We start from the raw sequence: 57671 nt of genomic DNA, 5'->3' as shown, positions 1-57671 counted from the left end.
AGATGGGAAGTATAATTACTGATGAAATATTTCAAAAAAAGCTGTCAATAATATCGACAGCTTTTTATTTATCTTTATTTGAATTTTATATTTAAATTAATATTAATTTTATACTTTTAATATATTTTCACTAAAATTATAATTCTACTGCATCTCCGGGATTTAATATAACTACTTCTGCATACTCTGCTCTCTTTTTAAATTTATTAGGATCTGCTTTTATTAAATCAAAAGTATCGTAGTGCATAGGTACTACTCTATCAGGTTTAATAAATTCACAAGCTCTTGCTGCATCTTTTACATCCATTGTAAAATTACCACCTATTGGAAGAAATGCTAAATCTATATGCTCATCTTCAAGAAGTCTCATATCCATTGTAAGACCTGTATCTCCAGCATGATATAATTTCTTGCCATCAATTTCTATCAGGAATCCACACGGATTTCCACCGTAAAGCATCTCGTCTCCGTCTTCTATTCCTGAACCATGAAGTGCTGGGGTCATTTTTACACTTCCAAAATCAAATATAAATTTACCACCTATATGCATAGAATGTACTTCTACTTCTTTTTTAGTTAAGTAGTGTGCTATCTCATGGTTAGCTATTACTGTAGCTCTACATTTTTTAGCAAGCTCTATACAGTCTCCCATATGGTCTGAATGTCCATGTGTTATGAATATATGAGTTAATCCATCTAATTCATCAGCTTTTATTGGACATAGCCCATTTCCACTTATAAATGGATCTATAATTGCTTTAAAATTTCTATTTTCTATCAATACAACTGAATGTCCTAAAAATGTAACTTTCATTTTTACACTCTCCAATCCTTTATTTTTTTATATTATATCATAAAAAATAAGGACACCGCATTAATACGATGTCCTTCATTTATAGAATGAGTCTACATTTACTTTTTACAATAAAAATAAATCTTTTGAAACAACTTTTATTATAAAAATAAGTAAAAAAAAATCCGGTTTATAAAATCCAGATTTAAAGTATATATGGAGCTGGTGATAGGAATCGAACCTACAACCTGCTGATTACAAGTCAGCTGCTCTGCCAATTGAGCCACACCAGCGTGTTCAGTTTTAATGGTGGGGTTAACAGGGCTCGAACCTGTGACCCCCTGCTTGTAAGGCAGATGCTCTCCCAGCTGAGCTATAACCCCACACTAAAAATTATTAATAAAAAAGATGGTGACCCGTAGGAGAATCGAACTCCTGTTACCACCGTGAAAGGGTGGTGTCTTAACCGCTTGACCAACGGGCCAGAAGATGGTGATCTATCCGCGATTCGAACGCGGGACACCTTGATTAAAAGTCAAGTGCTCTACCGACTGAGCTAATAGACCACATTCTGTATTTTTGAATGTTTTTAATGTGTTCCCCTCAACCACAAGTAATATTATATCTAGAATGTGCCTTCTCGTCAACACTTTTTTTAATTTTTTTTGCATAAATTTATGCAAAAAAGTTATCAACAGTTATCAACAATTAACTTGTGGATATTGTTGATATCTTATTTGTTTATTTTTCAACACTTTTTAAAAAATATATAAAAATATCCACAGAATTCAAGGCTTTCGAACCTATATTCTGTGGATATAAAACTTTATAAATCTTTAACTTTATCACCAAAACGCTGTATAGAACCCATCCAAACAAGCTCAACTGAACCTGTTTCTCCGTGTCTATTTTTAGCAATTATTATTTCGGCTAGGTCTTTTTTTTCTGAATCTGAATGATAATATTCATCTCTGTAAAGGAACATTACTATATCTGCATCCTGTTCTATAGCTCCAGATTCCCTTAAATCTGAAAGTACAGGTCTATGATCTGCTCTCTGCTCTGGTGCTCTCGATAACTGAGATAATGCAACAACAGGGCAGTCTAGTTCTTTTGCTAATATTTTTAGCGATCTAGATATTTTTGATATTTCTTGCTGTCTACTTTCATTCTTAGAATCACTTTCCATAAGCTGAAGGTAGTCTATCATAACTAAATCTAGTCCCTGTTCCATTTTTAGCTTTCTACATTTAGATCTAAGCTCATTTATCTTTATACCTGGAGTATCGTCTATAAATATTTTTGCATCTGACATAACTGCCATAGCACTTATTATCCTAGGCCAATCCGCATCGTTTAATGTACCTGTTTTCATTTTCTTAAGCTCTACATTTGATTGAGCTGCAATCATTCTCTGAGCAAGCTGCTCCTTAGACATTTCCAAACTAAATACTGCAACTGAAGCATTTCCTTTTATAGCAGCGTTTTGAACTAAGTTAAGCGCAAATGCTGTTTTACCCATAGCAGGTCTTGCTGCCACTAGTATTAAGTCTGTTCTCTGTAGTCCATTTATCTTTTTATTTAAGTCCTTAAACCCTGTAGTTACTCCTATTACATCGCTCTTGTTAGAATATATAGACTCTATCATATCATATGTATCCATAAGAACTTGGTTTATAGGTTTAAAATCGTCATTTGTTCTTTCCTGAGAAATATCAAATATTTTCTTTTCTGCAAAATCTAGTACATTCTCAGCGCTTTCTCCACTTCCATATCCTAAGTTGATTATGTCATTTGATGCTTTAATAAGCTGTCTAAGTACTGATTTTTCTTTTACTATATCTGCATAGTATTTTACATTTGATGTTGTAGGAACTATTGTAGACAAGCTTGTAAGGTATGTTACACCACCTATATCGTCTAGATATCCTCTTTTTCTAAGCTCATCCGTTAGTGTTACCATATCAATAGGTTCATTCTTATTGTTCAGAGCCATCATACTCTCATAGATAATTCTATGCGCATCTTTATAGAAATCTGTCGGAGTAATTGTCTCTGCTACTGTTATTATAGCGTCTTTATCAAGCAGGATTGAACCTAGAATAGACTGCTCTGATTCGACGCTGTGAGGTGGTATTCTGGTTATATCTGCCATTTTTTTACCCTATCTTATTTATTTTTTTCTTTAACATCTACTCTTATGTTAGTAGTTACTTTTGGATGTATTTTTATTTCTACTCTTGTAGATCCTAAAACTCTTATTGGTTCTTCAAGGTTTATTTTTCTTTTGTCTATAGTTATACCTTTCTGTTTTTTAAGCTGTTCAGCTATATCTTTAGAAGTTATTGATCCAAATAATCTTCCTCCATCTCCAGCTTTAGTGTATATTTCTATATTTATTTCTTCCATCTGTTTTCCAAGAAGTACTGCTTCATCGTATTCTTTCTGAGCATGGAATTCCTGTGATTTCTGTTTTTCTTTTAATTCTTTTATATTTCCTGCATCTGCCTGTACAGCCATTTTTTTAGGGAATAAGAAGTTTCTTGCGTAACCATCGCTAACTTCTTTCATTTCTCCTTTTTTACCTGTACCTTTTACGTCTTTTAATAATATTACTTTCATCTATTTATCCTCCTCTAAGAATTCTTCTATTATTTCATGTACCATATTATATGCTTTTTTAAGAGATACGTTTTTAAGCTGTGCACCAGCGATATCTATATGACCGCCACCGCCTAGTTTTTCCATCATTACATGGACATTTATATCTCCTAATGATCTAGCACTAATGAATACTTTTCCATCCTTTTGACCTAGCACAAATGAAGCCTCAACCTGTCTGATGTTTAAAAGCTCATCAGCTGCTTTGGCTATAATTACATTTACATTGTCAATTTCTGAAGAAGTATATCCGATACAAATTCTATTGTTTATAATTTTTGTGTTTTGTATAATTTCTGCTTTGGTTGTAAAGTCGCTGATATCAGCATTGAATAGCTTTTTAACTTCTATAGTATCTGCACCGATTTTTCTTAGATACGATGCTGCTTCAAATGTTCTTACACCTGTTTTAAAAGCAAAGTTTTTAGTATCTAGATTTATACCAGCAAGTAGTCCTTCCGCTGTCATTTTATTTATTTTAATATTTTCATCCATATACTGAATAAGCTCTGTAACCATCTCACATGTAGATGATACGTATATTTCATGGAATAATAGAACAGCGTCACTTATAAACTCTACCCCTCTTCTATGGTGGTCTATAACTACAACTTTGTCTGATATTTCCAGAAGCTTAGGACACTCTGTAAAGTTTGGTCTATGAGTATCTAAAACTATAACTAACGTGTCCTCTTTACATCTTTCTATAGCTGTTTCGTGATTTATAAAAATGCCTTTGTAGTATTTATCTTTTTTTATCTTTTTAGCAAAAATTTCTATAGAGTCATTTAGATTTTCTAATACTATATTAGATTCCTTACCACAAGCTTTGCAAAGGTCGTATATTCCAACTGCAGCCCCCATAGCATCCATATCAGGGTATCTATGGCCCATTATTAGAACATCTTCACTCTGATTTATAATTTCTCTTAGAGCATGACCAATCAGTCTTGATTTAACTTTTGTTTTCTTTTCTACAGCTTTAGATTTTCCTCCGTAGAATGAGAAATTATCTTTAGTTTTTACAACAACCTGATCTCCACCTCTACCAAGTGCTAAGTCTAAGGCTCCAACTGCCATTTTGAAATTATCGTTTATAGTTTCTCCATCTATACCAACACCCATACTTATCGTTACTGGAAGTGTATTTCCATGGTCTATATGTCTAATTTTATCTAGTATTTCAAACTTATCTAGCTCTATTTTTTTAAGCTCTTCTCTATTCATAACTAAGAAGAATTTATCTTTAGATACCCTCTTCATAGCTGCTTTTGACTCGGTTTCAAATGTAGACAGTACTCTTTCTATATCTGCAGTTATTAAAGGTCTATTTTCTTCATCTGCACTTTTAATAACTTCTTCGTATCCGTCTACTTCTATAATTCCTATAACTGTTTTTTCGTTTATATATTTTTCTTTAAGATTTAAATAATCTGTTTTATCTAACCAATAAAGAACCATCATATAATCTACATCTGAATTTGTTCTATTTTTTATTACTCTATATACGATGCTGTATCTTTTATCTTTGTATTCTATTTCAGAGTACATTTCGTTTTCGTCGTTTAACGCTTTTGTTAAATCAATTTCCCCTACAACATCTTTAATATTTTCATCTAGTAATCTATCTCTACCTATGATTTCTGAGAATTTATCATTGTGCATAGTTATTTTTCCATTAAACTCAATTACACACATAGGTATCGGCAAATATCTTATGGCTTTTTTTGCAATTTTATCCATATTTAAAGATAGATTTTCAACATATCTCATCCATTCTATTTTTTTTGATTCATTATTTTTTAAATTAAGGTAGAATACTATCCCCGATACAGCTATAAATCCAATTCCAGCTACTGCATTATAATATAAAAGAGCTACTCCTCCAATAAGCATTATAACCAGATATATTATATTTTCTCGGTTACTTCTATCTAAATTTGGCTTTACGTTCATTTCAATCCTCCTATATGGATTTTTTCATTTTTGGTTTAATCTTTCTAAAATCCATAATACAATCAAGCATACCTAGTAGAGCTATGAGTGTACCTCCACCCATCACTCCTAGAGTAACAATCAATATAACTGGGAATATTATTCCCCCTCTTCCTTGAACAATTCTAGTCTTTATAAAGTATATACATACAGAAATTCCTTGCATCATAAACATTATATTAAATACTATCTGTAAATTTCCCATTATAACAGTAGTATTTAGACCTGTATCCATATATGAAAGCCCAAATACTGCAAGGTATATAACAAATGTTATAACCACTGCATTTCCTGGTAAATAAAAACCAGACATTCTTATTCTATTTAAGTTCTTATCTGTTATTCTTTTGGCTATTGCTCCACCTAAGAAATATGTAAAGAATACACATATTCCAGACTGAATAAATAACAATGAAACTATCATATTTCTAAACATATCCGTAAGTTCCGCAGCTGTAACATCTCCAAGAACATTTAACTGTTCTTTTGGCATATTTTCTAGCCGCGTCTTTGATATTTTGGCAAATGTATCAGTAAGCTGTTTTACAACATCTATATTCATCATATATTTAGCTATTATAACGTATGCTATTGTCGATAAAATGAAAATAATTATTCCCATATAGATTGGTTCCTGTCGTTCTTCGTCATCTTTTTCACTTACCGAGTCAATAAGTCGCCCAACTAAAATAGACGGGATGACAAATGTTACAACAACTTCCATAGCGTACCTAACATCTGTTAAACCAAATATAGCTAGTACTGAAACAACAAATGCAGCCATGCTCTGTTTTTCAGTAGATATCATTCCAACTATCGCAAATGGTATACACACTGTGAATATTATCGCCATTGATGCCGTAGTAAGAGTAGTTGTTCCAACAGCTAAAGCTATTGCTATGGCAGTCATAAGCATCACAGTTACCGTTTGGTTCTGTTTTTTCATTTTCCCTCTCCTGTCATATCTATTAGTAGTTTTATATAATCGTATTAGCAATTATATATTTAAATCTTTTTGATTAAATTAATAAATTTGCGTTTAATTTTGCATATTTTATTAATACCCTAATATTAATATTATATCACAAATAGATATATATAAAAGTCTTTAATGATATAGTACACATTATACACAATTCAAAATTAATTTGTTTAATAACGAAAAAAATCCTATCGAGCTTTGCTCGATAGGATTTTATCCGTTATTATTTACTAGTCTAATGTGTAAGGTAAAAGTGCTATATTTCTAGCTCTTTTTATAGCTTTTGTTAATTCTCTCTGATGTTTAGCACATGTTCCTGATATTCTTCTTGGTAATATTTTACCTCTTTCAGTAACATATCTCTGTAATCTCTGAGTATCTTTGTAATCTATTTTAGCGTTTTTATCAGCGCAGAACTGACAAACTCTTTTTTTCTTACGTCTTCTTTTGTTCATCATGACTAATTTCCCTCCTTTTTAAAATGGTATGTCGTCATCGTCCACAGCTCCAAAACCTTCTGGGTCCAAGTCTGAAGACAGACCACTAGGTTCAAAGGCTGGTTCATTATGATTCTCTTTTATGTTATTACTGTAATTATTCTCAAAATTGTTGTAAGAACCTTCGCTAGCAGCTTTTTTGCTTTCAAGTGCATCGACCTGTCTGCAGCTAACTTTTGTAAAGTTCTTCCATTCGCCTGTCTGAGTTTGATAATTATCAACTCTTATCTGCCCGTTACATGCTACTAATCTACCTTTTGTAAGATAGTTCGCGCAGAACTCAGCAGCTTTTCCCATAACTTCTATAGGAATAAAATCGGCTTCTCTTGTGCCATCTCTTTTAGTAAAATCTCTGTTTACTGCAAGAGTAAATGTGGCTACTGGTGTTCCTGATCCTGGAATATATCTTAATTCTGGATCTTTAGTAAGTCTTCCTACTAGTACAACCTGATTCATAAAAACACCACCTATTTAAATAAGATATGATTAGTCACAAACAACAACCATGTGTCTTATTACGTTTTCGTTTATTTTTAAGTTTCTGTCTAATTCTTTTGGTAATTCAACAGAAGCTTTGAAGTTAACTAATGTGTAGAAACCTTCAGTAAATTTAGCTATTGGGTAAGCTAGTTTTCTATTTCCCCAAGCGTCAACTTTAGTTACTTCACCACCATTAGTTTCTATTATTTCTTTTATTTTGTTCTGTACACCTTCTCTAGTTTCTTCATCTAGAACTGGTTTCACAACGTAAACTAATTCGTAATCTCTCACTACAATTCACCTCCCTTTGGACTTAACGGCTCTAAATTATTTAGAGCAGAGAAATGAGAATCTAATTCTCATACTTGTATATATTATCACGTGCAAGTATTATTGTCAACAAATTTTTATATTATCTCTTAATAAAAACATTCATTTAAAATTTTTTCTAGGGTATCATATTTTTATTACTTTATATATTAGAAAAGTCAGTAGATATTTTATCCACTGACTTTTCCCTTGTCAAATAATAATATTTAACGCTTTACAAAAAATATAGTGATTATACTTATTTTTCTTTTCTAACAGTTACTTTTGAAGGGTATGCTCCTCCATGATGAATTTTATTGTTAGCTATAACATAAGTTTCACTGTTGAATCCATCTTTAGTATTACTATTTGGGAATATAAAGTTTTTAGCACTTGAAGTTATTGTAACTCTTATTCTATGTCCCTTTTTAAATGTATTAGATATCTTAGTTGTAAGTATGTTTAATTTATATACTTTCCCTTCTTCCATAAATTCAGGGTGTTCAAAACTATTTCTATATTTTGCTCCAAGAATTCCATCCGCTAATTTTATAGATTTACCATTTTCATCTACATCAGTTACCCTAACTATAAAATCTGTATCGACAGCATCAGAAGAAACATAAAGTTCAACATCCATATCACCTGTTATTGTAAAATCTTCTTCTAATACATCAGTTGTATAGCAAAGCATATCATCTCGTTTTTCTTCCTCTGTATAATCCTCTGGAACCTCTATTTCGTTTTCTGACATATCTATTATATGTATAGATGGGTTGTTTGGATCATATTCGTACTCATCAGCTTTTTCTTCTTCTGGTTTCTCAAATACTATCTTACCATCCCCATAAGAAGTATTTGCATCCCCGTTACTATCTAAGAACAATTCAACCTTTTCAGTTTCTGGAACTGGCCAATTTTCAGCTGTTTTCCATTCATTATCTCCTACTGTATAATATTCTACTGGAGATGTTTTATCTATTCCATTTTCTATTCCTTTTAAATGACGGTCAAACCATTTTAAGAAGTTAAGATCTATATCAAATCTAAGCGCATTCGCTCCAAAGTCAACCCCATGTAAGTCGTATCTTGAATTACCACTATGCTGCCATGGTCCTAATATAACCTTTCTTTTTCCTACTGGGAAATCTTTAACTATATCTAAAGCTTGTGTTGTTCCCATTCCATTATCATCAAACCAACCTGACATTATTAATGTAGGAATAACTATTCTCTTACTTCTTGCATGCCAATCAGAATCAGCCCAGAATTTACAATAGTCTTGATTTTTAAACCAATTATCAAGGAAATCAACTTTATATCCTAATGCTATTTCTGGTATATTTTCTAATGGTCTTATATTTAAAACTTCTTCCCAATCATCTCTTTCCATTAATTCAGGTTTAAATTTTTTCTGAGATACAGAGAATGCCCATGCTAACATTCCAGATGTTAAACATCCTCCTCTTCTTGGTAAGTCCATAAATGCACTTCCAGCACAAACTATACTTACCATCGCTGATAAATATGGATTTCCACTAGCTGCAGCTGCCCACTGAACATATCCAAGATAAGATCCACCTATCATACCTACTTTTTTATTACACCAAGGTCTATTTGCAATCCACGTTATAGTATCGTCACCGTCTTCTACCTCTGTATAGTTTGGCATCCAATCACCTTCACTTAGATTTCTACCTCTTACATCCTGTATTACTACCGCATATCCTCTTTGAACGTATTTAAAATATGACTGATTATTAAGTTCTTTTCCATAAGGAGTACGTACTAGTATAGCAGGAATATCACCTTCTATATCTGCTGGTAAAAATACATCTGTTGATAATTTTACACCATCCCTCATTTCAACATCGAACATTCCCTCATATTTAACTGGATGAATAGGTTCTTTTATTTCGTTCCATGCTTTTAAAGGAGTAATATCTTCGTAACCTTCTTTTACCAATATAGAAGAATATTCTCTATTAGAGCATAAGAAAGCTACTATTTCACCATCTCTTTTTAATACATTTAATGGGAATTTTTTTCTTCTCTGAATATAATAATTATCCTCTGCTAACTCATAAGTTTCACCATACTTAGTTCTAAGGAATTTTCTTTTTCCATCTAAGTGTTTTTCATAGTATTCTATTTTATCTGTTAACTCAAGAAGATTTATCTTACAAAAGTCAGTTATTTCTAAATTTTTTTCTTTTGTCAATTCAACTTTATCTAGAAATTTGTTTTCATATACATCTAACTCTTTGTAATATACTTTTTCTCCCTCATAAGAAACATATCCATATAGTATTCCTGATATATACAATTTATATTCTCTCATTCTTATCCTCCTAATAATTAACAATAAATTTAATTAAGACAAAAAACTTTTAAATTTAAAAGTCCTTTGCCTATAATCAATTACATTCCTAAAGTTCCCTTTATTAAATATGCGACGGTTATACCGGCATAGTTACCACATGCCCCGGCTATAACTCCCATTAGAAGTCCTATATTTATTAAACTCTTCCATTGAGCACTTGATGCTACTAATGCAGCAGTTGGCCCATCTGATATAGCTGCCACTATTGATAATAATACATATTCATATCTTATTTTGAATATTCTTGTTATTGCTAAATGTAGTATTGTGCAACCTATAACAACACAGAAACAGAATACTGTTATATGTAAAGTTGATCCAAAGAAATCTTTTAGATTAACTGCAAATCCTATTGTTGTTAAGAATAAAAGTGCTATATATAAACCTAAGTCAAAGTTTCCTCTAAGTCTTTTAACCCGTGGGAACTGAGCTAATATTATAGAGAATGTAGTTATAAGTATAACTCTTCCTGCACTTCTAAATCCTTCACCAAATATCACTCCAGATAACCAAGAAGCTACTGCAAATACCGCAAATGCTAAAGACAACATCCAAGCTATATCTTGTATACTCCATTCTTTAGATGCCATTAATTCTGTATGATCTCCTTCACCTAATAATTCATCATCTGTGTGATGGTATGGCCAGAATTTCTGGAATTTTTTTGAATTTTTTAATATAGCAGGCGCTGCAAACATAAACACTAGTGTTGGTATACCTATTACATAGTCTGCTGCATTTGCTGCTGCTATTGTTTCTCTAGCCGCATCAAGACCAACTGCTATAGCTGTAAGGTTGGCACTTCCTCCAGTATATGTTCCAACAAACATTCCTGCTACTTTCCATCCTTCGTCTATTTTTCCTGCAAACACTAATCCAAATATAAATGCCATTATACAAACTGATAATACTGCAGATATTAATGCTATAATAGGTTCTTTTGTAAGTTTTTTCATTTCTTTTAAGTCTAAACTTAATAAACATATACATATAGATAATGGTATACAATACCCTGATAAAATTCCATAAACGTCATGATTTACAGGAACTATTTTTAAATTAGAAAGTATTATTCCTAATATAATTACTGTAAGTGCTGGTCCTAAAGACTTAAATACTTTGAATTTCTGTAACCACAATCCTACAGAAACTGTCATAAACATTACTAATAGCAATGTCTCTGGGGTGTTGAAAACAGCTTTTTCCATATGTTATCCTCCTTCTATTATAGAATATGCAGTATATAAAATATACTGCATATTCTTTTTAATTCTCTTATAATTTAATTAAAAATCAAAGTCTATACCTAATCCTGGTTTATCAGAAAGAACGAATGTATCTCCATTTATTTCAAATCCGCCTTCCATTCCATTATCTGGATCTACACAGTACATGAAACTATCGCAGTCTGCTTCTGTTATATTTTTCTTAGCTGCTACTAAGCTAGCTCCAGCTGCTATAGCTATTTTAGTTTCTAGCATACATCCAACCATACATCTAACGTCATTAGCTTCTGCTATAGCATTTATTTTTAATGCATTATAAAGTCCGCCACATTTCATTAGTTTTATATTTAATATGTCAGCTGCATCCATTTTACAAGCTTTAGCTGCATCCATTGGAGAATGTATGCTTTCGTCTAACATAACTTTTAAACCAACTTTTTCTCTTATTAATCTTGCATCATTCATATTCCAATGAGGTAGGCACTGTTCAACTGCTTCTACACCAACTTTTTCAAATTCTTTTAAAACTCTTACTGCATCATTTACACAGTAACCCTGATTTGCATCTACTCTAAGGCGTATATCATTTCCAACTGCTTCTCTTATTAACTGTAATGCTTTTATATCTTCATCTGGATTTATTCCTGCTTTAATTTTTAATATTCTAAATCCATCGTTTTCTACTCTTTCTTTTGCTTCTTTTGCCATATTTTCTGGAGTATCTATACCGATAGTCATATCTGTCTGTATTTTATTATCATATCCTCCAAGTATTTTGTATAGTGGCTGTCCCATCACCTTCCCTTTTATATCAAATAAAGCTATATCTATAGCCGCTTTTGCTGATGAATTTCCAGTTATAAGTCTATCCATTAAAACATGTATTTTTTCTATTTCTAAAGGATCCATTCCTATTAATCCTTCTTTGAACATGTTTAGTGTACTTATAACACTATCTACTGTTTCTCCAGTTACAGGTGAGAAAGGAGCTGCTTCTCCTAGTCCATATATTCCTTCATCTGTCATAACTTTAATTATTACATTGTCTGCATAATCTTGAACCGCAAATGCTATTTTAAACGGTTTCTTTAGATGAATACGTATTTTTTCAATTTTGATATCAACTATTTTCATTTTACCCTCCTGTGATTAACTGAATTGGATTTTTTCAGATAGACTAGCTTTTTCTCAAGAATATAAATATATTAGCTTTTCTGAAAATTCAGTATCATCTTTTTTTTTATAATTTTAGCACATATTTTTTTATTAATCAATAAATTTTCAAAATATTTTTTATAAATAATAAAAAAAATAACTTTTTAATCGTAATTAAGTATTTTTTTTAGTCTATTTTTGTACATTTTTTGCCTTTTTAGGCTTATTTTTACTATTTTTACAGATTTTTTTCGTTTTCAGTCAAATTTAACCCTATTTTTTTATTGTATTTATAAAAAAAAAATCTTTATTTATTTTTTTATTTTAAAAATTATAACTTTATCTTATCTTTTTTTTGTGATATCATTGTATAGGTTAAGGGAAAACATTTGTTTTAAATATATAAAATATAATTTATAGAGAGGTAAAAAATGCTTGGAGAACGAATACGAAATTTTAGAAAAAACAAAAGTATAACTTTGCAACAACTCTCTGATGAAACTGGTTTATCTATAGGCTATATTTCTCAGATAGAAAGAAATTTAGTAGACCCTTCACTTTCTTCTTTAAGGAAAATCTCTAAATCATTAGATATTCCGACGTATCTTCTTATGGAAACCGAAAAACATTCTGATGATCTTACTACAAAAAGCGGTGATGTAATTATGATGAAACAACCTAATTCTACTGTTGAATATCATCTACTTACTCCTATGCCTAATGAAACTTTTATACCTAAGTCTTTAGCTATAAAGTTCTTTCTAGATCCTAAGTCTTGTGATGGTGATTTTCCGGTAATTCATGAAAGTGAAGAAATTGTTATGCTTGAAAAAGGAGAGGTTATTATACATCTTCCAGATGAAGATATAAAATTATCAGTTGGAGATACAACTATAATAAAAAGTAATATTCCTCACATTATTGAAAATTTGACAGATGATATTGCTATAGGTTTATCTATTTTTACACCTGCTATATGGAAATTTCCATTTAGCAAATAAAAAAAGCTATTGTACTAAGTACAATAGCTTTTTTTTTATTTATTCAAAGTTTTAAAGATTATTCACCTAATTCTTCTCTTAAAACCTGTCCCATTCTCTTGATACCTTCAACTATTTTGTCTTCTGGCATGTTAGAGTAGTTTAATCTACAGCAGTTGTATACTCCACCATTAGGGAAGAATGAATCTCCTGGTACGTATGCAACATTCTTTTCAAGACATTTAGTAGCCATTTCAGCTGCTTTTACGTTTTCTGGAAGTACTACCCAAGTGAATAGACCACCCTGTGGATGAGTGAATTTAACACATGCTGGGAATTCTTCTTCCATAGTTTTTAACATTAAATCTCTACGTTTAACGTAGCAAGCTTTTATATTTTCAACATGAGCATCTAAATCATATTCTTCTATGAATTTGTTAACTTCCATCTGAGATATTGTAGAAGCCTGTAAGTCTGCTCCCTGTTTGCATATATTGTATTTGTTTAATATTTCTGGAGCTGCACAAGTCCATCCTAATCTGTATCCTGGGCAGAATATTTTAGAGAATGTTCCAAGGAATATTACTAAACCTTTAGTATCCATAGCTTTTAATGATGGTAAGAATTCACCTTCGAATCTTAATTCACCATATGGGTTATCTTCTATAACAGGTATTTCGTATTTATTTATTATTTCCATGAATTTTTCTCTTCTTTCCATTGGCCAAGTTCTACCTGATGGATTCTGGAAATCTGGTATAACATATATCATTTTTACTCTGTCGTTTTCTTCTAATACTTTTTCAAGTTCTTCCATTATCATACCGTTATCATCTGTTGGTATTTCTATGAATTTTGGCTGATATGATTTGAAAGCATTTAAAGCACCCATGTATGATGGACTTTCACATAATACTATGTCACCTTCATCTAGGAATACTTTACCAGAGAAATCAAGACCCTGCTGAGATCCACTTGTTATAAGTATATCGTCTGGACCTACATTAGTTTTTAATTTTCTGTTCATTCTTTCTGCTATTTTTTCTCTTAATGGTTTGTATCCTTCAGTAGTAGTATACTGTAAGGCTACTTTTCCCTGTTCTTCAAGAACCTGAACTGATATTTTTTTCATTTCTTCTACTGGGAATAATTCTGGAGCAGGCATACCACCAGCGAATGATATAACTTCTGGTCTAGCTGTTAATTTTAACAGTTCACGTATTGCTGATCCTTCTAAGTTGTCTAATCTTCTTGCAAATTTTACTGCCATTTTTATAGCACCCCCATGAAAATGTTTATTTCAATGAATTTATTCATTTTATAATTACATTATATCAAATTTTTCTTAAATAATATACGTTAAATATTAAAAAAACGAGTTATTTTTATATCATTTTTTTATATATATTATTTACCATTTAATTTATTAAGTACAATATTTGCTCTTTTTTTACTGCTGTAAAACTACTTTTTATTAATATTTATTCTTCATTTGCTTTTTTTAGCTTCTTAATTCTTTTTTCAAAAGTTTCTCTATCTAGCATAATTAATCTTCCACATTGCTTACATCTTGCTTTTATATCCATTCCCGTTCTAGTTATTTCAAACTCCTTGCAACCACAAGCGTGTGGCTTTTTTAATTCTACTATATCTCCTTTTTCAAGATTTAATGGCATAATAATCCCTCCATTAGTTTAATTCTGAAGCGCTTCTTTTACCACCTTCAAGCTTCTCTATCATAAATAAACCTTTGCAATCTATACTATTTTCAGAAAGAATATTTTTTACTCTTTCTATATCTTCTTTTTCAAATTTTATTGATATTCCACAACTTGCACTTATTTCTCTTGGTGTTGGAAGTGTAGTAGCTTTTATATCGTCTTTCTGTAATAATTTTTCTGTTTTTATTGCGTTGTGTGTTGAATTAAATGCAACTATATACATTGTTTCCATTGTTATTTCCCTCCTAAATTTTGTGAATTTTATGACACTAGTAATTTTCAAATAAATTTTTTATCTAGTTTTAATACTATTATCATCTTGCTTTTTCTAAATTATATTATATTAAATAATTTAATTATTTTCCATTTATTTTTATTAAGTTAAATTTTTTTACTTTACAGAAATGTTTATTTATCTAATTTGATACCTAAAGGTAAGTATCATACCTAAAAGTGCCTTCTTTTTTTTTAATTTTTTAATATTTATAATTAATTTCGTAATCAAAATTAATACTTTGTTAGGAGGAAACTTATGAACAGATTTACAATACCAAGAGATTTATACTTTGGTGAAAATGCAATCGACTATTTAAAAAATGTAAAAGGAACTAAAGCAATGCTTGTTATCGGTTCTGAAAGATTAATCAAGGATGGAACAGTTCCAAAAATACAGTCAAATTTAAAAGAAGCTAATATAGAAACTTCTATTTTCCAGGGGGTTGAAAATGATCCTTCTGTAGCAACTGTAAAAAAAGGTGTAGAAATGATGAATGAATTCCAGCCTGATTTAATAATAGGTATAGGTGGAGGTTCTCCAATAGATGCCGCTAAAGCTATGTGGATATTCTACGAATACCCAGAATTTACTTTTGAAGAAGCTGCAAAACCATTTAACTTACCAGAATTAAGACAGAAAGCTAACTTTATAGCTATACCAACTACAAGTGGTACTGCAACTGAAGTAACTTCATTCTCAGTAATAACTGACAATGAAACAGGTGTAAAATACCCAATAGCTGACTACAATATAACTCCAGATGTAGCTATAGTAGATACTAATTTAGTTCAGAGCATGCCAAAAACATTAGTTGCAAATACTGGTATGGATGCTTTAACTCATGCTATAGAAGCTTATGTTTCTAATGCTAGAAATCCAATAACAGATGCTTTAGCTATGAAATCAATAGAAATGATATACGCTACTTTAGTTGATTCTTTCAATGGCGATGAACAGGCTAGAAAAGATATGCATATAGCTCAGAACTTAGCAGGTATGGCATTCTCAAATGCTATATTAGGTATAGTTCATTCTATGTCTCATAAAACAGGAAAAATATTTAATATACCTCATGGTCTAGCAAATGCTATATATCTATCAGCTGCAATACAGTTCAATGCTAAAACAGCTAAAGATGCATATGCTGATATAGCTAGAAGATTAGGGTTAGAAGGAAATACAGAAGATGAATTAGTTGAATCTTTAGTAAATGTTGTTAAACAGTTTAGAAAAGACATGGGTATGGCAAACTCATTAAAAGAATTTGGTTTATCTGAAGATGTATTTAATGAAAACTTACAGTCAATAGCTGAAACTGCAGTTGCAGACCCATGTACAGGTACAAACCCAAGAAATATATCTGTCGAAGAAATGAAAGAACTATTTAAAGCAGTTTACTATGGAGAAGATGTAAACTTCTAATACTAATATCTTTATATAGGGGCTAACTAACTTTATGTTATTTAGCTCCTTTTATATATAAATAATCCTTTACCAAAAAGTAACTTACATACTAAAAGGTAATTTACATACCAAAAAGTGCCTTATTTACAGTTCTTTGTTAATTTTATATTATTTAACTATTAATAATTTAAGGACCTTAAAATTTATCATATGATATGGATTAAATAATTTAAACTTATAAAACTAATTTTTTTATAATAAGGAGATTTTAAAATTGGACAATAAAAATTTAAAAAAAGGATTATTATTAGGAATTTTTGTAGGTATCGCATGGGGATTAGATGGTGTCCTAATGGGAAGAGTTGGTTTAAATTCTATTTTTACTGATAAAGCATTTGCTCTTTCACAAGGTATATCTGAAACTAGTTTTTCATTTTCTCCACTTGTTACAGCATTTTTCCATGAAAGCTTTTGCTTTTTCTGGGTTGCTTTAGTTTTATTATTTAGCAAACAATTAAAACATGTTTTCTATTTGCTATTTAAAACAAAAAAAGGTAAGGCAACTGCAATAGCTGCACTTGTTGGTTCTCCAATAGGAATGAGTGCTTATCTTCTAGGTATTAAATATGCAACTGCTCCATATGCATCAAGTATATCTGTTATATATCCTGGTGTAGGTGCTTTATTATCTTATTTATTTTTAAAGGAAAAGCTTTCTTTAAATTCTGTTATAGGAATTATCATTAGTTTAACTGGCTCTTTCATGCTTGGATTTAATCCAACAGGAAATATGCCTGGTACATTCTTTAAAGGAATAATGTTTGCCTTTGTAGCTGTTTTAGGATGGGCATTAGAAGGTGTCATTATAGGGTTTGCTATGAAACATATAAAAGATGAAGTATCTGTAGAGTCTACACCTCAACAGCTTTTATGTTTGAGATATCTTGTATCTATGGTTGCATATGCAGTAATAGTCTTACCTGCAATAAAAGGATATCCTCTAGCAAGCAATATCGTTTCTAGTGGTCTTGTTTTCAAATATGCTCTTATTGCTATTTTAGGTGCATTTACTTACCTTTCATGGTATAAAGCTGTAGATCTTATTGGTTCTGCTATGGGTACTGCATTAAATAGTACTTCTGCGCTATGGACCATTATATTTAGTGCATTACTCTTTGGAAATAAAATAACTCCAACTCTTGCCTTTTGGGGAATAGTTATAGTTATTGGTGTATTTATTTTTGCTATAAATCCAAAGACTTTAAAAAACAATAAATAGTTTATTAATTAGGAGAATTTTTATGATAAAAGAAGAAGTTATAAAAAATATGGAAAAAATCGTTGAAAATTGTATGGGAGATGAAACACCAGCATGTGTTGCTACATGTCCAATGCATACAAATGTCAAAGAATATGTAAGACTTATAAAAGAAGGAAACGGAAAAGAATCTATAAAAGTTATAAGAGAAAATCTTTTCTTACCAGGTAGTTTAGGAAGAATCTGTGCACATCCTTGTGAAGGAAAGTGTAAATGGAATGAAGGTAATAGTCCTATGGCAATAGCATCTCTTAAAAGATATGCTGCTGATAATTTTGATGATGAAAATGATTGGGATTTATCAATAAAACCTAAAAATGGTAAAAAAGTTGCTATTATAGGTTCTGGTCCATCTGGATTACAAGCGGCACTTGAATTAAGAAGAGAAGGTTGTGAAGTTACTATATTTGAAAAAATGCCTGTAAGAGGAGGTATGCTTAGACTAGGAATACCTGAATACAGACTTCCAAGAAATGTTCTAGAACACGAAATAACTTATTTAGATAAATTAGGTATAAAATTTGAACTTAATTGTGAAATCGGTAAGGATGTATCTTTAAATGAAATAGTAGATAGTTTTGATAGTGTTGTTGTAGCTGTTGGAAAACATAGTGGACGTGTTGATAGAAGCTTAAAAAACTCTGACGCTGATGGAATTTATAGCGCTGCTGAATTTTTACAAGAAGTAGCTTTAACAAATACTGCTAAAAAAGTAGGCAAAATTGCACTTGTAGTTGGTGGTGGTGATGTTGCTATGGACTGTGCTAGAACAGCTATTAGGATGAATTCTATAGAAAAAGTTTGCTCTGTATGTCTAGAAGACAGCTTTGATACTATGGCATCTTCTAATCATGAAATTAAAGGAGCTCGTGCTGAAGGTATAAAGTTTAACCATGCTTCTGCAATAAAAGAAATACATGTAGATGAAAATAATAGGGTTTCAGGTGTAACATTAAAAAAATGTCTTTCTATGTTTGATGAAAATAATAGATTTGCACCTACATTTGATGAAGATGACACTAAGTATTTAGAAGTTGATACAATAATATTTGCGATTGGTCAAGGTGTAGAAGGTGATTTTGCAAAGGATGTACTTAAACAGAGACCAAACTCTACTTTTGACTGTGATAAACTAACTCTTCAGTCTAGCGAAAATGAAAAAATATTTATAGCAGGAGATGCTTCTGGAGAATCTTTAATTGCTATACAGGCAATGGCAACTGGAAGAAGAGCTGCTACATCTGTAATAAGATATTTAAATGGAGAGGATCTTTTAGAAAATCGTACTCTTGAAGATACTTGGGGATATGAAACTAAACTCGATATGCCTACAGATTGGTCTACAATAGAAGGTAGTAGAGAGGATATGCAAGAATTAGAGCCATCAGAAAGAATAAAATCTTTTGATGAAGTTGCTCTTGGATATACTAAAGAAGAAGCAGAAAGAGAAGCTAATAGATGTAGACAGTGCGAATGTAAACTGTGTATGAAAGAATGTATAATGCTAAATGATTATACAGATTGTCCAAAAACTCTTTTAAAGGAATATCTTGAAAATGGAAGCGATAATATGGATAAAATGATTGCTTATTCATGTAATGAGTGTAATCAGTGTTCTCTACAATGTCCAAATGATTTTAATTTAAGAGAGGTATTTACTGCTATAAAAGAAGACTATGCTGCCAAAAATAAAGGTCTTGTTCCTTTAGAACTACTTCATAAAAGCGATAACTCTCAGGAAAAAGAATGTTCTGATGAATATTGCACAAGAGTTGATTCTGTTCCTATTGAAAATGTTATAAAGAAAGAAACTAAAAAGAAAAAAACTAAATACGTCTTTGCACCTGGATGTAGTATCTCTGCTCATTCTCCAGAAGGTGTGGAAAATGTATTTAAACATCTTAAAGATTCTTTAGGTGCCGAAAATGTAGGTGCTATGCTTCAATGTTGTGGTAAAGTTACTCGTTTTATAGGGGAAGAAGAAAAATTCGAAGTTAGAAACAAAAAAGCTATAGATATACTTGATGATATGGGTGCAGAAGTTATAATAACTGTATGTCCTTCATGCTTTAAAATATTTAAAGAAACAGCAAAAAATCAGAAGGTTATATCTTACTGGGATTTAATGAAAAATCTTATTGGAGTTCCAGAAAAATCTAGGGGAATAGGACAGAACTCTGATATTGTGTTTAATATACATGACTCTTGTGTTACAAGGGATGAAATTACACATCATGAAAGTATAAGATGGATTCTTGATGAACTGGGTTATAAGTGGGATGAAATAGATAAAAACGGACAAAATACAAGATGCTGCGGTGTTGGTGGTATGGTTTGTGATTCAAATCCTGAATTGTTTAAAAAAGTTTATACAAGAAGAATAAATGATTTTAATCAAGATAATATTGTTACATACTGTGGTTCTTGTAGAAATACTATGGAAACTGCTGGAAAAGATTCAATTCATATTTTAGATTTAATATTTGGTTCTACGTATACAAAAGATAAAGAACAAAAAAGAGCTTTTAAATCAGAAGATGAAATGTGGGCTAAAAGAAAAGAAGCCAAAGATAGATTCAATAGTCATAAAATGATATTATAATAAAGCCTAATTCACACCATTTAATATAGATAAACAAAAAATCGCCTTTAATTTTAGTAAAAGGCGATTTTTTATTTATTTATTTTTTTTATACTTAGCGACAAAATCTTTTCCCCATATATCCATTTCTTTCAATATAGGCATTAACTTTTGTCCCATTTCTGTTAGTGAATACTCTACCATTGGAGGAACTTGATTATATACTTTTCTCTCAACTAATTTATTAGACTCTAAATCTCTTAGCTGCTGGCTTAACATCTTCTGACTTATGTCTGGAATAATTCTTTTGAATTCATTAAATCTTATAACACCATGTTCTCCGAGATTCCACAATATTAAAGATTTCCATTTACCTCCTATTACTTCTAATGTTACTTCTATTTCACACCTATAATTAGAACAACTAACTTTATTATTTCTATCTTCTGGCATTTTATCCTCTCCTAAAAATTCTTTTTCTTTATAAGAGAATTATAACATAAATATAAATATAAAATTTATTTAGAAGTAATATTTTTATTGACTTTTACGTTGCGTAAGATATTAAACTATTATTTGTAGGGAGGGATTTTAAATGTACAGTACTGGAAAACTTTCTGAAATATCAGGTGTAAGCTCGAGAACACTTAGATATTACGACGAAATTGGATTATTAAAACCAAGCTTTATAAATGAATCTGGATATAGATATTATGATGATAAAGAAGTAGCTCTTTTGCAGCAGATACTTTTCTATAAAGAGCGAGGCTTTGACCTTCAGACTATTAAAGAAATCATATACAGCAAAGATTTCGACATATCTTCCGCACTTGAGGAACACCTTCTTAGTCTTGAAGAAGAAAAGAAAAAAATAGATATTATGATAAACTCAGTAAAATTATCGATAAAATCATTGAAAGGAGAATACAATATGACAGATAAAGAAAAATTTGAAGTGTTTAAAAAGAACTTAATAGATGAAAATGAAAAAAATTACGGAAAAGAAATAAGAGAAAAATATGGAGATAATTCAATTGATGAATCTAATATAAAAATGCTTAATATGAGCGAGGAGGATTATAAATTGTTTAAAGAATTAGAAGAAAATATCATTAATCTAGTTGAAAGATGTGTAAAAGAAAATCTAGATTTAGACAGCAAAGAAGCAATAGAACTAGCTAATATGCATCAAAAATGGATAAAAATGACATGGAATAAATACAGCGTAGAAGCTCATAAATCTCTAGCTATGATGTACACAATGGATGAAAGATTCAAAGAATATTATGATAAAAATGTAGAAGGATGTGCTGATTATCTTTCTATGGCTATAGAAAACAATTTATAAAATCAAAAAATGGACTGTTACAGATTTTGTAGCAGTCCATTTTTATTAGCTCAATTTTATTTATTGTATTTAATTTGTACAATTATCCTATTGTTATTGTGTTTGATGCACTCTTTAATGTTTCAACTATGTCGTACATATTACTTACTACACCAGCTTTTAACTGATCTTTTAATCCGTAGTAATCTAAGCATGTTCCACAAGATAATACCTGTACACCAGCTTCTTCTAATTTTTTAAGATTTTCAACTGTTGCTTCGTTTTCAGTAGATAATGTAACACCACCGTTAACAAGTATAACAGCTTTTGGATATGGTTTTGTTTCAGTTAAAGTGTATACAAATCCTTTTATAAGAACTTTACCTAATTCATCATTTCCTGAACCCATTCTATCAGAAGATATGAAAACTACCTGATCACATATATCAGCATTTGATTCAGTAGCTACTTCAGCAGCAGCTTCTCCTTTTACTATCTGAACTTCTATTTCCCCGTCTTCTTCTTTTATAACTGTTGCTTCACAGTTAAGAGATTTAGCTAATTTTAAAAGATTTTCTTTTGCAGTAGTATTGTCAACTGTAGTAACTACTGTTCCTTCAGCTATTTTTTCTAATTCTTTTTTAGTGTTTATAACTGGTTTTGGACAAGCTAATCCTCTAGCATCTACTTTTATCATTTTAAACATCTCCCTTAAAAAAATTAATTTATTTTACTTTTTAATTTTATCACATCTAAATATATATAGTGATATACTTTTTATAGATTTTTTCTATATTCCCATTTTAAAATTTCTATAGAAGCTCATCACAATTTTTTCATAGTATATACTTTTAGGTTACAACTTCTTCATTAATGAGAACATTTATCCAAATCCGTTGTAATCCTTTTGTATCCTCTATATTTTCAAAGTATAGTATAATATAACTAATCCAAATACTTAATTGAATTTGGTGAACTATATTCGCCATTCAAAATATAATTCTAATAGAATTTCACATTTAGGAGGAAAGTATTATGAAAATAAAAAAATTAACATCACTTGCACTAGTTCTTGCTTTAGCAGTGGCTTTTGTAGGATGTAGTAAAACTGATAGTGGCAACAAAACAGAAGATAAGGACAAAAAACCTCAGACTCAGCAGGAAACTACTGATAAAACTGACAAAACTGACGATAAAGACGATAAAAAAGAGGACAAAGCTGATAAAGATAAATTAGAAAACGAAGAAGAAGCTGAAGAAAGTATAATAGTATACAACTACGATTTAGATAATGAAAAATTAATAGAAAATAGAATCGATGGTAAGAAAGAAACTCCAGAACAGGTATTTGAAAGCCTACAGAATCTAGGAGTTATACCTAAAGATGCAAAAATGAACAGCTTTGATATAACTGAAGCTGATGGTGTAGAAACTGGTGTATTAGATGTCAGCAAAGAATTTGTTAATTCTAATCTAGGAAGCAGTGCAGAGTCTTTAATGCTAGATGCTGTTGCTCAGACATTTATAGAAAACTTTGATATCGAGCAGCTACAGATTACAGTTGACGGTGGAGATTATGAAAGTGGTCATATAGTATTAGGTAAAGGTGATTATCTAAAACCACAGAGAACTGGATTAAATCAGGGGACTGGCGAAGATGTTGAAGCTGATGAAAATTAAATATTTTATATTTTAAGTTTATAAAATATAAGGTCATCCATTTAGGATGACCTTTTTTATTTGTTAAAAATTAATTTTAACTTAAATTGATTTTATAGTATTCCAATTTTTTTCTTTTGTGGTATAATATGTTCTATTGACTATTTATCGTTAGATAGTCGATACTTTTTTATAGTTTACGTTTCGAGGTGTAGCCCTTTCTTAGCCAGAAGGGCTACACTTTTTTTATTCTCCTAAAAGCATATTAATTATAGCTTCCAAATCTTCATCACTATAGTACTCTATCTCTATCTTTCCGCTCTTTTTACCTTTAGTGATATTTACCTTTGTACCTAATATATTTCTCATAGTGTCCTCTGCCTGAAGTACAAATAAATCCTTCTCATATACAGATTTACTTTTTTCTGTCTTTTCCTTGTTCTGCAGATTATTAACTATAGATTCAAGCTGACGTACAGAAAGTTTATCCCTTACGATTTTTTTAGCAAGTCTTTCCTGTTCTTCTTTATCTTCTAATCTTAAAAGAACCTTTCCATGTCCTGAACTTATTTCGTTTTTATCTAACATATCTAGAACTTTATCACAAAGATTTAATAATCTCATACTGTTTGTTATATACGGTCTACTCTTGCCAACAGATTCGGATAATTGTGTCTGTGTAAGGTTGTATTTTTCTATAAGTCTTTTATACGCTTTTGCCTCTTCAACAGGGCTTAAATCCTCTCTCTGTAGGTTTTCTATTATAGCAAGTTTATCTATTTCCTCGTATGAAACATCTTTTATTATAGCTGGTATTTTTTTCATTCCTAGTTTTTTGCAAGCTGTGAATCTTCTCTCTCCAGCAATTATCATATATTCGCCATTTGAATCTTCTTTTAGAATTATTGGCTGCAATAATCCGTATTTTTTTATTGAGTCAGCTAATTCCTGTATTTTTTCTTCATCAAAATTTTTTCTAGGCTGGTTTTTATTTGGATATATTTTATACATTTCAATCTCTTTCATACTTATCATCTTCCTTTTTTATTTTAATTATATATTATCATATACGAAAAAAGAACACTTCTATAAAACTGGGGGGTATATATAAAAAGCTACCACATTATTTATCAATGTAGTAGCTTTTTATTATTATTCAAAAATTTATTTTCTTCTTCTTTTTTTCTTCATATTTCTTCGTCTTCTACTATTTCGTTTCATAGGAATTTGATTTTTCTTTCTTATAGCATATAATCCTGTTCCTGCACCTACAAATGCAATACTTGCTAATCCAAGTGACGCAGCATCTCCTGTTTTAGGTAGTTTGCTAATTATAGAATTTCCATCATTTTTATTAGGTTTATCTGTTCCAGGATTTTCTGGGTTTGGTTTACCTGGTTTATCTGGATCCGGATTTTCTGGGTCTGGTTTATCTGGCTTATCTGGATCCGGATTTTCTGGGTTTGGCTTACCTGGTTTATCTGGATCCGGATTTTCTGGGTCTGGCTTATCCGGTTTATCTGGATCCGGATTTTCTGGGTCTGGCTTATCCGGTTTATCTGGATCTGGTGTTATAGTTCCACCACCGCCTGTTCCATCCTTACTATTTTCTACTGTTATATTTATAGAATTTTTATCCTCTCCATTTATTTCGAAATAGTATTTTCTATCCTCTTCTTGTTCAGGTAATTTATATCCTTCAGGAGCTTTTATTTCTTCAAAATAATATCTTCCCATTGGTACATTATTTAATATTATTTTTCCATCTTCTCCTGTAGTAAATACTTTTTCGTATGCTATAAATTCTTTTCCACCACCAACTTTATTTTGTTCATAGTATAATTTAAATTCAGCACCTTTTAGTTTATCTTTTGTATCTTTATCAATTTTTTCTAAAGTAACACTTCCTTTTTTACCTTTTTCATCATTTTTTACATTCAATAATATTGAAGATACTGATACATTACTTTGTCTAATATTAAAATAGTGTTTTCTATTTTCCAAGTTATCAGGAAGTTCATATCCTTCAGGAGCTTTTACTTCTAATAAATAATATTCTCCTGGTGGTAAATTACTTATATATATTTCACCATTTTTATCAGTTTTATAAATATTATCATTTACTTGTTTGTATTCTCCATCCGAATAATCTTTATAGAATAACTCAAATTCAGCACCTTCCAACATCTTATCCATTGTTGAATTATATTTCTTCAAAGTAACATTTCCTTTTTTACCTTGAATTTCTTCATTTTTAATTTTTAAACTTTCTTCTTCATCTTTTTTTATTGTAAAGTGTCCTTTTTTAAGAGAATTTGATTCATAACCAAATGGAGCTTTTCTTTCAATGTAGTAATAGTTTCCTATTGGTAGCTCTAGTTCAAACTCTCCATTTTCATCAGTTACATATCTTTCTTCTCCATAATGTTTCCATTCCTCTGGTTTTGTTTCTGGTGTTGACTCATCTTCTTGAGATTTTTCTTCATCAATATTAAGAGCTACTTTAATTTTTCTTAAAATTTTAGTTACTAGATTTTCTTCATTATTTGAATTTTCTTCATTTGGTTCTTCACTTGGTTTATTAGATTCATTTTCTAAGCAATCTATTTTCTTAAATATCTCAAATTCTGCACCTTTTAAAGGTACTCTATTATCTTTAGAATCTACTTTTATTATTCTTAGTAATCCTCTATGTTTTTTATTTACATTTACAAAACTTACTGGTGGCATAGTCCAATTTCCATTTTCATCTTGTTCAAATGATTTTGCATCTACAGTAAATTGTAATATTGATTTATCTTGTACAAATCCATCTGGTGCTTTAGTTTCTTTTATATAGTATTTTTCATTTAATTTAAATCCACCTTCAACATCCGCATCGGTAAATACTGCAATAGCTGAACCATCCTTATTTTCAGTTACTTTTGAAGATAACACTTTTCCATTTTTATCATAAAGAGTAAATTCTGCACCTTCTAAAGGTTCATTATTTTCATTTCTTTTATCTACTTCTATTAGAACTTTTCTATTGTTCCGATTAATTTGATTTGTAATATTTTCAATTGTCCAGTCATTTTGTTTAAACATATCTGCTTTATGAATTGAAGAATCTATCTCTATATTACCTGGAGCTTTTATTTCCTGATAATATAACTGCTTTTTAGGATTATCTCCAATAAAATCTTCATTTAGAGCTATTCTAATTTCACCATATTCATTTGTAGATAAATCACTAGTCAAATCTTCTTTGCTTTGATTTTCTACATATCTGTAAGTTCCATCTTTTATCTTTTTAAACTTTAATGGAATTCCTCCTTTTGGATTATCATAGAAATTGAATATTACTCCTTTTAATGGAATAAATGTATTTTCACCTTGATAGCCTATAGTTTTCTTCAAATAAAATGCTGTATCTGCTTTTACATTTACTATATTTATTACTTTTATTTCATCTTCATATTTATCTGTCTTTTTAACTTCAAATAACAGTTCATTATCATCTAAAATGTGTCCTTCTATTGTTTCTATTTCTACTAATCTATATACACCAACTGGAAGAACCATTTTTATACAACCTTTTTCATCTGTTTCGTAAAATTCTTTTCCATAAGGTATCCATTCAAAATTATCTTTACTGATTTCTTGTCTTTTTTCCAATTTAAATTTAGCACCTTTAATAGGCTCATTTGATTCATTAGTTTTATTTATTCTTATTCTTTTTGCTCCTTTTGGTGCATTTTCTATATATGGTATTTCTATCGATATATTATTACCATTTTCATCAAAAGATTTTTCATTTATCTTGAAATGATACCTAGACTCATCTAGAACATATCCTTCTGGAGCTTCTGTTTCTTGAATATAGTATTCTCCCCATTCAAGGTCTTTTATACTAATTTTACCATTTTCATCAGTTACTATATTTTCTTTAACAAGTTCATACGTTTCTTGTATTTCTATTTTATTTTCTTCACGAGGTTTAATATTTTCATTTTGTTCATATTTTTTATACAAATTAAATCTAGCACCTTCAAGACCTTTTCTAGTAACTGAATCTATTTTTTCAAGTTCTAAGTTTCCTTTTAATTTAGTATTTTCTATTTCTTTTGTAAGATATATTAAATTATCTCCTTCTAACTTTTGAGCTCCTTCTTCTTCTCTTGTTTTGGGAGCTTTTGCTTTAAATGTATTATTCTCTGGTATTTTATATCCTACAGGAGCTTTTATTTCAACAAATTGATACTCTTTTCCTGCAGATAATCCTCTGATAAACACTTCTCCATTATTTCCAGTTTTTACTTTTAATTCATTTGGAATTTTACCGTAATTTTCTACTTTTGAAGGATATTCTTTTGAAGGAGTATCAAAATCTGAACTAGTTTTATCTGCAATTTCTTTTATTCTTTTATTCGAATCACTAGATTCATTATGTATTTTATAGTGATTTTCTTTACCTTCAACTGGGTCTACAGATAGATAATTTCCTTCACTATCTTTTATTAAAAATTCAGCATCTTTTAACAACTCTCCTTCTTCATTTTTCTTAATTATTTTTATACCAGATTCTCCTTTTGTATTAGATGCTATTTTAGTTATACCTATACCAGCATCTTCTGGATTTGGGAATATTGTAAATAAATCTCTATCTAAGTTAAATTTTATAGGAGTTTGATCTAATATATATCCTTCACCATATTCTTTTGAAGTTGCTACTTCTATTAAATAGTATTGACCCATGTGTAATCCATCTATAGAAGCTCCGTTTTTATCTTTCATATTTGTTATATCTAAGATTCCATTTTCATCCGTTACTCCTACAGCTTTGCATAAATCATAATTATTTTTAGCATTTTCACCTACTATTGTATCTTTGTTTGCTGTTTTTATTTCTTCTGGATTAGGATTTATTTCTCCACCATCTGGATCCATAAATAACTTATATGTAACGCCTTCTATTCCATTAGGATTTGATATATTGGCATTGTACTTATAAGCTGGTTCTCCATATTTTGATGGTAATTTATCTTCTTCTGGTATCTGAGGAACACTTCCTTCAGCATCATATTTTACTAATTTAATTTTTAATTTACGTTTAAAGTTTAATATTGCATTGACGCTTAGTGGGTCTTCCAGACTTCCATCTGAATTTATTTCTCTAAATAATTTTAATTTACCTGTCATTGCATTAACATTATTTGAATTGAAATAAAATCTTATAAATGTAGAACTATATCCATCTGGAGCTTTTACTTCTATCAAGGTATAATGACCTTTTGGAATATTGCTCAAAGTTATTTTCCCATTTTCATCGCTTTTTATAGCTGGTACTGTAATATTTCCAAATATTTCTTCTGGTCTATTTGCTTTTATAGTTTCAACATGTTGACTTGTTGTAAAGTATTCTCCATTTGCTGAAGGTGTTATTGGTTCCCAGTTTTCATTATTCTCTCTCAATGATGCATTCTTCCAATCTGTTTCACTTCCCTTAAATCTAAATACAGAGAAGTATGCACCTTCTAATTTATTATATTTATCGTAATCAGGTGTAGGGAACAGACTCTTTATTTTATCCTTTACTTCTATAATTTTTCCCTTTACACTACCTGCTTTGACATCTTTTTCTTCTTTTACAGGCTCATTACCATCTATTTTAGTAAAAGACAATTCATTAACTTTTGGAGTATTCTCTAAAACAGTATCTTTTCCTGTATCATCTTTTATTATATGGTTTTGATCATCTAATTTGGTAGATGTAGCTATTTCATTAAATTTTTCTGGAATTGTAAAAGTATATTCTTTTCCATTTATATCCTCTTCATATCCATCTGGAGCTTTTATTTCCTTTAATGTATATGTGCCTGGTTCTAATCCATGTATACATAAATTAGGCTTTGAATCGTCATTTTTATCGCTTAAAACATCATCTAATGTTATAAGTTTATCCGAAGCATTTTCTTTTATGTAATACCCTGTATGATTATTTATAGTTTCTTTTTTGAAATTAGTTATCTTTTGTTCTCCTTTATACAGTTCAAATTCTGCTCCTCCTATTGCTTTTTTAGAATAACTGTCTATTTTTCTTATTGCAATAGATCTCTGAACATTAGGAACTAACTTATATGTTACTTTATCTTTTTCTACTGTAATTTTTATTGGACTTTCATCTACATAATATCCATTTGGTGCTTTTGTTTCTACAGCATAATAGATTTTATTTGGCATTAATCTATTAAGAATTAATGTTCCATCTCCATTTACTTCAAGTTCACTTTCTGTACCTTTTATAGAACCTGTAGCTTGGTCTCCTGTATGAGTATAAGTATACGCATCTTTATTTTCACTGGCATCTTTTGGTAAGAAATATGCTAAATGTCCATTATCTCCAATAAACTCATCATTTTTTCCAGAACTATAAATTTTAAATTTTGCATCTGCTAATCCATTAGCTTTATTTAGTTGTCCCAAATCATCGCTTTCTGGTACATTTGAACCAGTTTTTTTAAGAACTACACTTCCTCGTGCATAGTTTCCAACTATACCTGCATTAAATTTTACATTGTGTTCTTTGTGAGATGAGTACTGTTTTTCTGAATCTGATAATATTACATCATTTGAAAATCCATCATCTGTATTTTTTACAACTTTACTTCTTATTTTTACTACAAATCCATAAATCCCAGTATTTTGCTCTTGTGAATAAAATTCTAAAGTTCTCTCATATCTACTTTTTAAAACTTCCCATTCTGCCGTATACTTAATTCTATTATCTAAGAATATCTTTTGGTCATTTACTACATTTTCTAAACTTTTTTTATAATTAGCATATTGATTATGATTTTTTAGTTTAGTTCCATTTGTATCTATATTTATCTCTGCTAAAGCAACTAATTTTTCTAAAGAAGGTATATCATTTTCTGTTATCTGCTTATCATTTTCAAGTGCTGTATCTATTACTTTCTTTTTATAATCATCCATAAAGATTTTTATTTTTTCTTTATCTTCTTCCTTAGTTGTTCCTGACCCTAAAATTTCTCTAAGAACATTTTCTAATTCTGTGTATTTAGTTTTTAAATTTGATATAGGAGAATTTTGTCCTGCTATTATCTGATCTATCTTGTTTTGACAATTTTTTATATTTTCTTCTAATTTTGCTTTTGGCCATTCAGTTCCATTCCACTGTAAAGTTTTATCACCTTTTTCCCCTAATTTACCACAGTTTATTACAATTGTTTCTTTTCTTGTTTTTTCATTTTTTAATATCGTATAAGTAAGAGGCGTATTTCTTACAGTATTTCTTTTAGTAGAATTATCTCCTTCTTTTATTTCTGTAAAGTTTCCTCCAGAAAAATAAGGATTTATGTCTCCTACACCATCTCCACCATTATTACCAACAGAACCATTTAATATATGGTTTGTTCCTGCTAACATGACTGGTAATTCTATAAAAAACGGAGCTCCTCCATATTTCTTTTTATCATTTTCATTTGGAACATCTCTATAAAATTCCTGATTTTCATCTAAAGTATCCTCTATTATACAAAATCCTTTTTCAGAAATAGTTCTACTTTCTTTAGGTTCAGACTTTGTTTTTAAATCACTTGCTACATTATATGCCATAAATTTTACATCATCTACAATTTGATTGATTCTAGCTATTATTCCCTCTTTTGTTTTTACAGGATTCTTTTCTAAAAACTCTTTCTGTTTTTTCTGCAATTTTTCTAAAAAAGATATTCTCCATTCTATCTGTGGTTCTTTATCTCCTTCGTTTCCATGATTATCCCATTTTACTCCTTTTACAAACGGTTTTATACTTGTATCAAATGTAGGTGGTTTTGGTGCGTCCCACCCATTTCCAGAAGGAACATTTGGAGTTATTGGTTTTTCATTTTTTTCTATTGTTAAATTACCATTAACACCCCAAATATCTATACTTATACTTCCACTCTCTACAAATGTAAATGAAGAACTTCCCTGGAAATAAGCAAAAACTGAATTTCTATCAAATAAATTTATATATTCTGTAAATATAACTTTATAAGTCATATCTCCACTTGAAGCATCATAATTTATATTCATTTCACCTACATTTATGCCATCTATTATGAGTTTCTTTTTTATAGTACTAGGGAATTTTAATCCTTTTACAGTAAATAGTTTCTTTGTAAAATAATCTCCTTTTTTTATTTCAGGAATATCATTGCTTATTGGTCCCCAGTCTACTCTATAAGAGAAATTTTCTCCTTCTTTAACAGTAATATCTCCACCATTATATTCTTTACCGTTTATAAAAACAGCTAATTTCATATTAAATTTGTCTGGAGAAATTTCTTTTCCTTCTTGTACATTTAAATCGTTAGATTCTTCTTTTGCTTTATCTAAATCTTCTTTTGTTATATCATCGTCTGGTACAGCATAGAAAGACGATGAATTTTGTCCACTTTGTAATTGTGGAACTCCTAATGATTCTGGATTTTTACCTATCCAGTTTGGTTTTTGAGGCCAATCTATTTTTTCTTCATTTTTTTGATTTTCCTCGTTATTTGTTTCTTTTCCCTCTTCTGTCTCTTTATCTTGCTTTTCTGTTTCTGTTTTTTGATTTTCCTCTTTACTATTTTCTTGAGCTTCATTTTCTAGTTTGTCACTATTTTCTGTACTACTTTCTTCGCTTACAACTGTATTTGTTTTACCATTTTGTGCTACGGTAGCAAATGTCGTTGTCGGCAACATCGTAATTAACATCGTAATAACTAATGCTATACTCAATATTTTTCCCTTAAAACCTTTCATATAACCCTCCTTTTGTATAACTTTATTTTTAAATTTTTAATATAATAATTATCTTAAGTTATCAAAATATGAATATAATCACGATAACATAAACAAACATAAATTTTAATTAAATGAGTTTATGCAATGAATTAGTTTTATAATTCAACTAAATGAGTATATTATATATTTTTTGCGAAAATTTTAAAAGCTTTTTTTGCAAAAAATATTTTTTATTAAATGAAGTTTTTGTGAAGTTTAGTAAAAAAAAAAAAAAAAAAAACTATTTTTATCTTTTATTTATTAATTATATTTATTAATTTTTTATTATTTTTTATTTTTAAATAAATTAAAGTATTATATCATTTAAACAAAAAAAGTAACTACAAAATATTTTTTATAGTTACTTTTCGTTTTCATCTATTTTCTTTTAGGTATTCTTACAACTACTTCAACGTAATCATCTTTTTCAATTTCTTTGTACTGGGCATCTATTCCAGTATTTTTTATCATATCATATGCCTGCTTTATAGTATTTAAATATATTCTCATATTTATCATAGCCTTCATGTTTCTTTTAGGTGGCTCTTCTTCTATCTTTGGCTTGTCTTTAGGATTTTCAAGAATATCTTTTATCATAGCCTCAGCTTTTTTTACTGTCATCTGATTTTTAGATATTTTATCTATTGCTTTTATAATAATTTCTTCATTATCTAATTTTAAAAGTTTTAGAAGGGCTCTGGTATGTCTTTCTGATAATCCTTTTTCCATAGCTTCGTTTCTTATATGCTCAGGAAGTTTTAAAAGTCTTATTTTGTTGGCTATTGTAGACTGGCTTTTTCCCAGTTTTTCAGCAAGCTGCTGCTGTGTAAATCCATATTCTTTTATTAAGTTGCTATATCCTATAGCTTCTTCTAGATAGTCTAAATCTTCTCTCTGTAAGTTTTCAAGCATCGCAACTACTGCAGATGCTTCATCGTCCATATCTGTTATTATAACTGGAACTTTTTCAAGTCCAGCTAATTTAGATGCTCTAAATCTTCTTTCACCAGCAACTATTTCGTAATGGTCGTCTTTTTTTCTAACAGTTATAGGTTGTATAATTCCATGCACTTTTATAGATTCAGCTAATTCATTTAGTGCAGCATCAGAAAAGTGAAGTCTAGGCTGATATGGATTTGGTAATATGCTGTCTATTTCTACTTCTATTATCTTTTTTTCTCCCATAATTATCCTCTCTTACTCTATAGAATTATTTTCCGGGAAATTATTTTATCGGTGATTTTGCCGGTTTACCAGCTTTTCTCGGATATTTTGAAGGTGTTTCAGATACTTTTTTGAATACTAGTATATTGTGATTTAAATCTGTCTCTGGTAGCTTTATATCTAGCTTTTCAACAAATTCTATCCCAAGAACTTCCATAGCTTTTTTAGATTCTTCAAGCTCTAAGTCAGCATTAGGTCCTTTTAAACATACAAAGTATCCTCCAACTTTTATAAATGGTACGCAAAATTCCATTAGTATTGGAAGTCCAGCAACCGCTCTAGCTGTTGCTATATCGTACTGTTCTCTGTATTCTGGATTTTTTCCAAAGTCTTCTGCTCTACCATGTATAAATTCTACATCTTCAAGCTCTAACTGATTACATACTTCCTGAAGGAAGTTTATTCTTTTGTTTAAAGAATCTAGTAAAGTTACTTTTGTGTTTTTTAAGCATACTTTTAGAGGAACTCCTGGGAATCCCGCACCTGTACCTACATCTATTATAGACATTCCGTCTTTTATATATCCACCTTGTACAGCAGATACAGAATCTAGGAAGTGTTTTATATATGTTCCTTTTTCATCGTCTATTCCTGTTAGATTCATTTTCCGGTTCCATTCAGCAAGAAGTTCCCTGTACATTCTAAATCTATCTAATGTTTTATCATCTGCTGTTAGACCAAATTCTTCTATTCCTTTTTTTAATAGCTCTCTATTTACATTAGTCATTTTTCTTACCTCTTCTCATCTGCTCAAGGTATACAAGAAGTACAGATATATCTGCTGGAGAAACCCCAGATATTCTAGATGCCTGACCTACAGAGTTTGGTTTTATAGCATCTAGTTTCTGTCTAGCTTCTAGTCTTAGTCCTTCTATTTCAGAGTAATTTATTGATTCACTTAGTTTTTTGCTTTCTAGTTTTTTAAACTGATCTATCTGTTTTAACTGTTTATCTATGTATCCTTCGTATTTAGTTACTATTACGCACTGCTCTTTTACATAGTCAGGTACATCATCTCCAGCACCTTTTCCTAATTCTTCTATTAATTCATAATCTACTTCTGGTCTTTTTAAGAATTCGTATAAAGATAATCCTACATTTAACTTAGTAAATCCATGAGCTTCCATTATTTCATTTGACTCTTTTGGAGTTACTCTAACTTCTTTTAGTCTTTCAAATTCTTTTTCTACCATTTCTTTTTTAGCTAGGTATTTATTATATCTTTCTTCAGTTACAAGACCTATTTCATACCCTTTTTCAGTAAGTCTCATATCCGCATTGTCCTGTCTTAGATATAATCTATACTCGCATCTAGAAGTCATCATTCTATAAGGTTCATTAGTACCTTTTGTTACAAGGTCGTCTAAAAGAACACCTATATAGGCTTCTGATCTATCTAGTGTAAATGGTTCTTTTCCTTCTATTTTTCTAACTGCATTTATCCCAGCTATTAATCCCTGCGCTGCAGCTTCTTCATACCCTGATGTTCCGTTAAACTGTCCTGCACTGAATAAGTTTTCTACACCTTTTATTTCAAGGTTTAGTTTTAACTGAGTTGGATCTATACAATCGTATTCAATTGCATAAGCAGGTCTCATTACTTTTACATTTTCAAGACCTAATACAGTTTTATACATATCTTTCTGTATTTCAAAAGGTAAACTTGTAGAAAGTCCCTGAACGTACATTTCTTTTGTATTTAGTCCTTCTGGTTCTATGAATATCTGATGAGTTTCTTTGTCTGAAAATCTCACTATTTTATCTTCTATTGATGGACAGTATCTAGGTCCAACACCTTCTATCTCCCCACCATACATTGCAGATCTTTTTATATTTTCCTCTATCATCTGTTTTGTTTCGGCAGTAGTTCTAGTTAGGTAGCATGGAACCTGTTCTCTTTCTATTTTATCGTTCATAAATGAGAACGGAACTATTTTTGCATCTCCATCCTGTCTATCCATTTTTGAAAAATCTACACTGTCTCTATGTACTCTACAAGGTGTTCCAGTTTTAAATCTTCTCATTCTAAGTCCAAGTTCTTTTAAGCTATCTGTTAGATATGCTGCATATCCTAATGCATTTGGTCCTTCATTAAATGAGACTTCACCTATAAATATTTTTGAGTTTAAATATACCCCTGTAGCAAGTATTGTAGCCTTTGCTCTGTATATAGCTCCCATTCTAGTTATTACACCTGTTACAGTCTGTCCATCGTGAGCTATTTCTACAACTTCATCCATTATTAAATCAAGATTTTCCTGATTTTCTATAGTTTTTTTCATTTCTTCATGGTATCTAAATTTATCTGCCTGAGTTCTTAAAGAGTGTACTGCAGGCCCTTTTGCAGTATTTAACATTCTACTCTGGATAAATGTTTTATCTATATTTAGCCCCATTTCTCCACCAAGTGCATCTATTTCTCTAACTAGATGTCCTTTTCCTGTTCCACCTATTGAAGGGTTACAGGCAAGTGCAGCTATAGAATCTAGTGACATTGTTATCATAGCTGTTTTGTGTCCCATTCTTGCAGAAGCAAGTGCAGCTTCACATCCAGCATGTCCAGCTCCGACAACTACTATATCGTAGCTTTCAGCTTCAAATTTTCTCATCTTTTTCCACCTTTCTTATATACTTATATAATATATACGTTCTAATTTTTCATTACACTTTGTTCTACAAATGTTCCATGAAAAACCTTTATATAAAAAGCAAATTTTGCCTATATTTTTCAACTAATTTAGTCGTTTATAATAATTATTTTCCTATACAGAAATTATGGAATATATTGTCTAGTAAATCTTCACTTACTGTATCTCCGTTTATATATCCTAGATAATCCCATATATTTTTTAAGTCAACTTCAACAAAATCAAGAGGCATTCTATCTTCTATTGCTCTCATAGCATCCTCTGCAGATTTCATTGCTCTATAAAGTGCATCTTTATGTCTAGAGTTTGTTATTATAACATTTGAAGAGCTTTTTATATCTCCTTTGTAGACCATAGCTTCTATTCTGTCATGTACATTCTCTATACCTTCATTATGAAGTGCAGATATTTTAATTATATTTTCTTCATTTACATATTTTTTTACTTCTTCTTCGTTTATTACTTGAGGTAGGTCGGTTTTGTTAAGTAGAAGGATTGTTTCTTTACCCTGTACTTTTTCTAGTATTTCTCTATCTTCTTCAGATAGTTCTGATGAAGAGTCCACAACCATTATTATTAGGTCTGCTGTATCAAATGATGCCATTGATTTTTCAACACCTATTTTTTCAACTACATCGTCTGTTTCTCTGATTCCTGCAGTATCTACTATTTTTAGAGGTATGCCTTTTATATTTACAAATTCTTCTATAACATCTCTAGTTGTTCCAGGTATATCTGTTACTATCGCTCTATTTTCACCAAGGATACTGTTTAGAAGAGATGATTTACCAACATTTGGCTTACCAACTATTACAGTTTTTAGACCTTCTCTAAATATTTTTCCACTTTCTGATGTTTCATATAATTTTTTAATATCTTTATTTAATTCTCTAGTTTTTTCTTCTAGAGTCGTATATGCTATAAATTCTATATCCTCTTCAGGATAATCTATTGCAACCTCAACTTGAGCTAATAGCTCAGTTACTTTTTCTCTAAATTCTCTTATTCTATTAGATAGAGATCCATCAAGCTGGTTTTCAGCTACTTCATGCGCCTTATCTGTTTTTGCATTTATTACATCTATTACCGCTTCTGCCTGAGATAAGTCTATTCTTCCATTTAAAAATGCTCTCTTTGTAAACTCTCCTGCTTCTGCAAGTCTTACATCTTTAGAAAGTACTAATTCTAATATTCTTTTTACAGAAATAAACCCACCATGGCAGTTTATTTCTATAACATCTTCTGCTGTATAAGAATTTGGTCCTTTCATATATGCAACTAAAACCTCGTCTATTTTTTTATCTCCATCTTTTATATTTCCGAAGATTAAAGTTCTAGCTGGGTATTCAGAGATTTTCTTTCCTGACATTGAGAAGAATATCTCTTCAGCAACTTCTAGTGATTTTGGTCCACTTATTCTTATTATCCCGATTCCACCTTCTCCAGGTGCTGTTGCAATTGCCGCTATTGTATCATCTATAAACAAATTTATCACCTCTTTGCGATTTTAAAAAATATATATACTATTATACCAAAAATAAAACCTCCTATAACATAGGAGGCAATATTTTTATTTATCTTTTGTATTCTATTACTAATCTTCTATATGGATCAGTTCCTTCACTATATGTTATAACATATCTGTCATTTTGAAGAGCTGAATGTATTATTCTTCTTTCATATGGATTCATATAGTCAAGTTTTTTTGTTTTTTTAGTTTTAGCTACTTCTCTAGCCATTTTATTAGCATATCTTACTAGAGATTCTTCTCTCTTTTCTCTGTAGTTTTCTATATCTACAAGTACTCTAGTATGAGAATCTTTGTTTATTTTGTTTAAAGCTAATCCTGTTAAGAACTGGATAGAATCAAGAGTATCTCCTCTTCTACCTATTAAACAAGCTGCTTCATCACCTTTTATATTTACTTTTATAAGGTTGTCTTCCTGTTTAACTTCAACATCGGCATTTACTTTTGCATTTTTTAGAAGTGTTTCTATAAATGATTTAGCAACGTCTGTTTCTCTTTCTATAACAGTTATTTCATAAAGACCTTCTTTAGATCCTATAAATCCTAAAAATCCTTTACTTGGAGCTTCTAGCTCTACAACTTCAATATCATCTTCTGATACATTAAGGTCTGAAAGAGCTTTTTTTATAGCTTCTTCTCTTGATTTACTTTTTATTTTTATTTTTTTTGCCATTTTTACTAGCCTCCTTCATGTCAGCTTCAAATTTAGCTTTTAGAGGTTTTGTTACTATTACCTGCTGTAATATAGCGAATACATTACTTATTGTCCAGTATAAAGTAAGACCTGCTGGGAATATGAATCCCCAGTATAATGATAAACCTGCCATCATATAAGTCATCATTTTCATCTGACCGTTAACCTGTTCTTTTGGAGTCATTATTTTCTGCATTATAAATGCACTCGCTCCTGATAATATAGCTAATATAGTGTCTGGATTAGTAAGATTTTGCATCCATAAGAACTGTCCATTAGCTTGATTAAAAGCAGCCTGACTAGCAAATGCTCCTAGACCTACTGGATCTTTTAGTAAGTTAAATAGTCCTATTAATATAGGGAACTGTATAAGTAGAGGTAAACATCCTGCCATAGGATTTATATTTGCTCTTTGATATAGTTCCATTATTTCTCTGTTCTGTCTTTCAGGATTATTTTTATATTTTTCCTGTATTTCATTAACTCTTGGTGTTATCTCCTGCATTGCAACAGTAGATTTTGTCTGCTTGATTGTAAGTGGCATTAATAGTAATTTAACTAAGAAAGTAAATAGTATAATTGCTATACCATAGCTTCCTGTAAAGCTATATATTGCCCCTAGAATGTTTCCAAATAATTTTCCTATTAAATTGGTCACTTCTTGTACCTCCTACAAAATAGATTTATTTCAATGGATCGTAACCACCTGGATGAAAAGGATGACATTTTAAAACTCTTCTTATTGTCAAATATAATCCTTTTAAAAATCCATATTTCTTAAACGCTTCTATAGAGTATTGTGAACAGGTAGGGTAAAATCTACACGTTGGACCTTTTAAAGGTGATATATATTTTTGATAAAATCTCACTAAACCTATACATCCTTTTGCAAGAAGTTTACCTATTTTATCTATATAATTCCTTATTTTATCCAATCTATAAGACCTCCTTATTCATTTAAAAGCTTATTTTTTCTCATTAAGTGATTCATTGCTTTTTCAATATCTTTATAAGTTGCATCTTTAGCAGCTACTCTGGAAATAAATACTAAATCATAGCCTTTCTTTATATTTTCATCGATATTTAATCGATAGGTTTCTTTTATCAATCTTCTGATTCTATTCCTAGTTACTGCATTTCCTACTTTTTTAGATATAGAAATACCTATTCTAGTTTGATCAGTTTTATTTTTTAATATATAGACTACTAAATATTTATTTGCAAAAGATTTACCGTGTTTATATATTTTTCTAAATTCGTAGTCTTTCCTAATACCTTTAGTGTTATTAAATTCCATAATTTCCTCCAATAAACACAGTTTAACTCGATAAATTTTACAAAAAAAGCCACTCTATAAGCGGCCTTTTTTAATTAATGAGTTAATCTCTTTCTTCCTTTAGCTCTTCTTCTTCTTAACACGTTTCTTCCGTTAGCAGATCTCATTCTTTTTCTGAATCCGTGTTCTTTTTTTCTCTGTCTTTTCTTTGGTTGATAAGTTCTTTTCATTCTATAGCACCGCCTTTCACATTAATTTCCATTTATAAAAAATATACTTTTACCCTCAAAGTAAACATAACACATATTATTATAATTACTTTAATGGTTGTTGTCAACGAATTTTTCAAGTTACACTAAAGAATTTTTACAATATTAATATATCTATTTAATATAACTTTTCACTTATAAATCTACCTCTTTTATTTGTATAAGATTTCAACTCAAATATTTAAAAGTTTCCTTTATATTACCAAAATACACCGACAGCTTTCAACCCCTTTTTTATAAACATTTTCTTCAATAAAAAATGAAATAAATTTTTCTAAAATTTACTTGTTGATAAAATATATTTTTTAAGATTTTATATTGTGGATAAGTTATTGAAGTTTCATTGTTATTTTGATATTATAATAATACTTGTTAATTATGTTGATAAATGTTATTAACATATCAACAGTTATGCACAGTCTGTGGATATGTCTGTGTATAAATTTTAATCGCTCATCAAAAAACGTTATTATTTCAATATTTTAGATGTGTTTAAAATCTTTATAACTATATAAACAATATTGTTTATATTTTTTTACTCACATCCATTTTTTTATTTTATATAACATTTATCAACAATATTTCAGCAATATCAACATATTATATATTTTTTTAATATCCACACAAAATTTGTTGATAATAATGTTGAAAACTAAGCAACGGAAATTGGAGGATACAAATATGGACATCAATTCTCTGTGGGAAAAAGTACTTCAAATTTTAAAAGGTGAAGTTTCAGCTGCAGCCTTTAAAGCATTTTTTGCTACTGTAAAGCCGCTTTTATTACACAACGATACATTATATCTTTGTGCTAACAGCGATTTTAATAAAGATATTTTAAACAACAGATACAGCTCTATACTTGCTGGTGTTGTAAAAGAAGTAACTGCTAAAGATATAAAAATAGTAGTTTTAGATAATGAAAAAGAAATGGATTCTATACTAAAAGAGATGGATTCAAATCCTAAAGATTCTGTAGCAAAAACTCCAAAGGCTCCTACTAAATATGAAAGCAATCTAAATCCAAAGTATACTTTTGATACTTTTGTTATAGGAAACAGTAATAGTTTTGCCCATGCTGCATGTGTTGCAGTAGCTGAATCTCCAGCAAAATCTTACAACCCTCTATTCCTTTATGGAGGTGTTGGTCTTGGTAAAACTCACCTTATGCAGGCTATTGGGCATCATATATTAGAAGCGGATAGCACTCAAAAGGTTGTATATGTTTCTTCTGAAAAATTTACAAATGAGCTTGTAAACTCTATAAAGGACGATAAAAACGAAGAATTTAGAAATAAGTATAGAAATGTAGATGTTCTTTTAATAGACGATGTCCAGTTTATAGCTGGTAAAGAAAGAACTCAGGAAGAATTCTTCCATACATTTAATACTCTTCACGAAGCAAACAAACAGATAATAATCTCTAGTGATAGACCGCCAAAAGATATACCTACACTAGAGGAAAGACTTAGATCTAGATTCGAAATGGGTCTAATAACTGATATTCAGCCACCAGATTTTGAAACTAGAATAGCAATACTTAGAAAAAAAGCACAGATGGACAATACTGAGGTTCCAGATGAGGTAACTGATTATATAGCTAAAAATGTAAAATCCAACATAAGAGAGCTTGAAGGTGCACTTACTCGAGTAATGGCCTATTCTTCACTTACTAAAAAGAAAGTTTCTCTTGAAGTAGCAACTGAAGCATTAAAAGATATAATCGTATCTTATAATACATCTGAAATCAATGTAGTTAGAATCAAAGAAAAAGTCGCTGAAGTTTTTGATATAAAAATGGAAGACTTCAATTCTAAAAAAAGAACTAGAGCAATAGCATATCCTAGACAGATAGCAATGTATTTATCTAGGGATTTAACAGATCTTTCTCTACCTAAAATAGGAGAAGAGTTTGGCGGAAGAGATCATACTACTGTAATACATGCTTGCGATAAGATAAGTAAAGACTTAAAAGAAAACATAGACCTAAAATTAAAGGTTGAAAAAATAATAAATGATTTAAAAGGATAAAATTAAATATCGAAACGATGCTATAGTAGATAAAAGTAGATTTTTAATAAATGATGTTGGTAAAATCTATCAACATTATTCTTGTTGATAAATATAGAATAAAATGTTAATAACTTTTATCCATATTTTATCAACATTTTAATCAGCTATTATTAAGAGAGATATTAACAAACTATCTACAGGTTTTTTTATTGAAATTTAAACATCTATTAACATTATCAACATTAATAACAGCCCCTACTACTATTACTACTAAGTTTCTTATATATTTATTTAGTTTTGAGGGTAAAAAAAATATCCACAAAACAACTAAGGAGGAAAAAAATGAAACTTATATGCAATCAGAAAATTTTATCTCAAAAGATAGGTATAGTTCAAAAAGCTATAAACAGCAGAACTACAATAGAGCTATTAAAAGGTATCCTATTATCAACTGAGAATGGAGCTTTAAAACTTACTGGATCTGATGCAGAGATAAGAATAGAAACTTTTGTTCAATCTGAAATAGAAGAAGATGGAAAAATAGTACTTGATGCAAAACTATTTGGAGACATAGTTAGAAAATTACCTGATTCATTTGTTCAGATAGAAACTGATGCAAATAACAACGTACATATCTACTGTGAAAATTCTAGATTTACTATAAAAGGACACTCAGCAGAAGAATATCCAGCCTTTTCAGATGTAGAAGAAAGTGAAATGTATTCTATTCCTCAGGAATTACTAAAAGATATGATAAAACAGACATCTTTTGCTATATCTCAGGATCAGACAAAACCTGTTTTAATGGGAGAGCTTTTAGAAGCTGAAAACGGAAAAGCAAGTCTTGTTGCTATAGATGGATATAGATTAGCAGTTAGAAGTTGCCCTATAGACAGCTTTACAAAAGATATAAAAGTTATAATACCTGGAAAAACACTAGTAGATATAAATAGTTTAATGACAGGTGAAGGAAGCATAAATGTAGGATTCTCTGAAAAAAATGCCGTATTTATGCTAGGAGATACAAAAGTAGTAACTAGATTATTAGAAGGAGATTTTATAGATTATAGTAGACTTCTTCCAAAAGAATATAATTCTAGAGTAAAATTAAAATCAAAAGCACTTTTAAACAGTATAGAAAGAGCATCACTTCTTTCTCAGTCAGAAAGAAATAACCTTATAAAATTATCTATAAGAGATGATGCAATGGTTATAACTTCAAATACTGACAGAGGTAATGTTTATGAAGAAGTTGCGTTAGAGCTTGAAGGAGAATACTTAGATATAGCTTTCAACTCAAGATATTTAATGGAAGGTCTTAGATATATAGACAGCGAAGAAATATACATAGAATTTACAACAAATGTAAATCCTTGTATAGTAAAACCAGTCGATGAAATAGACTATACTTACCTACTTCTTCCTGTAAGAATGTCTTCTAATATGTAATAAATAAAATTTTACAAAGTTTATAAAAAGCAGCTAAAAAATTAATTTATTTTAGCTGCTTTTATTTTAAAAATTTCAAGAACATATGTTTTATAATTAACAGGCTCGAGGTAGTATATAAAAATATAATTATAAGGCTATTAAATCGAGTTTAAAGGGCAATATATATAAACAAGGCTATTTTAGTCAATAGTGAATAAATTTTAAAAATATGGTATAATTATATAATTAGGTATATTATGATTTACCGTTTATATTTTTTAAAGGAGGATCGAGTATGATAGAAATCAAAATAGATTCTGAATACATAAAACTTGATCAAGCACTTAAACTTGCAGATATAGCATCTACAGGTGGGCACGCTAAATTTCTTATAGCAGAAGAGCTTGTAAAAGTTAATGGAGAAATTGAAACAAGAAGAGGTAAAAAGCTTTTTGACGGAGATGTTATTGAGGTTGAAGGCGAAATGATAAAAGTTGTAGCAGAATAGAGGAGAGTTTTTGTGAAACTAAAAAATCTTCAATTGGTTAATTATAGAAATTACGACAAGCTATATATCGAATTTAACGATAGAATAAACCTATTACTAGGCTCTAATGGTCAGGGAAAGACCAATATAGCAGAAGCTATTTACTTATTGGCATTTGGAAAATCATTTAGAACAAATAGAGATAGAGAACTTATTAAATTTAATACAGAAAATCTCTATGTCGGAGGTGGTTATGAAAAAAATGACAGAAAAGGAATGGTTGAAATAGCTATAAATAAGGCTAAGAAAGGAATAAAGGTAAATAAAATACCTATTATAAAATTAGCTGAGCTTTTGGGAAATATAAATGTCGTTATTTTTTCGCCTGAAGATTTGAGATTGGTTAAAGATGGTCCTAAAATAAGAAGAAGCTTTATAGATAGGGAAATAAGCCAGATTGTGCCTGGATATTATGGTCTTTTAACTGGTTACAATAAAATTTTGGCGAATAGAAACAAGCTTTTAAAAAATATAAATCCAGATTTAAATCTCTTAGATGTATACGATGAGAGTTTGGCAGATTATGGAAGTAAAATTTTTATGTTTAGAAAGAAATTTATTGAAAGAATTGCCGAAATTTCTAAAGATATGCACTCTAGATTGACAGATAATAAAGAGGATTTGAATGTTATTTATAAAAGTCAGATTCAACTAGATGAGGAATCTAGTGTAAAAGATAAGTTTCTTAGTATTTTAAAAGATAAGAGAAAACACGATTTAGATATGAGAATAAGTGGATATGGGATTCATAAAGACGATATTTTAATTCAGATAAATGGACTAGATGTTAGATTTTATGGTTCTCAGGGGCAGCAGAGGACTGCATCTATATCGTTGAAATTATCTGAAATAGAGCTTATCAATAGAGAGGTTGGAGAATACCCACTTCTGATTTTGGACGATGTTTTTAGTGAACTCGATGAAAAAAGGCAGAAGCTTTTAGTCGACAATCTAAAAGATGTTCAAATGTTTATTACAACTGCTGAGTATCTACATAAAAATGTACTAGATATGAATAATACTACAGTTTTTTATATAGATAATGGAAAAGTAGTTAAAACGGAGAATGGAGGAAATTAAATGAAACAGGAATACGGTGCAAGTCAAATTCAGGTTCTTGAAGGTTTAGAAGCCGTTAGAAAAAGACCTGGAATGTACATTGGATCAACTGGTCCTAGAGGACTACATCATTTAGTGTACGAAGTAGTAGACAACAGTATAGATGAGGCACTTGCTGGAAATTGCTCAAAAATATATGTTGCTATAAATGCAGATGGAAGTATAACTGTAGAAGATGACGGTAGGGGGATACCAGTAGAGGTTCATCCAAAGACTGGATTATCAACTCTTGAAACAGTACTTACTGTTCTTCATGCCGGTGGTAAATTTGGCGGTGGAGGATACAAGGTATCTGGAGGTCTTCACGGTGTTGGGGTTTCTGTTGTTAATGCGCTTTCTGAATGGCTAGTGGCTGAAGTTCACAGAGATGGAAAGGCTTATAGACAGGAATACAAAAAAGGAAATCCTCAGACTAAGTTAGAAGTAGTTGGAGAGTCAGATCATACAGGTACTATAATATCATTTATGCCTGATGCAGAAATTTTTGATGAGATAGAGTTTAGCTTCGATACTCTTGAATACAGACTTAGAGAGCTTTCATTCTTAAATAAAGGAATAAAAATAATATTTGAGGATAAAAGAGAAGGTAAAGAAAAATATAGAGATTTCCACTATACAGGAGGTCTTGTTGAATACGTTAAATTCCTTAATAAATCTAGAACAGGAATACACGAAGATATAGTATATATAGATAAAAAAGTAGATGATTGCTTAGTTGAAATAGCTATGCAGTACACAGATGGATATACAGAAAATATATATTCATTTGCAAATAATATAAATACTCACGAAGGTGGTTCACACCTTGCAGGATTTAAAGCTGCTCTTACAAAAACTATAAATGAATACGCTAAGAGAAATGGGGCTTTAAAAGATAAAGATTCTAATCTTTCAGGAGAAGATATAAGAGAAGGTCTTACAGCTGTTGTATCTGTAAAACTTCCAGATCCTCAGTTTGAAGGTCAGACTAAGACAAAACTTGGTAATACTTTCATGAGAGGTATAGTAGATGGAGTTACTGTTGAAGAATTAGGATCATTCCTTGAAGAAAATCCAAATACAGCAAAAGTTATAGTTGATAAAGCTTTAAGAGCACAGAGAGCAAGAGAAGCGGCTAAGAGAGCAAGAGAATTAACTAGAAGAAAAAGCGTACTTGAAAGTACTTCTCTACCAGGAAAACTTGCAGACTGCTCAGAAAAAGACCCGTCTAAGAGTGAAATATTCTTAGTCGAAGGGGATTCTGCCGGTGGTTCTGCAAAACAGGGTAGAGATAGAAATACTCAGGCGATACTTCCTTTAAGAGGTAAAATTTTAAATGTTGAAAAATCAAGATTAGATAAAATATTAGCTTCTGATGAAATAAAAAATATGATAACTGCTTACGGATGTGGTATAGGTAATGATTTTGATTTAGAAAAAGCTAGATATCATAAAATCATAATAATGACCGATGCCGATGTCGATGGTGCGCACATCAGAACACTATTATTAACATTCTTCTTCAGATATATGAGACCTTTAATAGAAGAGGGATATGTGTATGCTGCACAGCCACCTCTATACAAGGTTACTAAACAGAAGAAAGAATACTATGTATACTCAGATAAAGAATTAGACGACCTACTTAATGAAATAGGTAGAGATAAATACGATATACAGAGATATAAAGGGCTTGGGGAAATGAACCCAGAACAGCTTTGGGATACAACAATGAACCCAGAAACAAGAACTCTTCTACAGGTTACTATAGAAGATGCTGCAATAGCTGATGAAATATTCTCTATGCTTATGGGAGATAAAGTTGCTCCAAGAAGAGAATTCATACAGGAAAATGCAAAATATGTTAGAAATCTAGACGTATAGGAGAGGAGATAAAAAATGCAGGACGAAAAAAATACTAGCAGAATACTTCCGATAGAAATAGCTAGTGAGATGAAAAAATCTTACATAGAATACTCAATGAGCGTTATCGTCGGGCGTGCTCTTCCAGATGTAAGAGATGGATTAAAACCAGTTCATAGAAGAATATTATATTCTATGAATGAATTAAATCTTTCTCCAGATAAACCATATAGAAAATCAGCCCGTATTGTCGGGGACGTTCTAGGTAAGTACCACCCACATGGTGATAGTTCAGTATATATGGCAATGGTTAAAATGGCTCAGGACTTCTCAACAAGAGTGCCTCTAGTTGATGGTCATGGGAACTTTGGTTCAGTAGATGGGGATTCACCAGCTGCGATGCGTTATACTGAAGCCAGAATGAGTAAATTATCACTAGAATTACTTAGAGATATAGATAAAGAAACTGTAGACTTTGGACCAAACTTTGATGAATCTTTAAAAGAACCATTAGTGTTACCAGCAAGATTCCCTAACTTATTAGTAAATGGATCTAATGGTATAGCAGTTGGTATGGCTACATCTATACCTCCTCACAATTTAGGAGAGGTAATAGATGCAACAGTTCATCTAATAGATAAACCAGACTCAGATGTTGAAGAATTAATGGCTTATGTAAAAGGTCCAGACTTCCCAACTGGTGCAATAATAATGGGAACTGAAAGCATAAAAGAAGCCTACAGAACAGGTAGAGGTAAGATAAAAGTTAGAGCTAGAGCTGAAATAGAAGAACTTCCAAAAGGAAAACAGCAGATAGTTGTAACAGAAATACCATACCAGGTAAATAAAGCGAGATTAGTTGAAAGAATAGCTGAACTTGTAAAAGATAAGAAAATTGAAGGTATATCAGACCTTAGAGATGAAAGTAATAGAAATGGTATGAGAATAGTTATAGAGCTTAAGAGAGATGTAAATGCAAACATCATCTTAAACAATCTATACAAACATTCTCAGATGGAAGAAACTATAAGTGTTATTATGATAGCACTTGTAAATGGAGAGCCAAAATGTTTAAATCTTAAAGAAGTTCTTCACTACTACATAGAACATCAGAAAGATGTTGTAACAAGAAGAACTAAATACGAGCTAAATAAAGCTGAAGCTAGAGCTCATATATTAGAAGGTTTAAAAATAGCACTAGATAATATAGATGCTGTAATAGAAACAATAAGATCTTCAAAAACTTCTTCAGAAGCTAAAGAAAAATTAATTGAAAGATTCGGTCTAACAGAAATTCAGGCTCAGGCTATCCTTGAAATGAGACTTAACAGACTTACAGGATTAGAAAGAGAAAAAATAGACGCTGAATACGACGAATTAATGAAAAAAATAGCTGAATTAAAAGAAATACTTGCAAGCGAAGAAGTATTACTTGGAGTAATTAAAGATGAAATAATAGAAATAAAAAATAAATACACTGACGAAAGAAGAACTGAAATTAAGCATGCTGAAGGTGAAATAGATGTTATAGACCTTATAGATGAGGAAGAAATAGCTATAACTCTTACTCACTTTGGATATATAAAAAGACTTCCTGCTGATACTTACAGAAGCCAGAAGAGAGGTGGAAGAGGAATATCTGCTCTTACAACAAGAGAAGAAGATTTCGTAAAACACCTAATAAGTACAACTACTCACAGTAGATTATTATTCTTCACTAATAGAGGTAGAGTATTTAGATTAAATGCATATGAAATACCAGAAGGAAAGAGACAGGCTAAGGGAACTGCAATAGTTAATCTACTTCAGCTTGGGCCTGGAGAAAAAATAGCAACTCTAATAGATGTAGATGGTAAAGAAGAAAATAAATTCCTTCTAATAGCTACTAAGAAGGGTATGGTTAAAAAGACTAAGATAAGTGACTTCAAAAATATCAATAAATCTGGATTAATATCAATAGGTCTTAAAGAAGGCGACGAGGTTATAGGAGTTAAATTAACTGATGGGGATCAGGATGTTATGCTTGTAACTAGAAATGGTATGTCTATAAGATTCTCTGAAAAAGACGTTAGAGATATGGGAAGAACTGCTATGGGTGTTAAAGGTATTACACTTGGCGAAGGAGATACTGTTGTATCTATGAGTTTAGCTAGTGAAGGTACTGATATGCTTGTAGTAAGTGAAAATGGATTTGGAAAGAGAACTGATCTTGAAGAATACAGAAGTCAGATAAGAGCTGGTAAAGGTATAAAAACTTATAATATATCTGAAAAAACTGGTTCAATAGTCGGAGCTGAAATGGTAGCTGAAGACGATGAAATGATGATAATAAACTCTGATGGAGTATTAATAAGAATCAAAGTAAATGAAATATCTATATTTGGAAGAGTAACTAGCGGTGTTAAACTTATGAATGTAGATGAAGAAGTAAATATAGTATCTATTGCAAAAATAACTACTGATGAAGAAGATGAAACAGAAGAATAAATAAAAAGTTAAAGGGTTATGCTTTTAATCGAGCATAACCCTTTTTATTATGTGTTTAATATATTATTTTATAGTTGTTTTTAGGTTGCTGCTTTCTGCTGTTACAGGAACAGTTGCATTTACAGAAGCGTTATCTATTTCAACTGAGTAAGTTTTGTGTATTAAACAGTTTACAGGGTCTTCTGTTGTTATAACAAGTGCAAGACTGTGTCCAGGTTTAACAGTATATCTAGTTGCATTTAGATATATGTTGTATTCGTGGTATTCGCCTTTTTTAAGCTCTATGCTGTTTACAGCAGTTTCTGGTTCATATCCAGCTTCTGGATTGCAAAGGTCTGCATAAGCACGAGTTATTGGGCGGTAGTTTTTATGAACAGTTTCAAATTCACAAAGGTCAAATGCTGGTAAATCTCCACCATTTATTACACCATTTTCCTGAACTTTTACAACAGGTATTATATTTCTTTCTGGATCTACTGTCTGTATACTGTCAAATTTTTCATCACATACATCGTATAGCATAGCAACTAATTTAACATCATCCATTCTACCAGTAACTTTAGAATCGCCAAGTTTCATAGTTAAAGAATCGGCATCGTTTCTGTTTTCAGGATTGAAGTCATTTTCTATATCCCCATCTTTTAATGCAGCTTTTAAGTTTAGATGAACAGTTCCCTGTATAGTAAGTTCTTCATCAAGAGGAGCTGTTACAAAGCGTTTATTCATATTTGAAGATTTAAGACTCATAACTTCGTCAAAGTTTTCAGCACAAACACCAGCTGCTTCCCAATCAGTATCTATTACAGATACACCAGATTCAGCACTTTCTAGTTTCATAGAGAATGCAGTTTCCCAAGAATCACAAGCTTCCCATTTATTCTGGTCGTAGTTTGTCTGAACTAAAACTTCTGGCATTTCTTCTGCACAGTTGTCTAAGTCGTATAGATAATGAGATATCCATTTATTTACTATATCATCGTAGAAGTTTCCATCTATAAGGATACCGTAGTTTTTATTTGCCATAGTAGGAGTTATATGTGGTCCCTGATGAACTATTGTTTTAACTGTTTGTCCAGATTTTTTATATGCTTTATACATCATTTCAAACTGTTTTGTAGAAACATTTTCATCGTTTAATCCCTGAACTATTAAAGCAGTACATTTTATCTTATCGTAGTTTAGACGGTAGTTTCCAGCACCCCAGAATTCTTCGTTGTAGTCAGAACCACAGCTTAACTGCTGAAGACTAAGCTCATGGTGGAATGCAGCTATATCATCTAATTCTTTTTCAGATAATGTTTCATCGTTGTATCTACTTGAGCAGAAGTAAGCAAGGAAGCTATTTAATACTTCTTTTGGCCAATAACGCTGAGAACCCTGCATATTCTGCTGGCTGTACCAGTCAGATATTCCTGCAACTGGAACTATTGTTTTAAGACCTTCAACACCTGTTGTTGCAACAGCAAAAGGCATAGTTCCTGCATAAGATCTACCTGTCATTGCTACATTTCCATTTGACCAATCAGCTTTTGTTTCTATTGTACCTTCTCTATCTGCATAAGCAACACGATCTCCATGAAGCCATTCAACAACAGATTTGAAAGCATCTCTTTCAAATTCAGAGCCAACAAAGTTAAATCCATCTGAGCCAAGAGCTCCAAAACCTGCACTTATTATTACTGCGAAACCACGAACAAGGTAGTAGTTGAAGTTTTCAAGGTTTTCATATACCATGCTGTCGTTATTTCCTTTGTCTTTGTAGTACCAATCAGAAGCATTTGACTTTAATGCAAGATCCATAGCACTTATAGAACCTGTAGGTATACGAGCAGGTACTTCTTTTTTAAGGTCTGCAAAGTCAAATTTTCTGTATTTTTTTTCTGCAACTTCTTTCATGTGGTCGTAGCCATCTTCGTTTACACCTGCACAGTATGGACGAGCTTCGAATAAAGATGCTGCTTTGTAGTTTCCTTCAATAGCACTTCTTGGAACCTGAATAAGAGTTTTTATAAGGTCTCTTTTTCCATCTCCATCCATATCGTAATCTGATTCAACATATACACAGTATCTTACTATTTCTGAAGTAGTTGGATCATAATTTTCTCCTGTTTTCCCATCAGTGAAAGGAAATACAGGCTGAGCCATTCCGTTTTCAAATACTGGAACTTTACTATATTTAGTCATAACTTTTCTCCCCCTTTGACTATAAGTATAAACATTTTATTCAACAATAAAACGTTTACAAAAATAGTATAGATATTATCGAAAAATTAGTCAACACATCCAAAATAGACTATAAAAGTCTGGTATAGGATTAATCTATATCATTATAAATAGATATACCGATAAACAATAGTGTTTTCAACGACTTCAATTGAAAATCATAAAGGAAATGTGTTAAATTAAAAATGTCAGATATTTTGAATAGATTTAGTTAGTAAATATCTAAAGAATTATGTTTTTAAGGGGGATTTTTGAAATGGCAGATTATCATAAAATGTGGGAAGATCTAGGTATGGATCTTGAAACTCATGACCAATTATGTGAAGTATTACCTCAGGCTTTTGGAGATGTTTATTTATCTCAGGAAAACCGTCCAGAATCAATGGATTACTATGATTTCGTAGTGTCTGAAATACATGGTGTTAGACCAGCAGAACTAGTTGAACATCAGAAAAACGGTGGAAAAGTATTCGGTACTTTCTGCGTTTATGTTCCAGATGAAATAGTATTTGCAGCTAAAGCAATAGCTACAGGTCTTTGCGGTGGTTCTCAGTTCTGGGTACCAGGTGGAGAAAAAGTTCTTCCATCTAATACATGTCCATTAATAAAAGCATCAGTAGGTGCTAGATTAGATAGAACATGTCCATTCTTCCGTATAGCAGATATGTACGTTGGAGAAACTACTTGCGATGGAAAGAAAAAAGCATGGGAAATATTAGCTGAAGATGTCCCTGTTCATGTAATGGATTTACCTCAGATGAAGAGAGAAAAAGATATAAAAGCTTGGGCTGAAGAAATAAAAGACTTCAAAAAAGTTGTTGAGGAAGTAACTGGAAATGAAGTAACAGCAGAAAGCTTAGGAGAAAGCATAAAACTTATAAACGATAAGAGAAGAGCTCTTAAACGTCTATATGAATTAAGAAAAAATGAAAAATTACCAATAAGTGGTAAAGACGTATTATTAATATCTCAGATAGCATTCTACGATGATCCAACTCGTTTTACTCAGATGACTAACAAACTTTGCGACGAATTAGAAAAGAGAGTAGAAGAAGGTGTAAGTGTATTCCCAGAAGGAACTAAGAGAATACTTCTAACTGGTACTCCTTTAGCTATACCAAACTGGAAAATACACAACATAATAGAAACTAGCGGTGGAGCAGTTGTATGTGAAGAAATGTGTACTGGTGCTAGATATTTCGAAAACTTAGTAGACGAAACTCAGACAGATTTAGATGGACAGATAGATGCTCTTGCTAATAGATATATGAGTATAAACTGTGCATGCTTCACTCCAAACAGAGCTAGAATAGACGATATAATAAGATATGCTAAAGAATACAATGTTGACGGTGTTATAGATGTTAACTTAAAATTCTGCAGTACTTACGATGTTGAAGGATTCCTAGTAGAAAGAGAACTTAAAAAAGCAGGTATACCAGTTCTTGGAATAGAAACTGACTACACAGATAGTGATGCTCAGCAGATGAGAACAAGAGTAAGTGCATTTATAGAAATGCTTGAAAAATAATATATTATTGATAGAATAATAGTATATTATCAAAAGGAACGAGATGTTCTTTGTAGAGCAAAGGAAATGATGTAAATGAAACAGTATTATGTGCTTTTTAACAACCATGAAAATGGTATGAGGTTAAAAAAAGAACTAAATAATGCAAAAATAAAAGCAGTCATAGCTCCGACGCCTAGAAAACTTAGCAAATGCTGCGGTATTTCTTTAATGATTGAAGAAGAAGATATTGAGAGTATAAGACAGATTGCAGAAGAAAAGAAAATAGAGATTTTGGAAATTGACTGGATTGAAAAGGACTTTAACGCATCTAGGGATAGATACTGTTAAGTTCAAAATAGTAGTGTTTATAAAGAGGAGGTTCCTTTAACGGGAGTCTCCTTTTATTATGAGATTAAATAATAATCAGATTTTAAAAGTGTAGAATAAAAGTATTTTTTGTTAACGATAGAAGTAGTTTTTTATAATGAAGTTATAGCTTTATATGTTATAATAATCGTATACAAAAAAGAGAGGAGCTGATTTTCAATGAGCGGCAAAAAAGGTGGATTAATGATATTTGGTGCTATAGTAGGTTTTGTAGCAGGACTATTTTTAGCGCCTAAAAAAGGATCTGAGCTTAGAAAGGACGCAAAAGAAAAATTTGAAGATATAAAAGAAAATCCAGAAGAAACAGTTAAGAACACTTTCGATTCTGTGAAGAATAGATTGAGTACTTTTTCAGAAACTTTATTTGAAGTAGATGAAGATGGATATGAAGACGTGGATTTAGATGATGAAGATATAGTGATAAGTAGAACATTTAAAGAAGTTGAAGACGATATGGATGACGATATCGTTTTAGATACAGATAAAGAAGAAGAGGAGCTTTAATATGAATGCAATTGGATGGCAGGTATGTGGAGTTTTACTAGGTGTTTCTGCGGTTATAATTGCTGTGTATTTAGCAAAGACTTTAAACAGTGCATCTAAAACTATAGATAATGCAAATGGACTTGTTAGTAGAGCGACAAGAATAGTCGATGAAAATGAAAAAGATATAAATACAATTGTAAAAAATGTTGCATCTATAACAGATAGTGTAGACAGTTTAGTTGAGACTGTTACTAGTATAGGAAGTTATATAAATATATTTGGATTTATAAAGAAAAAAAGAAAAAATAAAAAGAAAAAAGATAAATAAAAAATTAAATATATTTTTAAAGGGATATAATTTTAATTTGGAGGTGTGATATGTCGATAAAAATAGAATCATCTTTTAATTTAGAAGAGAATGTGTGGAATGTTGCTCTTATTGGAGAACTTGATGTTTCTAGTGCAGAAGTTTTTAAAAAATCTCTTAATGATCTTGTCGATGAAAATTCTCAGAATATAAAAATAGACTTAGATAAATTGGAGTACATTGATTCAACAGGATTAGGAGTAATGGTAGGCGTGCTAAAAAGATTGAAAGTCAATGGTAAGGGTATATACCTTAGTAATCCTAAAAGTAACGTAAGAAAGATATTAGAAATTACGGGGCTTGATAAAATATTTAACATGGAGGGATAAAAATTGACTTATGAAACTATAAAAATGGAGATAAGTTCGAATCCAGAATATGTAAGCATTATAAGGCTTACTACTTCAGGCATTGCCAATAAAATTGGTTTTTCTATAGATGATATAGAAGATATGAAGGTTGCTGTTTCTGAGGCATGTACTAATGCTATAAAGCACAGTGACGATGATAAGTTTTTTATAACATTTAAGATGTTTGAATCTGGAATTTGTATAGAGATAAAAGACAACGGAAGAGGTTGTGATGTTGAGGCTATAAAAGAGCCTGATTTAGATATGCCTAAGGAAAGTGGTTTAGGTTTATTTATTATAAAGACATTAATGGACGAGGTAAGTATAGAATCAATAGAAAATGAAGGTACAGTTATTAGAATGACTAAATATTTAGGAGCTGATATTTAATGAAAAGTGTAGCAGGAGCTGCAAACTACCTGGACATGGATACAAAAGAGCTTTTTAGACTGTACAGCGATAACAAGGATATCGATATAAGAAATATTCTTATAGAAAGACATCTTTATCTAGCTAGAATACTTGCTAAAAAATATATAAATAAGGGTGTAGATTACGAAGATATCTATCAGGTAGCTTCTTTAGCGCTTATTTATGCAATAGATAGATACGATATTAGCAAGGGATTTGAATTTTCTAGTTTTGCAACTCCGACTATTATAGGGGAGATTAAAAAGTATTTTAGAGATAAAGTATGGACTATGAGAGTTCCTAGAAGAATTCAAGAGCTTAGTAAGAAAATAAGTAATGCTAAGATAGCAATCGAGCAGGAAAAGAAAAGACATCCTTCAGTTAAGGATATAGCTGAGTATATAGGATGCAGAGAAGAAGATGTTCTTGAGGCTATGGAGGCTTCATATAGTTATCAGCCTGTATCACTTGATGCTTCAGGTGGAGATGATTCTGAAGACGATTTTACTCTTTCTGATAGAGTTGGCGTTGAAGAAAAAGATTTTGGCAATATAGAGCAAAAAGATTTTCTCAATAGATTTATGCAGAATTTAAATGAGTTAGAGGTTAAGATTTTAGAAGATAGGTTCCTCCATAATAAGACTCAGTCTGTTATAGCAACAGAACTTAATATCTCACAGATGACAGTATCGAGATTAGAAAAAAAGGTAGTAGAAAAATTAAGAAAAGAATACGAAAAAATATAGAAATTTTGCATGTGCTATTCAATTTTTGAGTAGCACTTTTTATTTTTTTGTTCAAATATTAATTTAATAAAAGAATAAAAGTTTTTGTCTATATATGAAAGAAGTATTATAATTTAAAACTATACTTTGGTTAAAGTATTGAAAATAAGGTTTTCAAGTGGTAATTTCATAGATAGAGATTATAATTTTTAGGGGGTTCTAACTATGAAAGATGTAAGAGCAATGGCAGAAGCAACAGCAAAAGGTATGGCAGATTTCGCTGCAAATAAACCAGAAATAGCACAGGGATTTGGACAGTTTGCAGGAGCAGTTTTATCAGATGGAGCTGTAGATTTAAAAACTAAAGAACTTATAGCAGTAGGTATAGCAGCTTTCAGTAGATGCGAATACTGTATAGTAGGACATGTAAATAATGCATTTAAAGCTGGTTGTACAAAAGAAGAAATATTAGAAGCAGCTGGTGTAGCTATAGCATTTGGTGGTGGACCTGCTTCAGCATATGTGGCAACTACATTAATGGATGCTGTTAATGAATTTGAAAAAGATTATAAATAATTTTAAAATGATTAATAGATTTATTATATAAAAATATGGACCAATTAAAATTAATACTTTACATTGGTCCTTTTTTATTATAGAATATATTTCATCAGTTCGAGATTATCGTAAAATAAGCTTTTAAAAAATTTGAAAAAAGTTTTAAAAAAGTATTGACGATTAATAGAGAAGATGGTAATATAATACTTGCAACGGCGATAAGTCGTTGTAACAACTGAAAAATATGTGGTTATTATAGAAGGGAGGATACACCTGTTCCCATTCCGAACACAGAAGTTAAGCTCTCTATCGCTGATGGTACTTGGGGCGAAGGCCCCTGGGAGAGTAGGACGTAGCCACGTATATGTGCCGAAGTGGCGGAACTGGCAGACGCACAGGACTTAAAATCCTGCGGGACTTATCCTCCCGTACCGGTTCGATTCCGGTCTTCGGCACCATATTCAATATATAGTGGACCATTAGCTCAGTTGGTTAGAGCGCCCGGCTCATAACCGGTAGGTCTGGGGTTCGAGTCCCTGATGGTCCACCACTTTAGATGAACTTTGAAAACTGAACAGCAGATATATTTAGTTCGAACGAACAGTTCGAACGCCATACAAACCATGCCAGATATTTTGAGATAACATCTGAGCGGATATAACAAACTGATTTTATTTTGAGCAACGGAATTTTGAGCATTAGCGAAAAATTTGTTGGCGATATAAAATTCGAAGAATTTTATTTTGAGAGTTTGATCCTGGCTCAGGATGAACGCTGGCGGCGTGCCTAACACATGCAAGTCGAGCGATCTCTTCGGAGAGAGCGGCGGACGGGTGAGTAACGCGTGGGTAACCTGCCCTGTACACACGGATAACATACCGAAAGGTATGCTAATACGGGATAATATATAAGAGTCGCATGACTTTTATATCAAAGATTTTTCGGTACAGGATGGACCCGCGTCTGATTAGCTTGTTGGCGGGGTAACGGCCCACCAAGGCGACGATCAGTAGC

At 30.8% G+C, this 57671-nt stretch carries 49 protein-coding genes, 6 tRNA genes and 2 rRNA genes (1 of these 57 running past the window's edge); 25 read left to right on the top strand and 32 right to left on the bottom strand.

Annotated features, from left to right (window positions below; translation table 11 throughout):
- Window positions 1-15: the 3' portion of an ATP-binding protein gene (locus tag ACK2WN_RS03030; protein WP_300531810.1), read on the top strand. It extends 972 nt beyond the left edge of the window; the window shows 15 of its 987 coding nt (coding positions 973-987); the start codon falls outside the window, past its left edge; its stop codon occupies window positions 13-15.
- A 121-nt stretch (window positions 16-136) separates the two neighbouring features.
- Here ACK2WN_RS03030 and ACK2WN_RS03025 read toward each other — a convergent pair whose 3' ends face one another.
- The 15 genes from ACK2WN_RS03025 to ACK2WN_RS02955 form a co-directional block, all read right to left on the bottom strand.
- A complete protein-coding gene (locus tag ACK2WN_RS03025; protein WP_300531807.1) occupies window positions 137-814 on the bottom strand; it encodes a metal-dependent hydrolase in 678 nt (225 codons plus the stop codon).
- Window positions 815-1010: 196 nt separating this feature from the next.
- A tRNA-Thr gene (locus tag ACK2WN_RS03020) sits at window positions 1011-1086 on the bottom strand.
- A gap of 14 nt (window positions 1087-1100) precedes the next feature.
- Window positions 1101-1176, bottom strand: a tRNA-Val gene (locus ACK2WN_RS03015).
- A 26-nt stretch (window positions 1177-1202) separates the two neighbouring features.
- A tRNA-Glu gene (locus ACK2WN_RS03010) sits at window positions 1203-1277 on the bottom strand.
- A gap of 6 nt (window positions 1278-1283) precedes the next feature.
- Window positions 1284-1359 (bottom strand) — tRNA-Lys (locus ACK2WN_RS03005).
- A gap of 260 nt (window positions 1360-1619) precedes the next feature.
- Window positions 1620-2948, bottom strand: coding sequence for a replicative DNA helicase (gene dnaB, locus ACK2WN_RS03000; RefSeq protein WP_300528161.1), 1329 nt, complete (start codon window positions 2946-2948; stop codon window positions 1620-1622).
- Between the two features lie 14 nt (window positions 2949-2962).
- A complete protein-coding gene (gene rplI, locus ACK2WN_RS02995; RefSeq protein WP_006440975.1) occupies window positions 2963-3415 on the bottom strand; it encodes a 50S ribosomal protein L9 in 453 nt (150 codons plus the stop codon).
- The gene (locus ACK2WN_RS02990; RefSeq protein ID WP_329999230.1) at window positions 3416-5410 is read right to left on the bottom strand and encodes a DHH family phosphoesterase; all 1995 of its coding nucleotides are present in this window, start codon (window positions 5408-5410) and stop codon (window positions 3416-3418) included.
- A gap of 10 nt (window positions 5411-5420) precedes the next feature.
- On the bottom strand, window positions 5421-6395 hold the full coding sequence (locus ACK2WN_RS02985) for a DUF2232 domain-containing protein (protein WP_416154820.1): 975 nt from the start codon (window positions 6393-6395) through the stop codon (window positions 5421-5423).
- Window positions 6396-6661: 266 nt separating this feature from the next.
- Complete coding sequence (gene rpsR / locus ACK2WN_RS02980) at window positions 6662-6889, bottom strand: 30S ribosomal protein S18 (RefSeq protein ID WP_040410706.1); 228 nt, start codon at window positions 6887-6889, stop codon at window positions 6662-6664.
- A gap of 18 nt (window positions 6890-6907) precedes the next feature.
- On the bottom strand, window positions 6908-7384 hold the full coding sequence (locus ACK2WN_RS02975; RefSeq protein WP_006440971.1) for a single-stranded DNA-binding protein: 477 nt from the start codon (window positions 7382-7384) through the stop codon (window positions 6908-6910).
- Window positions 7385-7414: 30 nt separating this feature from the next.
- Complete coding sequence (rpsF, locus tag ACK2WN_RS02970) at window positions 7415-7699, bottom strand: 30S ribosomal protein S6 (RefSeq protein ID WP_006440970.1); 285 nt, start codon at window positions 7697-7699, stop codon at window positions 7415-7417.
- A gap of 277 nt (window positions 7700-7976) precedes the next feature.
- Entirely contained in the window at window positions 7977-10058 is a 2082-nt protein-coding gene (locus tag ACK2WN_RS02965) for a CocE/NonD family hydrolase (RefSeq protein ID WP_416154819.1), read from the bottom strand.
- A gap of 80 nt (window positions 10059-10138) precedes the next feature.
- Window positions 10139-11308 carry a DUF819 domain-containing protein gene (locus ACK2WN_RS02960; protein WP_416154818.1) on the bottom strand — a complete coding sequence of 390 codons (1170 nt, stop codon included), beginning with the start codon at window positions 11306-11308 and terminating at the stop codon, window positions 10139-10141.
- A gap of 78 nt (window positions 11309-11386) precedes the next feature.
- Window positions 11387-12460: a mandelate racemase/muconate lactonizing enzyme family protein gene (locus tag ACK2WN_RS02955; RefSeq protein WP_006440967.1), complete on the bottom strand. Its 1074-nt coding sequence runs from the start codon at window positions 12458-12460 to the stop codon at window positions 11387-11389.
- 452 nt (window positions 12461-12912) lie between these two features.
- Here ACK2WN_RS02955 and ACK2WN_RS02950 point away from each other — a divergent pair, with 452 nt between their 5' ends.
- On the top strand, window positions 12913-13482 hold the full coding sequence (locus ACK2WN_RS02950; RefSeq protein ID WP_201416537.1) for a helix-turn-helix domain-containing protein: 570 nt from the start codon (window positions 12913-12915) through the stop codon (window positions 13480-13482).
- A gap of 58 nt (window positions 13483-13540) precedes the next feature.
- Here ACK2WN_RS02950 and ACK2WN_RS02945 read toward each other — a convergent pair whose 3' ends face one another.
- The 3 genes from ACK2WN_RS02945 to ACK2WN_RS02935 form a co-directional block, all read right to left on the bottom strand.
- Window positions 13541-14731, bottom strand: coding sequence for a PLP-dependent aminotransferase family protein (locus ACK2WN_RS02945; RefSeq protein ID WP_006440965.1), 1191 nt, complete (start codon window positions 14729-14731; stop codon window positions 13541-13543).
- Window positions 14732-14942: 211 nt separating this feature from the next.
- The gene (locus tag ACK2WN_RS02940) at window positions 14943-15137 is read right to left on the bottom strand and encodes a DUF951 domain-containing protein (protein ID WP_300528141.1); all 195 of its coding nucleotides are present in this window, start codon (window positions 15135-15137) and stop codon (window positions 14943-14945) included.
- Between the two features lie 13 nt (window positions 15138-15150).
- Window positions 15151-15414, bottom strand: a complete 264-nt coding sequence (locus tag ACK2WN_RS02935; protein ID WP_118549590.1) for a DUF3343 domain-containing protein — start codon at window positions 15412-15414, stop codon at window positions 15151-15153.
- Between the two features lie 300 nt (window positions 15415-15714).
- Between ACK2WN_RS02935 and ACK2WN_RS02930 the strand changes: the two genes are divergently transcribed.
- The 3 genes from ACK2WN_RS02930 to ACK2WN_RS02920 all read left to right on the top strand — a co-directional run bounded on the left by ACK2WN_RS02930 (window position 15715) and on the right by ACK2WN_RS02920 (window position 20783).
- Window positions 15715-16881, top strand: coding sequence for an iron-containing alcohol dehydrogenase (locus ACK2WN_RS02930; protein ID WP_300528136.1), 1167 nt, complete (start codon window positions 15715-15717; stop codon window positions 16879-16881).
- Between the two features lie 256 nt (window positions 16882-17137).
- Complete coding sequence (locus tag ACK2WN_RS02925; RefSeq protein WP_416154817.1) at window positions 17138-18142, top strand: DMT family transporter; 1005 nt, start codon at window positions 17138-17140, stop codon at window positions 18140-18142.
- A gap of 22 nt (window positions 18143-18164) precedes the next feature.
- Window positions 18165-20783, top strand: coding sequence for an FAD-dependent oxidoreductase (locus ACK2WN_RS02920; RefSeq protein ID WP_416154816.1), 2619 nt, complete (start codon window positions 18165-18167; stop codon window positions 20781-20783).
- Between the two features lie 75 nt (window positions 20784-20858).
- Here the strand turns inward: ACK2WN_RS02920 and ACK2WN_RS02915 are convergent, their stop codons facing one another.
- A complete protein-coding gene (locus tag ACK2WN_RS02915; RefSeq protein WP_416154815.1) occupies window positions 20859-21215 on the bottom strand; it encodes a winged helix-turn-helix transcriptional regulator in 357 nt (118 codons plus the stop codon).
- Window positions 21216-21357: 142 nt separating this feature from the next.
- Between ACK2WN_RS02915 and ACK2WN_RS02910 the strand changes: the two genes are divergently transcribed.
- Window positions 21358-22110 (top strand): MerR family transcriptional regulator, encoded by a 753-nt coding sequence (locus ACK2WN_RS02910; RefSeq protein ID WP_416154814.1) that lies wholly within the window; start codon window positions 21358-21360, stop codon window positions 22108-22110.
- A gap of 82 nt (window positions 22111-22192) precedes the next feature.
- Here the strand turns inward: ACK2WN_RS02910 and yedF are convergent, their stop codons facing one another.
- Entirely contained in the window at window positions 22193-22786 is a 594-nt protein-coding gene (yedF, locus tag ACK2WN_RS02905) for a sulfurtransferase-like selenium metabolism protein YedF (protein WP_330000272.1), read from the bottom strand.
- Between the two features lie 338 nt (window positions 22787-23124).
- Here yedF and ACK2WN_RS02900 point away from each other — a divergent pair, with 338 nt between their 5' ends.
- The gene (locus ACK2WN_RS02900; protein WP_330000271.1) at window positions 23125-23769 is read left to right on the top strand and encodes a GerMN domain-containing protein; all 645 of its coding nucleotides are present in this window, start codon (window positions 23125-23127) and stop codon (window positions 23767-23769) included.
- Window positions 23770-23994: 225 nt separating this feature from the next.
- Here ACK2WN_RS02900 and ACK2WN_RS02895 read toward each other — a convergent pair whose 3' ends face one another.
- The 11 genes from ACK2WN_RS02895 to rpmH all read right to left on the bottom strand — a co-directional run bounded on the left by ACK2WN_RS02895 (window position 23995) and on the right by rpmH (window position 40159).
- Entirely contained in the window at window positions 23995-24774 is a 780-nt protein-coding gene (locus ACK2WN_RS02895) for a ParB/RepB/Spo0J family partition protein (RefSeq protein ID WP_416154813.1), read from the bottom strand.
- A 138-nt stretch (window positions 24775-24912) separates the two neighbouring features.
- Window positions 24913-32538, bottom strand: a complete 7626-nt coding sequence (locus tag ACK2WN_RS02890) for a SpaA isopeptide-forming pilin-related protein (RefSeq protein WP_416154812.1) — start codon at window positions 32536-32538, stop codon at window positions 24913-24915.
- Window positions 32539-32937: 399 nt separating this feature from the next.
- A complete protein-coding gene (gene noc, locus ACK2WN_RS02885) occupies window positions 32938-33744 on the bottom strand; it encodes a nucleoid occlusion protein (protein WP_416154811.1) in 807 nt (268 codons plus the stop codon).
- A 40-nt stretch (window positions 33745-33784) separates the two neighbouring features.
- Window positions 33785-34510 (bottom strand): 16S rRNA (guanine(527)-N(7))-methyltransferase RsmG, encoded by a 726-nt coding sequence (rsmG, locus tag ACK2WN_RS02880; protein ID WP_416154810.1) that lies wholly within the window; start codon window positions 34508-34510, stop codon window positions 33785-33787.
- Window positions 34503-36392 (bottom strand): tRNA uridine-5-carboxymethylaminomethyl(34) synthesis enzyme MnmG, encoded by a 1890-nt coding sequence (mnmG, locus tag ACK2WN_RS02875; RefSeq protein ID WP_330000263.1) that lies wholly within the window; start codon window positions 36390-36392, stop codon window positions 34503-34505. Before mnmG ends, rsmG begins: the two co-directional genes overlap by 8 nt.
- Before the next feature lie 145 nt (window positions 36393-36537).
- Window positions 36538-37917: a tRNA uridine-5-carboxymethylaminomethyl(34) synthesis GTPase MnmE gene (gene mnmE / locus ACK2WN_RS02870; RefSeq protein ID WP_416154809.1), complete on the bottom strand. Its 1380-nt coding sequence runs from the start codon at window positions 37915-37917 to the stop codon at window positions 36538-36540.
- An 88-nt stretch (window positions 37918-38005) separates the two neighbouring features.
- Window positions 38006-38632: an RNA-binding cell elongation regulator Jag/EloR gene (gene jag, locus ACK2WN_RS02865; RefSeq protein ID WP_330000259.1), complete on the bottom strand. Its 627-nt coding sequence runs from the start codon at window positions 38630-38632 to the stop codon at window positions 38006-38008.
- Window positions 38604-39311, bottom strand: coding sequence for a YidC/Oxa1 family membrane protein insertase (locus ACK2WN_RS02860; RefSeq protein ID WP_300528099.1), 708 nt, complete (start codon window positions 39309-39311; stop codon window positions 38604-38606). The genes jag and ACK2WN_RS02860 overlap by 29 nt, the downstream gene beginning before the upstream one ends.
- A 25-nt stretch (window positions 39312-39336) precedes the next feature.
- Window positions 39337-39579, bottom strand: a complete 243-nt coding sequence (gene yidD, locus ACK2WN_RS02855) for a membrane protein insertion efficiency factor YidD (RefSeq protein WP_331495905.1) — start codon at window positions 39577-39579, stop codon at window positions 39337-39339.
- Between the two features lie 23 nt (window positions 39580-39602).
- Complete coding sequence (gene rnpA / locus ACK2WN_RS02850; protein ID WP_118549726.1) at window positions 39603-39950, bottom strand: ribonuclease P protein component; 348 nt, start codon at window positions 39948-39950, stop codon at window positions 39603-39605.
- 74 nt (window positions 39951-40024) lie between these two features.
- The gene (rpmH, locus tag ACK2WN_RS02845; protein ID WP_006440948.1) at window positions 40025-40159 is read right to left on the bottom strand and encodes a 50S ribosomal protein L34; all 135 of its coding nucleotides are present in this window, start codon (window positions 40157-40159) and stop codon (window positions 40025-40027) included.
- A 720-nt stretch (window positions 40160-40879) separates the two neighbouring features.
- On the opposite strand from rpmH, the gene dnaA reads away from it, so the two are divergent.
- The 6 genes from dnaA to gyrA all read left to right on the top strand — a co-directional run bounded on the left by dnaA (window position 40880) and on the right by gyrA (window position 49637).
- Entirely contained in the window at window positions 40880-42229 is a 1350-nt protein-coding gene (gene dnaA, locus ACK2WN_RS02840) for a chromosomal replication initiator protein DnaA (protein WP_243411973.1), read from the top strand.
- Window positions 42230-42553: 324 nt separating this feature from the next.
- Complete coding sequence (gene dnaN / locus ACK2WN_RS02835; protein ID WP_416154808.1) at window positions 42554-43660, top strand: DNA polymerase III subunit beta; 1107 nt, start codon at window positions 42554-42556, stop codon at window positions 43658-43660.
- 277 nt (window positions 43661-43937) lie between these two features.
- Window positions 43938-44150 (top strand): S4 domain-containing protein YaaA, encoded by a 213-nt coding sequence (gene yaaA, locus ACK2WN_RS02830; protein WP_118549730.1) that lies wholly within the window; start codon window positions 43938-43940, stop codon window positions 44148-44150.
- Between the two features lie 12 nt (window positions 44151-44162).
- On the top strand, window positions 44163-45269 hold the full coding sequence (recF, locus tag ACK2WN_RS02825; protein ID WP_416154807.1) for a DNA replication/repair protein RecF: 1107 nt from the start codon (window positions 44163-44165) through the stop codon (window positions 45267-45269).
- Entirely contained in the window at window positions 45270-47171 is a 1902-nt protein-coding gene (gene gyrB / locus ACK2WN_RS02820) for a DNA topoisomerase (ATP-hydrolyzing) subunit B (RefSeq protein WP_118549732.1), read from the top strand.
- Window positions 47172-47186: 15 nt separating this feature from the next.
- Window positions 47187-49637, top strand: coding sequence for a DNA gyrase subunit A (gene gyrA / locus ACK2WN_RS02815; protein ID WP_416154806.1), 2451 nt, complete (start codon window positions 47187-47189; stop codon window positions 49635-49637).
- 63 nt (window positions 49638-49700) lie between these two features.
- Here gyrA and ACK2WN_RS02810 read toward each other — a convergent pair whose 3' ends face one another.
- A complete protein-coding gene (locus ACK2WN_RS02810) occupies window positions 49701-51821 on the bottom strand; it encodes a CocE/NonD family hydrolase (RefSeq protein WP_416154805.1) in 2121 nt (706 codons plus the stop codon).
- A gap of 295 nt (window positions 51822-52116) precedes the next feature.
- On the opposite strand from ACK2WN_RS02810, the gene ACK2WN_RS02805 reads away from it, so the two are divergent.
- The 12 genes from ACK2WN_RS02805 to ACK2WN_RS02750 form a co-directional block, all read left to right on the top strand.
- On the top strand, window positions 52117-53391 hold the full coding sequence (locus ACK2WN_RS02805) for a double-cubane-cluster-containing anaerobic reductase (RefSeq protein ID WP_300528077.1): 1275 nt from the start codon (window positions 52117-52119) through the stop codon (window positions 53389-53391).
- Between the two features lie 75 nt (window positions 53392-53466).
- Window positions 53467-53721, top strand: a complete 255-nt coding sequence (locus tag ACK2WN_RS02800) for a DUF3343 domain-containing protein (RefSeq protein ID WP_118549735.1) — start codon at window positions 53467-53469, stop codon at window positions 53719-53721.
- 198 nt (window positions 53722-53919) lie between these two features.
- The gene (locus ACK2WN_RS02795) at window positions 53920-54264 is read left to right on the top strand and encodes a YtxH domain-containing protein (protein WP_300528073.1); all 345 of its coding nucleotides are present in this window, start codon (window positions 53920-53922) and stop codon (window positions 54262-54264) included.
- Between the two features lies 1 nt (window position 54265).
- Window positions 54266-54574: a DUF948 domain-containing protein gene (locus tag ACK2WN_RS02790; protein ID WP_300528071.1), complete on the top strand. Its 309-nt coding sequence runs from the start codon at window positions 54266-54268 to the stop codon at window positions 54572-54574.
- Window positions 54575-54624: 50 nt separating this feature from the next.
- Window positions 54625-54942: an STAS domain-containing protein gene (locus ACK2WN_RS02785; protein WP_300528068.1), complete on the top strand. Its 318-nt coding sequence runs from the start codon at window positions 54625-54627 to the stop codon at window positions 54940-54942.
- A gap of 24 nt (window positions 54943-54966) precedes the next feature.
- A complete protein-coding gene (locus ACK2WN_RS02780) occupies window positions 54967-55353 on the top strand; it encodes an ATP-binding protein (RefSeq protein ID WP_300528165.1) in 387 nt (128 codons plus the stop codon).
- Window positions 55353-56120: a SigB/SigF/SigG family RNA polymerase sigma factor gene (locus ACK2WN_RS02775; RefSeq protein ID WP_300528066.1), complete on the top strand. Its 768-nt coding sequence runs from the start codon at window positions 55353-55355 to the stop codon at window positions 56118-56120. The genes ACK2WN_RS02780 and ACK2WN_RS02775 overlap by 1 nt, the downstream gene beginning before the upstream one ends.
- A 204-nt stretch (window positions 56121-56324) precedes the next feature.
- A complete protein-coding gene (locus ACK2WN_RS02770; RefSeq protein ID WP_331495902.1) occupies window positions 56325-56675 on the top strand; it encodes a carboxymuconolactone decarboxylase family protein in 351 nt (116 codons plus the stop codon).
- Between the two features lie 227 nt (window positions 56676-56902).
- Window positions 56903-57019 (top strand): 5S ribosomal RNA (rrf, locus tag ACK2WN_RS02765).
- A gap of 6 nt (window positions 57020-57025) precedes the next feature.
- A tRNA-Leu gene (locus ACK2WN_RS02760) sits at window positions 57026-57115 on the top strand.
- A 15-nt stretch (window positions 57116-57130) separates the two neighbouring features.
- Window positions 57131-57207, top strand: a tRNA-Ile gene (locus ACK2WN_RS02755).
- Window positions 57208-57396: 189 nt separating this feature from the next.
- Window positions 57397-57671, top strand: a 16S ribosomal RNA gene (locus tag ACK2WN_RS02750); the annotation flags it as partial.

The organism is Peptacetobacter sp. AB800, from assembly GCF_047807365.1.
GTDB lineage: Bacteria > Bacillota > Clostridia > Peptostreptococcales > Peptostreptococcaceae > Peptacetobacter.
This window is presented reverse-complemented; position numbering and strand designations above follow the sequence as displayed.

Coding starts and splice junctions, on each gene's coding strand:
- ACK2WN_RS03025 (WP_300531807.1), bottom strand. CDS start 814: ATGAAAGTTACATTTTTAGGACATTCAGTTGTATTGATAGAAAATAGA.
- dnaB (WP_300528161.1), bottom strand. CDS start 2,948: ATGGCAGATATAACCAGAATACCACCTCACAGCGTCGAATCAGAGCAG.
- rplI (WP_006440975.1), bottom strand. CDS start 3,415: ATGAAAGTAATATTATTAAAAGACGTAAAAGGTACAGGTAAAAAAGGA.
- ACK2WN_RS02990 (WP_329999230.1), bottom strand. CDS start 5,410: ATGAACGTAAAGCCAAATTTAGATAGAAGTAACCGAGAAAATATAATA.
- ACK2WN_RS02985 (WP_416154820.1), bottom strand. CDS start 6,395: ATGAAAAAACAGAACCAAACGGTAACTGTGATGCTTATGACTGCCATA.
- rpsR (WP_040410706.1), bottom strand. CDS start 6,889: ATGATGAACAAAAGAAGACGTAAGAAAAAAAGAGTTTGTCAGTTCTGC.
- ACK2WN_RS02975 (WP_006440971.1), bottom strand. CDS start 7,384: ATGAATCAGGTTGTACTAGTAGGAAGACTTACTAAAGATCCAGAATTA.
- ACK2WN_RS02965 (WP_416154819.1), bottom strand. CDS start 10,058: ATGAGAGAATATAAATTGTATATATCAGGAATACTATATGGATATGTT.
- ACK2WN_RS02960 (WP_416154818.1), bottom strand. CDS start 11,308: ATGGAAAAAGCTGTTTTCAACACCCCAGAGACATTGCTATTAGTAATG.
- ACK2WN_RS02955 (WP_006440967.1), bottom strand. CDS start 12,460: ATGAAAATAGTTGATATCAAAATTGAAAAAATACGTATTCATCTAAAG.
- ACK2WN_RS02950 (WP_201416537.1), top strand. CDS start 12,913: ATGCTTGGAGAACGAATACGAAATTTTAGAAAAAACAAAAGTATAACT.
- ACK2WN_RS02945 (WP_006440965.1), bottom strand. CDS start 14,731: ATGGCAGTAAAATTTGCAAGAAGATTAGACAACTTAGAAGGATCAGCA.
- ACK2WN_RS02940 (WP_300528141.1), bottom strand. CDS start 15,137: ATGCCATTAAATCTTGAAAAAGGAGATATAGTAGAATTAAAAAAGCCA.
- ACK2WN_RS02935 (WP_118549590.1), bottom strand. CDS start 15,414: ATGGAAACAATGTATATAGTTGCATTTAATTCAACACACAACGCAATA.
- ACK2WN_RS02930 (WP_300528136.1), top strand. CDS start 15,715: ATGAACAGATTTACAATACCAAGAGATTTATACTTTGGTGAAAATGCA.
- ACK2WN_RS02920 (WP_416154816.1), top strand. CDS start 18,165: ATGATAAAAGAAGAAGTTATAAAAAATATGGAAAAAATCGTTGAAAAT.
- ACK2WN_RS02915 (WP_416154815.1), bottom strand. CDS start 21,215: ATGCCAGAAGATAGAAATAATAAAGTTAGTTGTTCTAATTATAGGTGT.
- ACK2WN_RS02910 (WP_416154814.1), top strand. CDS start 21,358: ATGTACAGTACTGGAAAACTTTCTGAAATATCAGGTGTAAGCTCGAGA.
- yedF (WP_330000272.1), bottom strand. CDS start 22,786: ATGATAAAAGTAGATGCTAGAGGATTAGCTTGTCCAAAACCAGTTATA.
- ACK2WN_RS02900 (WP_330000271.1), top strand. CDS start 23,125: ATGAAAATAAAAAAATTAACATCACTTGCACTAGTTCTTGCTTTAGCA.
- ACK2WN_RS02895 (WP_416154813.1), bottom strand. CDS start 24,774: ATGAAAGAGATTGAAATGTATAAAATATATCCAAATAAAAACCAGCCT.
- ACK2WN_RS02890 (WP_416154812.1), bottom strand. CDS start 32,538: ATGAAAGGTTTTAAGGGAAAAATATTGAGTATAGCATTAGTTATTACG.
- noc (WP_416154811.1), bottom strand. CDS start 33,744: ATGGGAGAAAAAAAGATAATAGAAGTAGAAATAGACAGCATATTACCA.
- rsmG (WP_416154810.1), bottom strand. CDS start 34,510: ATGACTAATGTAAATAGAGAGCTATTAAAAAAAGGAATAGAAGAATTT.
- mnmG (WP_330000263.1), bottom strand. CDS start 36,392: ATGAGAAAATTTGAAGCTGAAAGCTACGATATAGTAGTTGTCGGAGCT.
- jag (WP_330000259.1), bottom strand. CDS start 38,632: ATGGCAAAAAAAATAAAAATAAAAAGTAAATCAAGAGAAGAAGCTATA.
- rnpA (WP_118549726.1), bottom strand. CDS start 39,950: ATGGAATTTAATAACACTAAAGGTATTAGGAAAGACTACGAATTTAGA.
- rpmH (WP_006440948.1), bottom strand. CDS start 40,159: ATGAAAAGAACTTATCAACCAAAGAAAAGACAGAGAAAAAAAGAACAC.
- dnaA (WP_243411973.1), top strand. CDS start 40,880: ATGGACATCAATTCTCTGTGGGAAAAAGTACTTCAAATTTTAAAAGGT.
- dnaN (WP_416154808.1), top strand. CDS start 42,554: ATGAAACTTATATGCAATCAGAAAATTTTATCTCAAAAGATAGGTATA.
- yaaA (WP_118549730.1), top strand. CDS start 43,938: ATGATAGAAATCAAAATAGATTCTGAATACATAAAACTTGATCAAGCA.
- gyrB (WP_118549732.1), top strand. CDS start 45,270: ATGAAACAGGAATACGGTGCAAGTCAAATTCAGGTTCTTGAAGGTTTA.
- gyrA (WP_416154806.1), top strand. CDS start 47,187: ATGCAGGACGAAAAAAATACTAGCAGAATACTTCCGATAGAAATAGCT.
- ACK2WN_RS02810 (WP_416154805.1), bottom strand. CDS start 51,821: ATGACTAAATATAGTAAAGTTCCAGTATTTGAAAACGGAATGGCTCAG.
- ACK2WN_RS02805 (WP_300528077.1), top strand. CDS start 52,117: ATGGCAGATTATCATAAAATGTGGGAAGATCTAGGTATGGATCTTGAA.
- ACK2WN_RS02800 (WP_118549735.1), top strand. CDS start 53,467: ATGAAACAGTATTATGTGCTTTTTAACAACCATGAAAATGGTATGAGG.
- ACK2WN_RS02795 (WP_300528073.1), top strand. CDS start 53,920: ATGAGCGGCAAAAAAGGTGGATTAATGATATTTGGTGCTATAGTAGGT.
- ACK2WN_RS02790 (WP_300528071.1), top strand. CDS start 54,266: ATGAATGCAATTGGATGGCAGGTATGTGGAGTTTTACTAGGTGTTTCT.
- ACK2WN_RS02785 (WP_300528068.1), top strand. CDS start 54,625: ATGTCGATAAAAATAGAATCATCTTTTAATTTAGAAGAGAATGTGTGG.
- ACK2WN_RS02780 (WP_300528165.1), top strand. CDS start 54,967: ATGGAGATAAGTTCGAATCCAGAATATGTAAGCATTATAAGGCTTACT.
- ACK2WN_RS02775 (WP_300528066.1), top strand. CDS start 55,353: ATGAAAAGTGTAGCAGGAGCTGCAAACTACCTGGACATGGATACAAAA.
- ACK2WN_RS02770 (WP_331495902.1), top strand. CDS start 56,325: ATGAAAGATGTAAGAGCAATGGCAGAAGCAACAGCAAAAGGTATGGCA.